54 protein-coding genes and 1 pseudogene (2 of these 55 cut by a window edge) are annotated in these 57,218 nt (G+C 71.9%); 38 read left to right on the forward strand and 17 right to left on the reverse strand.

From position 1 onward, the window contains the following. On the reverse strand, positions 1-849 hold the 5' portion of the coding sequence (locus KBX26_RS15890; RefSeq protein WP_030335265.1) for an SMP-30/gluconolactonase/LRE family protein. Its footprint begins 102 nt before the window's first position; 849 of the gene's 951 nt are visible here — the first part of the coding sequence; its start codon is at positions 847-849; its stop codon lies beyond the left edge, outside the window. A 76-nt stretch (positions 850-925) separates the two neighbouring features. Between KBX26_RS15890 and KBX26_RS15895 the strand changes: the two genes are divergently transcribed. Next, on the forward strand, positions 926-1,900 hold the full coding sequence (locus KBX26_RS15895; RefSeq protein ID WP_210858525.1) for a helix-turn-helix transcriptional regulator: 975 nt from the start codon (positions 926-928) through the stop codon (positions 1,898-1,900). Positions 1,901-1,911: 11 nt separating this feature from the next. On the opposite strand, the gene KBX26_RS15900 is transcribed toward KBX26_RS15895, so the two are convergent. The 5 genes from KBX26_RS15900 to KBX26_RS15920 all read right to left on the reverse strand — a co-directional run bounded on the left by KBX26_RS15900 (position 1,912) and on the right by KBX26_RS15920 (position 6,924). Next, the gene (locus KBX26_RS15900; protein WP_210865768.1) at positions 1,912-2,433 is read right to left on the reverse strand and encodes a DinB family protein; all 522 of its coding nucleotides are present in this window, start codon (positions 2,431-2,433) and stop codon (positions 1,912-1,914) included. A gap of 43 nt (positions 2,434-2,476) precedes the next feature. Then, a complete protein-coding gene (locus KBX26_RS15905) occupies positions 2,477-2,971 on the reverse strand; it encodes a universal stress protein (protein WP_030335260.1) in 495 nt (164 codons plus the stop codon). Positions 2,972-2,980: 9 nt separating this feature from the next. Continuing rightward, positions 2,981-4,600 (reverse strand): MDR family MFS transporter, encoded by a 1,620-nt coding sequence (locus KBX26_RS15910; RefSeq protein ID WP_030335258.1) that lies wholly within the window; start codon positions 4,598-4,600, stop codon positions 2,981-2,983. Positions 4,601-4,745: 145 nt separating this feature from the next. Continuing rightward, entirely contained in the window at positions 4,746-5,186 is a 441-nt protein-coding gene (locus KBX26_RS15915; protein ID WP_245233712.1) for a MarR family winged helix-turn-helix transcriptional regulator, read from the reverse strand. A gap of 10 nt (positions 5,187-5,196) precedes the next feature. Further along, positions 5,197-6,924 (reverse strand): alkaline phosphatase D family protein, encoded by a 1,728-nt coding sequence (locus tag KBX26_RS15920; RefSeq protein ID WP_210865769.1) that lies wholly within the window; start codon positions 6,922-6,924, stop codon positions 5,197-5,199. Positions 6,925-7,172: 248 nt separating this feature from the next. On the opposite strand from KBX26_RS15920, the gene ftsY reads away from it, so the two are divergent. The 10 genes from ftsY (at position 7,173) to KBX26_RS15970 (ending at position 19,019) form a co-directional block, all read left to right on the forward strand. Then, positions 7,173-8,354, forward strand: a complete 1,182-nt coding sequence (gene ftsY / locus KBX26_RS15925) for a signal recognition particle-docking protein FtsY (RefSeq protein ID WP_030335252.1) — start codon at positions 7,173-7,175, stop codon at positions 8,352-8,354. 6 nt (positions 8,355-8,360) lie between these two features. Then, the gene (locus tag KBX26_RS15930; RefSeq protein WP_181539524.1) at positions 8,361-9,224 is read left to right on the forward strand and encodes an aminoglycoside phosphotransferase family protein; all 864 of its coding nucleotides are present in this window, start codon (positions 8,361-8,363) and stop codon (positions 9,222-9,224) included. A gap of 275 nt (positions 9,225-9,499) precedes the next feature. Then, a complete protein-coding gene (locus KBX26_RS15935) occupies positions 9,500-10,912 on the forward strand; it encodes an ammonium transporter (RefSeq protein WP_030335249.1) in 1,413 nt (470 codons plus the stop codon). 25 nt (positions 10,913-10,937) lie between these two features. Beyond that, entirely contained in the window at positions 10,938-11,276 is a 339-nt protein-coding gene (locus KBX26_RS15940; protein WP_172862163.1) for a P-II family nitrogen regulator, read from the forward strand. Between the two features lie 17 nt (positions 11,277-11,293). Next, complete coding sequence (locus tag KBX26_RS15945; protein ID WP_030335245.1) at positions 11,294-13,570, forward strand: [protein-PII] uridylyltransferase; 2,277 nt, start codon at positions 11,294-11,296, stop codon at positions 13,568-13,570. A gap of 224 nt (positions 13,571-13,794) precedes the next feature. Next, positions 13,795-14,958 (forward strand): sensor histidine kinase, encoded by a 1,164-nt coding sequence (locus tag KBX26_RS15950; protein WP_247680680.1) that lies wholly within the window; start codon positions 13,795-13,797, stop codon positions 14,956-14,958. Continuing rightward, positions 14,955-15,611 (forward strand): response regulator transcription factor, encoded by a 657-nt coding sequence (locus KBX26_RS15955; RefSeq protein ID WP_030335241.1) that lies wholly within the window; start codon positions 14,955-14,957, stop codon positions 15,609-15,611. Before KBX26_RS15950 ends, KBX26_RS15955 begins: the two co-directional genes overlap by 4 nt. Before the next feature lie 109 nt (positions 15,612-15,720). Continuing rightward, a complete protein-coding gene (ffh, locus tag KBX26_RS15960) occupies positions 15,721-17,274 on the forward strand; it encodes a signal recognition particle protein (protein WP_030335239.1) in 1,554 nt (517 codons plus the stop codon). A 68-nt stretch (positions 17,275-17,342) separates the two neighbouring features. Next, on the forward strand, positions 17,343-17,921 hold the full coding sequence (locus KBX26_RS15965) for a Uma2 family endonuclease (RefSeq protein WP_210865771.1): 579 nt from the start codon (positions 17,343-17,345) through the stop codon (positions 17,919-17,921). Positions 17,922-17,939: 18 nt separating this feature from the next. Then, positions 17,940-19,019 carry an amidohydrolase family protein gene (locus KBX26_RS15970; protein ID WP_210865772.1) on the forward strand — a complete coding sequence of 360 codons (1,080 nt, stop codon included), beginning with the start codon at positions 17,940-17,942 and terminating at the stop codon, positions 19,017-19,019. Between the two features lie 85 nt (positions 19,020-19,104). Here KBX26_RS15970 and KBX26_RS15975 read toward each other — a convergent pair whose 3' ends face one another. Next, positions 19,105-19,707 carry a TetR/AcrR family transcriptional regulator gene (locus KBX26_RS15975; RefSeq protein WP_210865773.1) on the reverse strand — a complete coding sequence of 201 codons (603 nt, stop codon included), beginning with the start codon at positions 19,705-19,707 and terminating at the stop codon, positions 19,105-19,107. 131 nt (positions 19,708-19,838) lie between these two features. Here KBX26_RS15975 and proS point away from each other — a divergent pair, with 131 nt between their 5' ends. The 12 genes from proS (at position 19,839) to KBX26_RS16035 (ending at position 28,109) form a co-directional block, all read left to right on the forward strand. Continuing rightward, on the forward strand, positions 19,839-21,245 hold the full coding sequence (gene proS, locus KBX26_RS15980) for a proline--tRNA ligase (RefSeq protein ID WP_030335232.1): 1,407 nt from the start codon (positions 19,839-19,841) through the stop codon (positions 21,243-21,245). Between the two features lie 37 nt (positions 21,246-21,282). Beyond that, positions 21,283-21,903: a DUF402 domain-containing protein gene (locus KBX26_RS15985; protein ID WP_030335231.1), complete on the forward strand. Its 621-nt coding sequence runs from the start codon at positions 21,283-21,285 to the stop codon at positions 21,901-21,903. A gap of 230 nt (positions 21,904-22,133) precedes the next feature. Next, positions 22,134-22,622, forward strand: coding sequence for a 30S ribosomal protein S16 (gene rpsP, locus KBX26_RS15990; protein WP_210859599.1), 489 nt, complete (start codon positions 22,134-22,136; stop codon positions 22,620-22,622). Continuing rightward, positions 22,597-22,857, forward strand: coding sequence for an RNA-binding protein (locus KBX26_RS15995; protein ID WP_172862164.1), 261 nt, complete (start codon positions 22,597-22,599; stop codon positions 22,855-22,857). Before rpsP ends, KBX26_RS15995 begins: the two co-directional genes overlap by 26 nt. Continuing rightward, positions 22,857-23,411, forward strand: a complete 555-nt coding sequence (rimM, locus tag KBX26_RS16000) for a ribosome maturation factor RimM (RefSeq protein WP_030335226.1) — start codon at positions 22,857-22,859, stop codon at positions 23,409-23,411. The genes KBX26_RS15995 and rimM overlap by 1 nt, the downstream gene beginning before the upstream one ends. Positions 23,412-23,422: 11 nt before the next feature. After that, positions 23,423-24,196, forward strand: a complete 774-nt coding sequence (trmD, locus tag KBX26_RS16005; RefSeq protein WP_030335224.1) for a tRNA (guanosine(37)-N1)-methyltransferase TrmD — start codon at positions 23,423-23,425, stop codon at positions 24,194-24,196. A 143-nt stretch (positions 24,197-24,339) separates the two neighbouring features. Continuing rightward, positions 24,340-24,696, forward strand: a complete 357-nt coding sequence (gene rplS, locus KBX26_RS16010) for a 50S ribosomal protein L19 (RefSeq protein ID WP_030335223.1) — start codon at positions 24,340-24,342, stop codon at positions 24,694-24,696. A 181-nt stretch (positions 24,697-24,877) separates the two neighbouring features. Next, the gene (lepB, locus tag KBX26_RS16015) at positions 24,878-25,747 is read left to right on the forward strand and encodes a signal peptidase I (protein ID WP_030335222.1); all 870 of its coding nucleotides are present in this window, start codon (positions 24,878-24,880) and stop codon (positions 25,745-25,747) included. Positions 25,748-25,757: 10 nt separating this feature from the next. Then, the gene (gene lepB, locus KBX26_RS16020) at positions 25,758-26,393 is read left to right on the forward strand and encodes a signal peptidase I (protein WP_030335221.1); all 636 of its coding nucleotides are present in this window, start codon (positions 25,758-25,760) and stop codon (positions 26,391-26,393) included. Positions 26,394-26,446: 53 nt separating this feature from the next. Continuing rightward, positions 26,447-26,983 (forward strand): NUDIX hydrolase, encoded by a 537-nt coding sequence (locus KBX26_RS16025; RefSeq protein WP_167337328.1) that lies wholly within the window; start codon positions 26,447-26,449, stop codon positions 26,981-26,983. Further along, a complete protein-coding gene (locus KBX26_RS16030; protein WP_030335217.1) occupies positions 26,977-27,789 on the forward strand; it encodes a ribonuclease HII in 813 nt (270 codons plus the stop codon). Before KBX26_RS16025 ends, KBX26_RS16030 begins: the two co-directional genes overlap by 7 nt. Continuing rightward, on the forward strand, positions 27,786-28,109 hold the full coding sequence (locus KBX26_RS16035; RefSeq protein ID WP_007075222.1) for a DUF2469 domain-containing protein: 324 nt from the start codon (positions 27,786-27,788) through the stop codon (positions 28,107-28,109). The genes KBX26_RS16030 and KBX26_RS16035 overlap by 4 nt, the downstream gene beginning before the upstream one ends. 60 nt (positions 28,110-28,169) lie before the next feature. Here the strand turns inward: KBX26_RS16035 and KBX26_RS16040 are convergent, their stop codons facing one another. After that, complete coding sequence (locus KBX26_RS16040) at positions 28,170-29,312, reverse strand: sulfite oxidase (protein WP_051708728.1); 1,143 nt, start codon at positions 29,310-29,312, stop codon at positions 28,170-28,172. 232 nt (positions 29,313-29,544) lie between these two features. Here KBX26_RS16040 and KBX26_RS16045 point away from each other — a divergent pair, with 232 nt between their 5' ends. Next, positions 29,545-30,219: a murein hydrolase activator EnvC gene (locus KBX26_RS16045; RefSeq protein ID WP_210865774.1), complete on the forward strand. Its 675-nt coding sequence runs from the start codon at positions 29,545-29,547 to the stop codon at positions 30,217-30,219. On the opposite strand, the gene KBX26_RS16050 is transcribed toward KBX26_RS16045, so the two are convergent. The 5 genes from KBX26_RS16050 to KBX26_RS16070 form a co-directional block, all read right to left on the reverse strand. Next, positions 30,140-31,321: an aminotransferase class V-fold PLP-dependent enzyme gene (locus KBX26_RS16050; RefSeq protein ID WP_210865775.1), complete on the reverse strand. Its 1,182-nt coding sequence runs from the start codon at positions 31,319-31,321 to the stop codon at positions 30,140-30,142. The genes KBX26_RS16045 and KBX26_RS16050 overlap by 80 nt on opposite strands. 43 nt (positions 31,322-31,364) lie before the next feature. Then, positions 31,365-32,477, reverse strand: coding sequence for a tyrosine recombinase XerC (locus KBX26_RS16055; RefSeq protein ID WP_210865776.1), 1,113 nt, complete (start codon positions 32,475-32,477; stop codon positions 31,365-31,367). Between the two features lie 342 nt (positions 32,478-32,819). Beyond that, entirely contained in the window at positions 32,820-34,121 is a 1,302-nt protein-coding gene (gene dprA, locus KBX26_RS16060; protein WP_374224299.1) for a DNA-processing protein DprA, read from the reverse strand. Further along, positions 34,031-35,551, reverse strand: a complete 1,521-nt coding sequence (locus KBX26_RS16065) for a YifB family Mg chelatase-like AAA ATPase (RefSeq protein WP_030335204.1) — start codon at positions 35,549-35,551, stop codon at positions 34,031-34,033. Before KBX26_RS16065 ends, dprA begins: the two co-directional genes overlap by 91 nt. Positions 35,552-35,581: 30 nt before the next feature. After that, entirely contained in the window at positions 35,582-35,941 is a 360-nt protein-coding gene (locus KBX26_RS16070; protein WP_030335202.1) for a YraN family protein, read from the reverse strand. 194 nt (positions 35,942-36,135) lie between these two features. Here KBX26_RS16070 and KBX26_RS16075 point away from each other — a divergent pair. From KBX26_RS16075 to frr, 5 genes and pseudogenes are all read left to right on the forward strand, one after another. Then, positions 36,136-37,234 (forward strand): annotated as a pseudogene (locus tag KBX26_RS16075) (hypothetical protein). Between the two features lie 407 nt (positions 37,235-37,641). Then, complete coding sequence (gene rpsB, locus KBX26_RS16080; RefSeq protein WP_030335200.1) at positions 37,642-38,544, forward strand: 30S ribosomal protein S2; 903 nt, start codon at positions 37,642-37,644, stop codon at positions 38,542-38,544. Between the two features lie 134 nt (positions 38,545-38,678). Continuing rightward, complete coding sequence (tsf, locus tag KBX26_RS16085) at positions 38,679-39,506, forward strand: translation elongation factor Ts (RefSeq protein WP_030335198.1); 828 nt, start codon at positions 38,679-38,681, stop codon at positions 39,504-39,506. A 161-nt stretch (positions 39,507-39,667) separates the two neighbouring features. Continuing rightward, positions 39,668-40,435, forward strand: a complete 768-nt coding sequence (gene pyrH, locus KBX26_RS16090) for a UMP kinase (protein WP_030335195.1) — start codon at positions 39,668-39,670, stop codon at positions 40,433-40,435. A 79-nt stretch (positions 40,436-40,514) separates the two neighbouring features. Further along, a complete protein-coding gene (gene frr / locus KBX26_RS16095) occupies positions 40,515-41,072 on the forward strand; it encodes a ribosome recycling factor (RefSeq protein WP_030335193.1) in 558 nt (185 codons plus the stop codon). 52 nt (positions 41,073-41,124) lie between these two features. Here frr and KBX26_RS16100 read toward each other — a convergent pair whose 3' ends face one another. Then, positions 41,125-41,568, reverse strand: coding sequence for a hypothetical protein (locus KBX26_RS16100; protein WP_030335190.1), 444 nt, complete (start codon positions 41,566-41,568; stop codon positions 41,125-41,127). Positions 41,569-41,949: 381 nt separating this feature from the next. Here KBX26_RS16100 and KBX26_RS16105 point away from each other — a divergent pair, with 381 nt between their 5' ends. The 3 genes from KBX26_RS16105 (at position 41,950) to KBX26_RS16115 (ending at position 45,774) form a co-directional block, all read left to right on the forward strand. Beyond that, complete coding sequence (locus tag KBX26_RS16105; RefSeq protein WP_030335189.1) at positions 41,950-43,320, forward strand: phosphatidate cytidylyltransferase; 1,371 nt, start codon at positions 41,950-41,952, stop codon at positions 43,318-43,320. Between the two features lie 104 nt (positions 43,321-43,424). After that, on the forward strand, positions 43,425-44,582 hold the full coding sequence (gene rlmN / locus KBX26_RS16110) for a 23S rRNA (adenine(2503)-C(2))-methyltransferase RlmN (RefSeq protein WP_030335187.1): 1,158 nt from the start codon (positions 43,425-43,427) through the stop codon (positions 44,580-44,582). Between the two features lie 31 nt (positions 44,583-44,613). Continuing rightward, positions 44,614-45,774: a DivIVA domain-containing protein gene (locus KBX26_RS16115; RefSeq protein ID WP_030335185.1), complete on the forward strand. Its 1,161-nt coding sequence runs from the start codon at positions 44,614-44,616 to the stop codon at positions 45,772-45,774. Between the two features lie 84 nt (positions 45,775-45,858). On the opposite strand, the gene KBX26_RS16120 is transcribed toward KBX26_RS16115, so the two are convergent. Continuing rightward, complete coding sequence (locus KBX26_RS16120) at positions 45,859-46,080, reverse strand: DUF2631 domain-containing protein (protein ID WP_036412111.1); 222 nt, start codon at positions 46,078-46,080, stop codon at positions 45,859-45,861. A gap of 269 nt (positions 46,081-46,349) precedes the next feature. On the opposite strand from KBX26_RS16120, the gene KBX26_RS16125 reads away from it, so the two are divergent. Further along, a complete protein-coding gene (locus tag KBX26_RS16125; protein WP_030335183.1) occupies positions 46,350-47,930 on the forward strand; it encodes a Rieske 2Fe-2S domain-containing protein in 1,581 nt (526 codons plus the stop codon). A gap of 106 nt (positions 47,931-48,036) precedes the next feature. On the opposite strand, the gene KBX26_RS16130 is transcribed toward KBX26_RS16125, so the two are convergent. Then, on the reverse strand, positions 48,037-49,632 hold the full coding sequence (locus KBX26_RS16130) for an NAD(P)/FAD-dependent oxidoreductase (RefSeq protein ID WP_210865778.1): 1,596 nt from the start codon (positions 49,630-49,632) through the stop codon (positions 48,037-48,039). Positions 49,633-49,715: 83 nt separating this feature from the next. Further along, entirely contained in the window at positions 49,716-50,546 is an 831-nt protein-coding gene (locus KBX26_RS16135; RefSeq protein ID WP_030335179.1) for a YhjD/YihY/BrkB family envelope integrity protein, read from the reverse strand. Between the two features lie 51 nt (positions 50,547-50,597). Here KBX26_RS16135 and KBX26_RS16140 point away from each other — a divergent pair, with 51 nt between their 5' ends. From KBX26_RS16140 to dxr, 5 genes are all read left to right on the forward strand, one after another. Further along, positions 50,598-51,149: a GNAT family N-acetyltransferase gene (locus KBX26_RS16140; RefSeq protein WP_030335177.1), complete on the forward strand. Its 552-nt coding sequence runs from the start codon at positions 50,598-50,600 to the stop codon at positions 51,147-51,149. A 448-nt stretch (positions 51,150-51,597) separates the two neighbouring features. Then, positions 51,598-55,281, forward strand: coding sequence for a CARDB domain-containing protein (locus tag KBX26_RS16145; protein ID WP_210865779.1), 3,684 nt, complete (start codon positions 51,598-51,600; stop codon positions 55,279-55,281). Between the two features lie 151 nt (positions 55,282-55,432). Beyond that, entirely contained in the window at positions 55,433-55,891 is a 459-nt protein-coding gene (locus KBX26_RS16150; protein WP_051708723.1) for a hypothetical protein, read from the forward strand. A 154-nt stretch (positions 55,892-56,045) separates the two neighbouring features. After that, positions 56,046-56,693: a Uma2 family endonuclease gene (locus tag KBX26_RS16155; RefSeq protein ID WP_051708722.1), complete on the forward strand. Its 648-nt coding sequence runs from the start codon at positions 56,046-56,048 to the stop codon at positions 56,691-56,693. A gap of 43 nt (positions 56,694-56,736) precedes the next feature. Further along, on the forward strand, positions 56,737-57,218 hold the beginning of the coding sequence (dxr, locus tag KBX26_RS16160; RefSeq protein WP_030335169.1) for a 1-deoxy-D-xylulose-5-phosphate reductoisomerase. 730 nt of this gene lie beyond the right edge of the window; the window shows 482 of its 1,212 coding nt (coding positions 1-482); the start codon lies at positions 56,737-56,739; its stop codon lies off the right edge, out of view.

Consider the following 57,218-nt stretch of genomic DNA (forward strand, 5'->3'; position numbering starts at 1 on the left):
CGTGGTCGGCGACTGCGCCAGGCCGGCCGGACGGGACTGCCGTACCACCCGAGCGGTTCTCCGGTCGGCGTCCACGATCGCCAGGTTCACCGCGAAATCCCAGCCGCCGGCGCCGTCGGGAAAGTTCACCACCCCGTAGAGCCGGTCGCCCTCCACCAGCAGCCCGTCGGCGCCCAGCTGGCCGTCGATCACCTCGACGGCCCTGGCCGTCCGCCCGACCAGGTCGACCCGCCACAGCCGCTCGGTGCCGGGCTGACCGTTGCCCTGGTCGCCGACGAGCGCGATCCGCCCGCCGTCGGTGACGACGATGCCGTTGAGGAATCCCGGCGCGACCGGGAAGTCAGCGGGGGCGAGCCACCGTACGAGGTTCCCGACCGTCGGGCCGTCCAGCGCCGCCCGCCACAGCGTGCCGGTGGCCGAGTCGGTGACGTAGACCGCGTCGGCGGTCAGCGCCAGGTCGTTGAGGGCGGCGCCCGGCCCCGTCCGTCGGGCCAGCAGCTCACCGTCCGGGGCGTACACGAAGAGCGCGCCGGTGTCCCAGCCGGCGACGAAGATCCGACCCCGCCGGTCGACGTGCAACCCGGCCGCCCGGGTACGCCCGTCCGCCCCCGGCGGCAGGAACTGTCGCAGCTCCCGGTCGCGGACGTGACCACGGTAGACGGCACCGGTGCCGAGACTGGTGACGTAGAGGGTGCCGTCCCGGGTCACCGCGATCCCCTCGGGCAGCACCCCGGACGCCCGGGAGACCACGTACGTGTCGGGGCGCGGGCGTTCGGCGAGCGCCGGGGCGGGTACGGCGACGGTCAGCACGGCCAGGCCGGCGGTGGCCGATGCGAGCAGCTTCTTCATGGCCCGAGGGTCACCGCACCGCCGGATCGTCTCCAGCCCCTTTCGCACCCGCCCGAAAGGTGGCAGCGTCGATGCCGTGGTGACTCTGCACCTGAGCGCGGCGGACCTCAGCCGTACCGTGTTGCGTGCCGAGCCGTCGGTGTTGTTGGAGCTGGGGGCTGCCGGGCAACGGGTGTTCCAGACCACCGTGCCGGAACACCTGGTCGCGTGGCGGGCCCGTACCCGTGCCGCACTGCGCCCGGTCATGTGGCCCTACCTGGACCTGTGCCGTCGCGAGAGGTGGTTCCCGGACTTCCTCACCCCGCCCCGCTTCGGTGGGGAGCTTGGCCCCGCGTTGGCGGAGGTCGCGGCCACCCCGGCGGCGACCCTCGCCGCGGAGCTACGACCGCGGATCGAGGCCGGCGAGCTGCCGCCCCGGGTCGGTCCGCTCGCCGACGGGAAACCAGCCGCGGTACGCCGCCTACTCGATGCGATGGAGGCTTTCCACGCCGTCGCGGTGGGCGCGTACTGGGAGACGATCGTCGCGGCGGTGCACGCCGACCGGACGGTACGCGGTCGAGCCATCGTGGACGCAGGGCTCGACCGCGTGCTCCGTGGCCTCAGCCCTTACCTGCACTTCACGCCGACGGGGGACACGTACGAGCTGTCGTACCGGTGCGCCTTCGGCGGGGACGTCGGTCTGTCGCCGGGCGGCAGGGGCGTCACCCTGGTGCCCTCGTACTTCGTGCCGCAGCCCGCTGTGCTCGACGACCCGGCCGGCCCGCTGGTGCTGACCTACCCGATCCGGCCGGCCCGGCGGGAACTGGCCACCGGCCAGCCCCTCGCCCACCTGCTCGGCCGGAGCCGGGCCGCCGTGCTGCAAGTGGTCGCCGACGGCCTCAGCACCTCACAGGTGGCCCGAGCGGTGGGCATCTCGATCGCCTCCGCCAGCGAGCACACCAGCACCCTGCGCCGGGCCGGACTGATCGCCACCCACCGGGCCGGTTCGTCAGTGGTGCACACGCTGACCCCGCTGGGCGAGCACATGCTGCGGGCCGGGCGGCCGGACTGACGGCTACCCGGTCACTCGCCGGTGACGCCGTCGATGCGTTCGCGGATCAGATCGGCGTGCCCGTTGTGCCGGGCGTACTCCTCGATCATGTGCACGTACACCCAGCGCAGGTTGAACGTGCGCTTCTTCGGGCCGACCTCGGTGAACGTCTCGTCGAGCGAGTGGCCGGCGGCGGCCTCGCGGGCCAGCGCCACCTCGCGGTGGAAGATGGCGAAGTCGGCCTCGGCGTTGGCGGCGCTGACGTCGTGGTCGGCGTCCGGTGTCTCCGGGGTGAAGTACGGGTAGTCGACCTGCGCGCCGGCGAAGTTCTCCCGGAACCACCAGGCCTCGACCTCGGCCAGGTGCCGGACCAGGCCGAGCAGTGTCAGCCCGGACGGCTCCACGCTCGGTGTGCGCAACTGCTCCTCGGTGAGGCCGGCGCACTTGAGCAGCAGGGTCTGCCGCTGGTAGTCGAGCCAGCCGTCGAGCATGGTGCGCTCGTCGCCGACGTACGGTTCGGGGGTCCGGGTGATCTCCGGTGCGATCCAGGTCATGCCGCGCATCCTGCCCGGCCCCTCCGACAGCCGCGACCCGTTATCAGGGCACCACGACGACGGGCCAGCGGCCGGCCCGGACCAGCCGGGTGGCGACCGAGCCGACCAGCCGGTGCCCGGCCTGCTCGGAGGCCCCGACCACCACCATGTCGGCCTGGAACTCGTCGGCCGCGGCGCGCAGCTCGCCGTACGCGTCGCCGCGCCGCACCACCAGGGTCACCGGAATGCTCCACTGCTCGGCCCCGCGCCGGCACTCCCGACGCAGCTCGTCGGCCAGCTCGTCGTGGGTGCGCTGGACCGCGCCCGCATCCATCCCGGGCACCAGCGCGGTCAACCCGCTCGGCGAGCTGACGAAGACCACCACCAGCGCGGCGCCCTGCCGACGGGCGAGCCCCGCGGCGTAGAAGCCGGCCCGCTCGGAGGTGCGGGTGCCGTCGACGCCCACCATGATCACCCGTGGCCCGTCCGTGCCGCGCTCGAAAGGCAGCGGCCGGGCCCGGGGACCGTACTCCTCGCGGTCCGGTGCTCCCACGCCCATGGTTCTACCTCACCTCTGCTCGCCGGTACGGATCACGGGTGCGCCAGCGCCGGCGGCGAGTGTCGATTCCCGCTCGACCTCGCCGGAAACCGGGTTGCCGTTGTGCTGGCGCAGCGGCACCTCCTTGATGAAGGCCACCGCGATCAGCGCGATCAGCGCGAACGGGGCGGCGGTCAGGAAGATGTCGCCGGCGCCGTGGCCGTACGCGCTCTCCACCACCGCCCGCAGCGGGCCGGGCAGGGTGTGCACGTCGGGCAGGGTGCCGCCGCCGCCCGAGCTGGATGCCGGGATGCCGAGCTGGGCCAGCCCGTCGGCGGTGTAGTCCTTGACCTTGTGGGCGAGCACCGCGCCGAGGGCGGACACACCGATCGCGCCGCCGAGGCTGCGGAAGAACGCCACCACCGAGCTGGCCGCGCCGAGTTCGTGCGGGCCGACGGTGTTCTGCACGGCGAGGACCAGGTTCTGCATGGTCATGCCGAGGCCGACGCCGATCACCAGCATGTAGACGCTGAGCAGTGTGAAGTTGGTGTCGGCGCGGAGGGTGCCCATCAGCGCGAAGCCGATGGTGAGCAGCGCCGAGCCGATCACCAGGTACCGCTTCCAACGGCCGGTCCTGGTGATGACCCGCCCGATGACAGTGGAGGAGACCAGCAGGCCGAGAATCATCGGCAGGGTCATCAGACCGGACATGGTCGGGCTCTGACCGCGGCTGATCTGGAAGTACTGGCCCAGGAAGATCGACGCGCCGAACATGCCCACACCGACCGCGATGCTGGCGACGACGGCGAGGGTGATGGTGCGGTTGCGGAACAGCCGCGGCGGGATCATGGGCTCGGCGGCCCGGGTCTCGACCCGGATCGCCAGGGCGCCGAGGATCAGCGCGCCGACGACCATGGCGGCGGTCTGCCAGGAAGCCCAGGCGAACTGGTCGCCGGCGAGCGAGACCCAGATCAGCAGCAGCGACACGGCTGCGGTGATCAGGGTGGCGCCCCACCAGTCGATTTCGGCCTTCCGCTTGACGACCGGCAGGTGCAGGGTCTTCTGGAGCACGATCAGCGCGACGATGGCGAACGGCACGCCGACGTAGAAGCACCAGCGCCAGCCGAGCCAGGAGGTGTCCACGATCACGCCGCCGATCAGCGGTCCGCCGATGGTGCCGACGGCCATCACCGCGCCGAGGTAGCCGCTGTAGCGGCCCCGCTCGCGGGGCGCGATCATCGTGGCCATGATCACCTGGGCCAGCGCGGTGAGGCCACCGGCGCCGATGCCCTGGAGCACCCGGCACGCGATCAGCTCTCCGGTGCCCTGGGCGAGGCCGGCCAGCACCGAGCCCAGCACGTAGATCCCCAGGGCCAGTTGGACGAGGGTCTTCTTGCTGGTCAGGTCGGCCAGCTTGCCCCAGATGGGGGTCGTCGCGGTGGTCGCGAGCAGGGCCGAGGTCACCACCCAGGTGTACGCGGACTGGCCGCCGTGCAGTTCGGTGATGATCCGTGGCAGCGCGTTCGAGATGACCGTGGATGAGAGGATCGCGACGAACAGGCCCAGAAGGAGGCCGGAGAGTGCTTCCAGGATCTGCCGGTGGGTCATGGTCACGGCGGTTGCCTGGGGAGGCACTGTCGCCTGGCTCATCGTTTGTTGCCTCCGAGCGGAGTCGGGGTGGAACGGCGGAGGGCGGGGCGCGCGGCCGCCTGAGAGTTGCCTGAAGCAACCGTATGCCTTAGTTGCCTGAAGCAACAACTTGTCCGACCGGCACCCTATTCCCGGTCACCGGGCGCTACTGCCAGGAGTCGTTGAACCGACCGAGCAGCCGGGCGAAATCCTCGATGTCGCGCTCCGACCAGCCGTCCAGGGCACGCACGAACTCGCCCAGCCGGGCCGCGCGGGCCACGTCGAACCGGCGCTGCCCCTGCTCGGTCAGGCTGATCTGCGCGGCCCGCCGGTCACTCGGATCGGGGTCGCGGTGGACCAGACCGAGCACCTCCAACGCGTTGATCTGCCGGCTCAGCGTCCCCTTGCCCACGCCCAGCCGCGCCGCCAACTCGGTCAACCGGATCGACCCGCTCCGCCGCAACCAGAGCAGCAACCCGTAGGTGTTCGGCTCCAGATTCGGGTGCACCTCCCGGGCGATCTCCCAGGAGACCGCCCGGCCACGGCGCAGCAGAGCGGTCAACTCGTGCTCAACCGCCCGGATCGGCTCCGGCAGGTGCTCATCCACGGCGTAGAGACTACGGCGCGCCCGCGCCGCTGCTCCCGGAGAGTCGACGCCGCATCACCGGGCGTAGGTGCCCGTCACTCGTGGTGCCCTCGATCACCACGTCGGCGTCGCGCCCCCGATGGGTCAGGGTGGCGACCGCGTTACCGAAGTACGGGCCGGCCAGCTTGCGCCAGCGCACCCCCGGCCGGCGTACGCCCGCCGAACGCGCCAACGCCCGGGTCGCCCCGGCCGGACCGGGTGACCAGCCCAGCCGCATCAGCGGACGGATGCCCGCCGGCACCTGGTTGTGGATCGGCGAACAGGTGAGCTGGTGCACCGGAGTCACCACCGCCGGATCGGCGAACCGGGCCCGCGCCACGTACGAGTGGTGCACGTCACCGGAGAGCACGCTGATCGACGCCGGTGGGGCGTACGCCGGACCGGCCCCGACCCGCGCCCCGGACTGTCGAGGCGTGCCGGTGCCGATGCGCGCGAACGTCTCCGCCAGCGCCTCGAAGGAACGCCGGAACGCCGCCCAGTGCTCCAGGTCCAGAGCGCGGCGCAGCTTCTCCGCCCCGCGCGCCACCCACGGTCGGCGCGAGTCCGCCAGTTTCTCGTTCCACGCCTCGATGTGGTGAATGCCCTGCGGCAGCAGCCAGGGCAGCGAGGCACCCACCACCAGGTGGTCGTAGACCCCGTGCGCCTGGTCGAGGAACCAGGCCCACTCGCCGGGCGGCAGCATCGCCCGGTTGTTGGACTCGAGCACCCGGCTGCACCTGTTGTCCAGCATCACCAGCCGCGTCCGGCCCAGATCCAGCGCGTAGCTCCACTGGTACTGCACCGCGCGCCACCGCTCGGTGTCGTGCGCCAGGTCGGACTCCTGGTCGACCCGGTGGCCGAACTCGCGCAGCACGCTGGTGGCGTCCTCGGCGGCGACGACCTTCGCGAAGACCGGATCGGCGACGATCTCGTCGGGGGAGAGGTTGCCAAGGTGCTGGTAGACCCAGTACGAGGCGAGCCCGCTGCCGATCCGCTCCTGCCACCACGGCTGCTCGCGCACCTCGGCACGCCACGCCGCCGAGGTGTTCCAGTCGTCGATGATCTCGTGATCGTCAAAGATCATCACGCTCGGCACGGTGGAGAGCAGCCAGCGGATCTCCGGGTCACGCCAGGACTCCAGGTAGAGCTTGGTGTACTCGTCGAAGCTCACCACCTGGTCGGCCGGAGCGCCCTTCGGCCGCCGCCGCCGTCGACGCAGCAGCCGACGCACGGTCGGCGAGGTGACGTCGGCGTAGACCTGGTCACCGAGCAGCACCAGCAGGTCGGGCAGCGGGTTCGACTCCGGGTCGGCCATCAACCGCCGGGCGTACGCGTCCAGCGCGTCCGGCGGCAGCTTGCGGGTGGTGGCGTGCTGGGTGGTCTCCCGGCACGAGCCGAAGATCATGTTGACCGGCTGGTCCCGGTCGTCGGCGGCCCGGGTGCGGATCACGCTCGGCGGGAACCCGCTGCTCGGCACCGGCCAGACCATTTCGTCGTCGACCAGGACCTGGTAGGTGGTCTCGCTGTCCGGAGTGAGCCCCTCCACCACCACGAGGGCGTAGTGGTGGTCGTACGCCGAGAAGGTGGGCGCGGTGCCGGTGGCGCCGCCTGCGGTGCGGACCGTGACCACGGCGGGCGCCGCCGTCTCGACCCAGATCGTCGCCCGGGTGTCCACCACGCGCCGCAGCAGTGGGCCGATGAGGAGGTGTGCGGCGGGCATGCGGCCGAGCCTACCGCCGGTCAGCGGCCCCGGCCGGGTGCGGTGGCTGAGACGCCGGGCACCGCTCGGGGTGCGGTGGCTGGGGGCCCGGGCACCGCTCAGGGTGCGGTGGCTGGGGGACCGGGCACCGCTCGGGGTGCGGTGGCTGGGGGCCCGGGCACCGCTCAGGGTGCGGTGGCTGGGGGGCCGGGCACCGCTCAGGGTGCGGTGGCTGGGACGCCGCCGCCGGCATCTGACAGGATTCCGGCATGGCCGAATATCTCGTCCTCGCTCTGGTCCTGCTCGGTGTGCTGATCGCCGGCACAGTCGGGCTGGTCGTGCCGCGATTGCGGCGGCGGCCCGAGCCCCCGCTGCCGCGCACCGAGGTCGACACCAGGGCTGAGGAGGATCTCGCCGGCCCGCCGGTCGAGGCACCGGAGTCCGATCTGTCCACCGGCGTCCTGGTCGAGCCGCCTCCGGTGCTCGAACCGCAGGTGGAGGTCCCCGAGCCGACCGCCGGGCGGCTGGTCCGGCTCCGCTCGCGGTTGTCCCGCTCACAGAACGTGTTCGGCAAGGGCCTGCTCGGCCTGCTCGCCCGGGACCACCTCGACGAGGACGTCTGGGAGGAGATCGAGGACAGCCTGATCACCGCCGACGTCGGCGTCGACGCCACCCGCGACATCGTCGACCGGCTCCGGGAGCGCACCAGGGTGCTCGGCACCCGCTCGGCCTCCGAGCTGCGGGCCCTGCTCGCCGCCGAGCTGGTCAACGCGCTCGACCCGAGCCTGGACCGCTCGCTGCGGACCGCCCCCAAGGACGGCGTGCCGGCGGTGGTCCTGGTCGTCGGCGTCAACGGCGCCGGCAAGACCACCACCTGCGGCAAGATCGCCCGGGTGCTGGTGGCCGACGGTCGCAGCGTGCTGCTCGGCGCGGCCGACACCTTCCGGGCCGCCGCGGCCGACCAGCTGGAGACCTGGGGCTCACGGGTCGGCGCGGAGACCGTCCGGGGGCCCGAGGCCGCCGACCCGGCGAGCGTCGCCTTCGACGCCGTCAAGCGCGGCATCGACACCGGCGTGGACACCGTGCTCATCGACACCGCCGGCCGCCTGCAGAACAAGGTCGGCCTGATGGACGAGCTGGGCAAGGTCAAGCGGGTGGTGGAGAAGCAGGGCCCGATCGACGAGACACTGCTCATCCTCGACGCCACCACCGGGCAGAACGGGCTGGAGCAGGCCCGGGTCTTCACCGAGGTGGTCAACGTGACAGGTGTGGTGCTGACCAAGCTCGACGGCACCGCCAAGGGTGGCATCGTGATCGCCGTGCAGCGCAAGCTCGGCATCCCCGTGAAGCTGGTCGGCCTCGGCGAAGGCAAGGACGACCTGGCCCCGTTCGACCCGGCGCAGTTCGTCGACGCGTTGCTGGGGACCGAGGCCACCGGCCGGGACGCGTAGTCTCGAGTGACCACTGACGATCGCGCGTACGCGGGTTGGCGTGACCCCGGCCATCCTTCGCAGCGCCTCGGGAGACCGTACGTGACTTCGCAGGAGATCCCGCTGCACGGCGGCAACGTGAGCACCGTTGTCCGCGTGGGTGACACGGTGCGGCGTAACGCCGGGCCGTGGACCCCGTCCGTGCACGCGCTGCTGCGCCACCTGGAGTACGTGGGGTTCACCGGCGCCCCCCGGGCGCTCGGGATGGACGAGCGCAACCGTGAGGTGCTGTCGTACCTGGAGGGGGAGTGCGGAGAATATCCGCTCGCCCCGCACTGGGTGACCGACGAGGCCCTGGTCACCGTCGCCACCATGCTGCGGATGTTCCACGACGCGCAGTACGGGTTCACCCCTCCGCAGGCGGCGGTCTGGCGCTCGTTCGGGCCCCCGCCGCCGGACACCGAGGTGATCTGCCACCACGACGCCGCGCCGCACAACGTGATCTGGCGTCCGGACGGCACCCTCGGGCTGATCGACTTCGACCTCGCCTCACCCGGAGCACGGATCTACGACGTGGCGTACGCGGCCTGGACCTGGGTGCCGATCTTCGCGGACCGTGACTCGATCACGCTCGGTTGGAAGCATCCGGACCGGCCGCGCCGACTCCGGCTCTTCGCCGACGCGTACGGGCTGATCCCGAGGGACCGGCACCGGCTGATCCGGACCATCCGCAAACGGATCGTGGACCACGTCGAGGGGATCCGCCGGATGGCCGCCGCCGGTGAGCCGGCGTTCGTGCGGATCGTGCACAAGGGCCACCTGCGCCGACCGATGCGCGATCTGCGGCTGCTCGACTACGAGCGGCACGCCCTGGAGAACGCCCTGCGCTGAGGCTGCCCCGTCGATGCTCGGCCGGTCCCGTCAAGCGGACCGGTCGATGCGTCTGGCCGGTCAGTCATCGACGGTCGCCGTCCGGTCGATCCACAATCGTCCATGCTGATGAGTGTGCGGAGTTCGTGACACGTCCGAAACAACCCGTCACGAAACGGAAACCCGCACGGGACCCAAAGTGAAACAGCCGGCCGCGAAGCTTCCGCGCAACCGGCCTACGGGCGACGCTGCCCCGGAAAGCCGCGAAGGAGGACTTCACCTTTTAGGAGGCCAGCGTGCCTGAAGCACCGACGATCGACGGCGCCAATACCACGTGGCTGCTGGTTTCGACCGCGCTCGTGCTGCTCATGACCCCCGGACTGGCGCTGTTCTACGGCGGCCTCAACCGGGCCAAGGGCGTACTCAACATGATGATGATGAGCTTCTCCGCTATCGGGCTCATCTCTATTCTGTGGTGGTTCTACGGTTTCAGCGTCGCCTTCGGGACCGACGTGAACGGCTTCTGGGGCGACCCGGGCGCGTACCTCGGCACCAAGACCTTCCTCGCCGAGACCGACCTGTGGGGTGCCACGGCGGAGAACCCCAGCGGCATCGGGGTCCCGCTCTACGTGTTCATGGCCTTCCAGATGGTCTTCGCGGTGATCACCGTCGCGCTGATCAGCGGTGCCATCGCCGACCGGGCCAAGTTCGCCGGCTGGCTGCTGTTCGCGTTCGGTTGGGCCACCCTGGTCTACTTCCCGGTCGCGCACTGGGTGTGGGGCGGCGGCATCATCGGCGCCGACATCCACGCGCTGGACTTCGCCGGTGGCACCGCTGTGCACATCAACGCCGGTGCGGCGGCCCTGGCCGTGGCCCTGGTCCTCGGTAAGCGGCTCGGTTGGCCGCGGGAGGGCATGAAGCCGCACAACATCCCGTTGGTCGCGCTCGGTGCGGGTCTGCTGTGGTTCGGCTGGTTCGGGTTCAACGCCGGATCGGAGCTGACCGTCGACTCTGTCGCCGGCCTCGCCTTCATCAACACCCAGCTCGCCACGGCGGCGGCGGTGCTCGGCTGGATCGCCGTCGAGTGGGTCAAGACCCGTAAGCCGACGATGGTCGGCGCCTCGTCCGGCGCCGTCGCCGGCCTGGTCGCCATCACCCCGGCCTGTGGCTTCATCGCACCGTGGGCCGCCGTCCTGCTCGGCATCGTCGCCGGCGCGGTCTGCGCGCTCGCCGTCAGCCTCAAGTACAAGCTCGGTTACGACGACTCGCTCGACGTGGTCGGTGTGCACTTCGTCGGTGGTTGGATCGGCTCGCTCTGGCTCGGCCTGTTCGCCACCAACTCGGTCAACGCCGCGATCAGCGACGTGGTCGGCGCCTCCGACGGCCTCTTCTACGGCGGCGGCGCGACCCAGCTCGGGCGGCAGGCCCTCGCCGGCCTGATCGTCACCGCCTGGTCGTTCGGCATCGCCTGGGTGCTCGCCTTCGTCATCGAGAAGACGATCGGCTTCCGGGTCAAGGGCGAGGCGGAGGTCGAGGGCATCGACATCGCCGAGCACGCTGAGAGCAGCTACGACCTGTCCCCGGCCGGCGGCGGCACGGGAAGCGCGTTCGCGATGGCCGGCATCGGCACCCCCGGTGGCGGTACGACGAGTGGGGCCAAGCCGGAGGCGGAGCCCGCCGAGCCGGTCAGCGAAAAGGTCGCCGGTTAACGTTCCTGGGATGGAGGGGTTGGACATGAAACTGGTGACCGCAGTCATCAAGCCGTACCAGCTGGACGCGGTGAAGGAGGCCCTGCACGCCCTCGGGGTGGCCGGGCTGACCGTCAGCGAGGTTCAGGGGTACGGGCGGCAGAAGGGGCACACCGAGGTCTACCGGGGTGCCGAGTACACGGTCGAGTTCCTGCCCAAGATCCGGGTCGAGGTGCTCACCGACGAGATCGACGTGGACAAGGTCGTGGACGCCATCGTCGGGGCGGCCCGCACCGGCAAGATCGGTGACGGCAAGGTCTGGGTCACCGGTGTCGAAGAGGTCGTCCGGGTACGTACCGGCGAACGCGGCCTCGACGCACTCTGACCTCGGCCACGACTGAGATGACCTCGTTGATCAGGAAGAACGCGTCGGGGCACGCCGCCGATGGCGACGCGAACCTCTTGATCAACGAGGTCGTCGGCGTACCCGGAGGGATCGGGGAGTCGGCTCGGCAGCGGCGGGCTGCCGCGTACGACACCTTCCTGCGCGGGCTGCTGCCGGCGCGCGACGGGGTGGCGCTGCTGGCCGTCGGGGGGTTGGGGCGGCGGCAGTGCGCCCCGTACAGCGACCTCGACCTGGTGCTGGTGCACGCCGGGGTGCCCGGCACGGACGAGTTGGCCGCCTCGGTCTGGTACCCGATCTGGGACGCGGGTCTGCGGCTCGATCATTCCGTCCGCACCGTCGCCGAGGCGCTGTCGGTGGCCCAGGACGACGTCAAGGTCGCGCTCGGGCTGCTCGACGCCCGGCTGGTCGTGGGGGACCAGGCGCTGGCCGACGCGCTGATCAGCACCGCCGCCGATCACTGGCGGCGCACCGCCGTCCGGCACCTGCCCGGCCTGCGCGAGGTCACCACCAGCCGCTGGCAGACCCACGGTGAGCTGGCATTCCTGCTGGAGGGCGACCTCAAGGAGGCCGCCGGTGGTCTGCGCGACGTGGGGCTGCTGCGGGCGATCTCCGCCGCCGGGATCACCGACGCGCTGCGTCCCGCCGTGCGCGCCGCCCACCTGCGCCTGCTGGACACCCGCGACGCCCTGCACCAGCAGGTGGGTCGGCGGGTCGACCGGCTGGTCGCCCAGGAGGGCGACGGGGTGGCCGCCCTGCTCGGGCTGGAAGACCGCGACGCGTTGCTGCGACGGGTCGCCGGTGACGCCCGCACGGTCAGCCACGCCCTCGACGACGCCTTCCGGGCCGCCGACCGGTTGCGCTCCGGCCGCTCCCGGGGCGGGAACGGCCGCCCGGCCCGCCGCCCGGTCGCCCGCGACGTGGTGGAACACGACGGCGAGTTGGTGCTCGCCCGCACGGCGATCGGGGCACGCCCGGACCCGAGCCTCTCGCTGCGGGTGGCCGCCGCGTCGGCCACCACCCGAATCCCCATCGCGCGGGCCACCTGCGAATGGCTGGCGGCGTACTGCCCGCCGCTGCCCGCCCCGTGGCCCGCCGAGGCGCGGGCCGCGCTGATCACCCTGCTCGGCGCCGGTGCCGGGCTGGTGCCGGCCTGGGAGACCTGCGACCGGTACGGGCTTGTCGACGGCTGGCTGCCCGAGTGGACCCGGCTGCGCAGCCTGCCCCAGCACAACCCCGTGCACCGCTTCACCCTCGACCGGCACCTCGTGCAGACCGCGCACGAGGCCAGTCGGCACGCCCGCGAGGTGGAACGCCCCGACCTGCTGCTCCTCGGCGCCCTCCTGCACGACATCGGCAAGGGCCTCCCCGGTGATCACAGCACGGTCGGCGTGCCGGTCGCCCAGGCGGTGGCCACCCGGGTCGGCCTGCCCGCCCCGGAGATCGAACTGATCGGCCGGCTGGTCCGGCTGCACCTGCTGCTGCCCGACGTGGCGACCCGCCGGGACCTGGCCGACCCGGTCACCATCGCCTCGGTGGCCGAGGCGGTTGGTGACACCGGCACCCTCGACCTGTTGCACGCGTTGGTCCGCGCCGACGCGGCGGCGACCGGGCCGGCGGCCTGGTCCGACTGGAAGGGCCGGCTCGTCGCCGAGCTGGTCGCCAGGGTTCGCACCGCGCTGGACACCGGCGTACTCCCCGAACCACCCGCACCGGACCCGGAGCTGCTGGCCGGGCCGCTGCCGGTCATCCACCTGACCGGCGACCGGGTGTCGGTGGCGGCGGCCGACCGGCGTGGTCTGCTCGCCACGGTGGCCGGCTGCCTGGCGCTGCACCGGCTGGAGGTGATCTCCGCAGACGCCTCCGCCGTCGATGGCCGGGCTCTGGTCGAGTGCCGGGTGCAGCCCCGCTACGGCCTTCCGCCGGACCCGGTCCCGCTCCGCGCCGACCTGCGCCGGGCGGTCGCCGGCGACGTGTCGGTCACCCAACGGCTGCGCGGCCGGGCGCTCGCCAGCCGGGGCGGCGGCGCGGCTCCACGAGTGGTCTGGCACCGCGAGGCCGCCACCGGGGCCGTACTCCTGGAACTGCGCGCCGCCGACGCCGCCGGCCTGCTCTACCGGGTCGCTGGTGCCCTCGACGAGGCCGGCGCCCTGGTTCGGGCGGCCCGCATCTCCACCCTCGGCGCCGACGTGGTCGACGCGTTCTACCTGGTCGGCGGTTGGCCGGACGACGCCACCCGGGCCCGCCTGGAGGCCGCGGTCCTCGCCGCCGTGTGACCCACGACGGCACCGTCGGTCGTTGTGCCAGCCCGGTCACTCCCACGAGCGTGATGCCTCACAGTCATCGTGATGCCTGTGAGGCATCACGCTCGTGAGGGTGTCTGCCGGCAGCGCGCTGCGATCGGGAGTTCTGTCCCTGTGGCGGGTACGTCCGGGGGCGTAGCGGCGGTGCCGCTCGTGGACGCACGTCGAGGGGCGTCGGCGCGGGCAGAATGACGGCCATGCGACCAGGCGGGCAGTGGCAGTGGCGGTGGCGCGAGCAGGCGGCAGACGCCGTGCTCGCCCTGGTCCTGCTCGGCTTCGGGCTGCTCGCCACCGGTCTGGCCGGGAACAACCAGCCGGGGTCGAGGCCGGTGGACGCCGCCTGTCGGGCGCTGATCGCCGTCGCCGCGCTCGCCCTGCTGGTCCGGCGGCGCGCTCCGGTCGTCACCCTCGCCGTGGTCACCGTGGCCACCTCGACGTACCTGCTGATCGGCTACCCGTACGGGCCGATTCTGCTGACGTTCCTGATCGCGGTGTACAGCGTGGCGGTGCGGCTGCCGGTGCGCCCGGCGGCGCTCGCCACCGGCGGCGCGTTCGTCCTGTTGTTGGCGCACGTCTTCTTCGGGCGGGGGCCCGCGCCGGGTTGGACGGGAGTGCTGCCCGCGGCGGCCTGGGTGGTCGTACCGTTCGCGGTGGGGGTGGTGGTGCGGGTGAGCCGTGAGGCGACCGCGCGTACCCGTGCCGAAGAGGCCCGCGGCCGTGCCGAACAGGCCCGACGGCAGGCCGACGAGGAGCGGCTGCGCATCGCGCAGGAGGTGCACGACGTGGTGGGGCACGGGCTGGCCGCGATCAACATGCAGGCGGAGATCGCCCTGCACCTGCTGCCGAAGCGGCCGGAGCAGGCGGAGGTGGCCCTCACCGCGATCAGCCGGACCAGCCGCGAGGCGCTGGACGAGCTGCGGGTCACCCTGGGCGCGGTGCGGCGGGGTGCCGAGCGCGAGCCGGTACCCGGCCTGGCCCGTCTGCCCGCGCTGCGCGACCGGCTCGCCGGGGCGGGGCTCGCCGTCGAGGTGCGCGTGGTGGGTGACCCCCGGGAGTTGCCGGCAGCTGTGGACCTGGCCGCGTACCGGGTGGTGCAGGAGGCGTTGACCAACGTGCTGCGGCACGCGGGGGTGTCGAGCGCGCAGGTGACGGTGGACTACCGCGCGGATGAGGTGACCGTCGAGGTCACCGACCGGGGGGTGGGGCCGGGCCGGGCCGGGACCGTGCCGGCCGACGACGGTCACGGTCTGGCCGGGATGCGGGAGCGGGTCGCGGCATTGGGTGGGCGGTTGAGCACCGGGCCGCGCCCCGGTGGCGGGTTCCGGGTGTACGCCGGGCTGCCCGTGGGGCCGGCGACGTGATCCGGGTGCTGATCGCCGACGACCAGGACCTGGTCCGGCTCGGACTGCGTGCGCTGGTGGAGAGCGAGGACGACCTGGCGTTGGCCGGCGAGGCGTCCGACGGGCTGCGGGCGGTCGAGTTGGCCCGCCGGGAACGGCCGGACGTGGTGCTGATGGACATCCGGATGCCCGGCATCGACGGCATCGAGGCGACCCGCCGGATCGTCGCCGACAGCGACCTGACCGGTACGCGGGTGGTGGTGCTCACCACGTTCGAGCTGGACGAGTACGTCTTCGACGCGCTGCGCCACGGTGCCAGCGGGTTCCTCACCAAGGACACCAGGCCGGCCGAGCTGCTGCGGGCGATCCGGCTGGTCGCCGAGGGGGAGGCGCTGCTGTCGCCGTCGGTGACCCGTCGGGTGGTACGGGAGTTCGCCACCCGGCCGTCCCGGGTGCTTCGTCCGCACCCTCGGCTGGACACGCTGACCGATCGGGAGCGTCAGGTCGTCGGCCTGGTCGGTGAGGGCCTGAACAACGAGGAGATCGCGGCACGGTTGGTGGTCAGCCCGGCGACCGCGCGGACCCACGTCAGCCGGGCGATGGGCAAGCTGGGAGCCCGGGACCGGGCCCAGCTCGTCGTCTTCGCGTACCAATCGGGCTTGGTCTCGGGGTGAGGCCGGGCCGCCAGCGGCCTTGCGGCCGGGCGGCTACCCTAGCGGTGGTCGGACTCCGCAGTGCCGGCCGTGTTGTGCCCGCCGGAACACTGACAAACGGGATGTTCGCGTGTTTGACACCTTGAGTGACCGCCTGTCCGGGATCTTCACCAAGCTCCGCGGCAAGGGGCGGCTCACCGACGCCGACATCGACGCCACCGCGCGCGAGATCCGCCTCGCGCTGCTGGAGGCGGACGTCGCGCTGCCGGTGGTCAAGGGCTTCATCGCGGCCGTCAAGGAGCGCGCCCGCAGCGCGGAGGTCTCGCAGGCGCTGAACCCGGCCCAGCAGATCATCAAGATCGTCAACGAAGAGCTGATCAACGTGCTCGGCGGTGAGGGGCGACGGCTCCAGTTCGCCAAGCAGCCGCCCACGGTGATCATGCTGGCCGGCCTCCAGGGTTCCGGTAAGACCACCCTCGCCGGCAAGCTCGCCCGCTGGCTCAAGGGCCAGGGGCACCAGCCGCTGCTCGTCGCCGCCGACCTCCAGCGCCCCAACGCCGTCGGGCAGCTCCAGGTGCTCGGTGGCCGCGCCGGCGTCGAGGTGTACGCCCCGGAGCCCGGCAACGGCACCGGTGACCCGGTGCAGGTGGCCCGCGCGTCGATCGAGCACGCCAAGCGCGCCGCCCGCGACATCGTCATCGTCGACACCGCCGGCCGACTCGGCATCGACGCCGAGATGATGCAGCAGGCCGCCGACATCCGCGACGCCGTCTCGCCGGACGAGGTCATCTTCGTCATCGACGCCATGGTCGGTCAGGACGCCGTCCGCACCGCCGAGGCGTTCCGCGACGGCGTCGGCATCACCGGTGTGGTGCTCTCCAAGCTCGACGGCGACGCCCGTGGTGGTGCCGCGCTGTCGGTCCGCGAGGTCACCGGGCAGCCGATCCTGTTCGCCTCCACCGGTGAGAAGCTGGAGGACTTCGACGTCTTCCACCCCGACCGGATGGCCAGCCGGATCCTCGGCATGGGCGACGTCCTCACTCTGATCGAGCAGGCCGAGCAGGCCTTCGACTCCGATCAGAAGGAGAAGATGACCGCCAAGCTGATGGGCGGTGAGCAGTTCACCCTGGACGACTTCCTCGACCAGCTCATCGCGGTGCGGCGGATGGGCCCGATCGCCAACGTGCTGGCCATGATGCCCGGCATGGGGCAGATGAAGGACCAGCTCTCCGAGCTGGACGACAGCCACTTCGACCGGGTCACCGCGATCATCCGGTCGATGACCCCGGGCGAGCGGACCAACCCGAAGATTATCAACGGCTCCCGGCGGGCGCGCATCGCCAACGGTTCCGGGGTCACCGTGATGGACGTCAACCAGCTGCTCAACCGCTTCGCCGACGCGCAGAAGATGATGAAGCAGATGGGCGGCATGATGGGCCTGCCCGGCGGTGGCCGCCGCAAGGCGACCAAGTCGCCGAAGAACAAGCGCAAGGGCACCAAGGGCGGCGGTCGCCCGCGTACCGGCGCCGGCATGCCAGCCGGCTTCCCGGGTGGCATGCCGCAGCTCCCGCCGGGCATGGACCCGAACGATCTCGCCGCCGGCCAGGGCCTGCCGCCCGGTTTCAAGCTCCCGAAGATCGACTTCAACAAGCTCGGCAAGGGTGGCGACAAGGGCCCGCGCTGACGCGTGTCGGTGACGGCGGGCGACTGATCCGGCGCTTAGGGTGACGCCGCCCCCTGGAAGGAGATGTCATGACCGCGGCCCCGATCCTGCCCGAACGGCACGAGTGGACGGTCGACGACCTCGGTGACCTGCCGAAGGACCTTCCGTACGAACTGATCAACGGAATGTTGATCGTGCCGTCGCCCACTGCCGTGCACCAAGAGTTGTGCGTCGAGTTGCTGCTCACGCTTCGCGTCAACTGCCCGCCGGAATACCTGGTCAGCATCGACCTGTCGATGCGGGTCGACCGGCGCAACGAGCCCCGTCCCGACGTGGTGGTCATCCGCCGCACGCACGCCGGCCGGTCGCCCGTGCCGGTCGAGGACGCCCTGCTCGCGGTGGAGGTCGTATCGCCGACCTCCACCTTCCGCGACATGTACGACAAGGCGAAGGTCTACGCGCACGCCGGCATCCGGTCCTACTGGGTGCTCGACCCGACCCAGGAACGTGTCACGCTCACCGAGTACTCCCTCGGGGCCAACCGGGAGTACGGGCAGGTCACGCACACCGAGGATCTGTTCGTCACGGAGCGGCCGTGGAAGGTCTCCGTGGACCTGCCGGCCCTGACCGCCCGGAAGAACGACCTGCTCGCTCCCGAGGAGGGCTGATCGGGTAGGACTGTGCGCATGGCTCTTCATGTGCGCGGCGTGCTGCTCCCCGACGACGAGGTCCGGGATCTCTGGCTGGTCGGCGACCGGGTGACCTTCACCCCGGTGCCCGGTGCGGAGACCGTCGTCGACGGCGGCTACGTGCTGCCGGGGCTTGTCGACGCGCACTGCCACATCGGCATCGCCCGAGGTGGCGCCCCGATCACCTCACTCGACCAGGCCCGCGCGCTGGCCCACGTCGACCGGGACGCCGGGGTGCTGGCGATCCGGGACGCCGGGTCGCCGTACCCGTACCCCGAACTCGACGACGAGCCGGGCCTGCCGCGACTGGCCCGCGCGGGCCAGCATGTCGCCCCGCCGAAGCGCTACCTGCGCGACATCGGCGTGGAGGTCGACGCGACCGAGGTGCCCGCCACGGTGGCCGCGCAGGCGCGGGCCGGCAACGGCTGGGTGAAGCTGGTCGGCGACTGGATCGACCGGGGCGTCGGTGACCTGGCGCCGGCCTGGGACGCGGACACCCTCACCGCCGCCGTGCGGGCCGCGCACGACGCCGGGGTACGCGCCGCGGTGCACACCTTCTCCGAGTCGGCCGTCGAGATCATGGTGCGGGCCGGCGTCGACTCGGTGGAGCACGGCACCGGGCTCAGCCTCGACCTGATCGACGAGATGGCCCGCCAGGGCACCGCACTGGTCCCCACAATGATCAACATTGCCACCTTCGGTGGCATCGCCGAGCAGGCGCGGGGCAAGTTCCCCGGGTACGCCGAGCACATGCTCGCGCTGCGCGACGGCTTCCCCGACGTGGTGCGCGCCGCGCACGAGGCGGGCGTGCCGATCTACGTGGGCACCGACGCCGGTGGCGGCATCGACCACGGGCTGGCCGCCGAGGAGATGATGCTGCTGCACGAGCGGGCCGGAATGGCCCCGCTCGAGGTGCTCGCCGCCGCCTCCTGGGGCGCCCGCGAATGGCTCGGCTTCCCCGGCCTGGTCGAGGGCGGGCTCGCCGACCTGACCGTCTACCCCGAAGACCCCCGTGCCGACCTGCGCGTCGTCCGCGCCCCGTCCCGCACGATCCTCCGCGGCCATGTCATCCGCTGACCCGCCCCGCGCCGCGCTATGCGGCGCGTGGCGCGTGTCGCGAGGCGCGTGTCGCGAGGCGCGTGTCGCGAGGCGGGTGTGGGGGTTAGAGGGTGGGGCGGGCGGCGGCGCTGAAGAGGCGTACGGCGAGGTCGGCGAGGGCCGTCGCGGTCTCCTCGATCGGTTCGCGGGGGAGCACGATGTGGCTGACCACCAGACGGACGACCGTGTCGGCGGCGAAGGCCAGCGCGGCCTGGTCCGCCCCGCGCAGGTGGTCGCCGGCCCAGTCGATCAGCGCGCCGGACGCCTCGGTGAGCACCACCTCGGCCCGGGTGGTGAGGTACGGCAGCAGCTCGTCCGACCCGCCCCGGGCGCTGGTCAGGATCGCCTTGACCAGCGGGTTGTCCGCCGCCGTGGAGAGGGTGCGCGCGATGGCGGCGTACGCGCCGGCCCGCACGTCGGAGCCGTGGGCGAGCAGCGCGTCGCGCACATCGCCAACGAACCGGTCCACCTCGGCGCGGGCGAGCGCCTCGGCGAGGCCCGCCTTGCTGCCGAACTCGTTGTAGACCGTCTGCCGGCTCACCCCGGCCGTGGTGGCCACTCCGCCCATCCGGACCGCGTCCCACCCGGCGGCGATGGTCCGGGCGCGGGCGGCGTCCACGATCGTGTCCCGCAGCCGCTGGCGGGGGGAGTCCGTCGAGGTAGTCATGGTGGTCGAATTCTACTGGCGCTCCCGCGGCCCGGCCCAGCGCCGTCACGGCCCGTCAGCACAGCGGGACGGCGCGGCGTGGCGACTCCCGGACGCGGTGTCCGCCCGCGCGGCGCATAGGATGTGCGGTCATGGCACGCGTGCTCACTCCCCGTGCGGAGGATTTCCCCCGCTGGTACCAGGACCTGATCGCCAAGGCGAAGCTGGCCGACAACGGCCCGGTTCGCGGCACCATGGTCATCCGACCGGCCGGCTACGCCATCTGGGAGCGTATGCAGGCTGAGATGGACGCTCGGATCAAGGCGGCGGGTGCGGAGAACGCGTACTTCCCGTTGTTCATCCCCGAGAGCTACCTCAAGCGTGAGGCGCAGCACGTCGAGGGCTTCTCGCCGGAGCTGGCGGTCGTCACGCACGGTGGCGGCAAGCCGCTGGCCGAGCCGGTGGTGGTGCGTCCGACCAGTGAGACGGTCATCGGCGAGTTCATGGCCAAGTGGATCGACTCGTACCGGGACCTGCCGCTGCTGCTCAACCAGTGGGCGAACGTGGTCCGGTGGGAGCTGCGTCCGCGGATCTTCCTGCGGACCAGCGAGTTCCTCTGGCAGGAGGGGCACACCGCGCACGCCACCCGCGAGGACGCCCGGGCGTACGCGCGGCGGATCCTGCACGAGGCGTACGAGGACCTGATGGTCAACGTGATCGGCATCCCGGTGGTGGTCGGCCTGAAGACGGCGCGCGAGCGCTTCGCCGGCGCGACGGCCACGTACACCTGCGAAGGCATGATGGGTGACGGCAAGGCGTTGCAGCTGGGCACCAGCCACGAGCTGGGCCAGAACTTCGCCAAGGCGTTCGACATCAGCTATTCCTCCAAGGAGGGCGGCCGGGAGCACGCCTGGACGACCTCCTGGGGCACGTCCACCCGGATGCTCGGTGGCCTGATCATGGCGCACGGCGACGACAACGGCCTGCGTGTGCCGCCGAAGCTGGCGCCGATCCAGGCGTACGTCATGATCGTCAAGGACGGTGACGGCGTCGGCGAGGCGGCGGCCAAGCTGCGCGACGGCCTGCGCGACGCCGGTGTCCGGGTCGCGCTCGACGACCGGACCGACACCCCGTTCGGCCGCCGGGCCGTCGACGCCGAGCTGCGTGGCTATCCGGTACGCGTCGAGGTCGGCCCCCGTGACCTGGCCGTGGGCAACGCGACAGTGGTGCGTCGGACCGACGGCTCGAAGACCCCGACGCCGGTGGCGGACGTGGTCGCCGCGGTGCTGGCGGCGCTGGAGACCGATCAGCAGGTGCTGCACGATCAGGCGTTGGCCAACCGCGAGGCGCGCACGGTGGACGTGGCGACCCTGGCCGAGGCGATCGAGGCCGCCGCGACCGGCTGGGCGCGGGTGCCGTGGTCGGCGGTCGGCGTGGCCGGCGAGGCGGAGGCGAACGGCCAGGGCGTCACGGTGCGCTGCCTGCTGCGCGCCGACGGTTCGGTTCCCGACTCGGAGGACGAGCCGGATCTGGTCGCCATCCTCGCCCGCGCCTACTGAGGTGCTCGTCGACCGGTTCGAGCCGGGTCGGCTGATCATGCACCGGAACGTGCGGCACGGCCGGATCGGATGGGTCCGGCCGGCCCGCGTGGTCAGCGACGACGATCGCGGGCTGCTGGTGTGGATCGCCCAGGATTCGCCGGTGGCCCACGAGGTGAACCAGGCGGGCGTGACCATGCGCGCGGTGCCGTTCGCCGACTGGGTCACCCCGACGTACCGGTTGGCGCAGGGCCGCTGGAATGGCCCGCCGCTGCTGAAGTTCCTGCCCGCCGGCGCGGCGCACTCCGTCTGGTGGTTCCGGGATGCGCACGGCCGGTTCTCGCACTGGTACGTCAACCTCGAGGAGCCCGGTGTCCGCTGGGACGACGGCCCGGTGGCCGGCGTCGACGTGGTGGACCAGGATCTCGACGTGGTGGTACGCCCGGACCTGAGCTGGGAGTGGAAGGACGAGGACGAGTTCGTCGAGCGTCTCGCCTTTCCGGAGCACTACTGGGTGACCGACGAGAAGGCGGTCCGCGCCGAGGGGGAGCGGGTGATCGCGCTCGCCGAGGCGGGCGAGTTCCCGTTCGACGGCACCTGGACCGACTTCGCACCTCCGCCAGAATGGGGCGTACCGGACAAACTTCCGGCAGGCTGGGACCGTCCGCCAGTGCGCTGAGCGGTGTTCCAGGTCACCGGCGACGTGGTGTCCGGGTCCGATGCGGAAGATCGGCCGGGGATCTGGCAGAATAGGTCGCTGGTATCCGGTGCGCGTCCGGCGCCCTCTAACCCGGGCACGTCGCCAGTCCACCGAGTTGTCTCCGGCCCAACCCCACTGTGCCGGTCGGCGCTCACCCATGCACACCGCCCGTCTTGGGCCGGTGAGATCGCAACAGGAGCGAAACAACTGTGGCCGTAAAGATCCGGCTCCTGCGGATGGGCAAGATCCGCAACCCGCAGTACCGCATCGTCGTCGCCGACTCGCGCACCAAGCGCGACGGCCGGGCGATCGAGTTCGTCGGGGTTTACCAGCCCAAGGAAGACCCCTCGATCATCGAGGTCAAGTCGGAGCGGGTCCAGTACTGGCTGTCCGTCGGCGCTCAGCCGAGCGAGGCGGTGCAGCGGCTGCTGGAGCTGACCGGTGACTGGCAGAAGTACAAGGGCCTGCCGGCCCCGCCGCCGCTCCTGGTCGCCCCCGAGAAGGCCGACCGCAAGGCGGCGTACGAGGCTGAGTCGAAGGCCGCCGCCGGGCTCGCCCCGGAGACCCCGGCCAAGCCGGCCAAGAAGGCAGCCAAGGCTGCCGAGGCTCCGAAGACCGAGGCGCCGGCCGCCGAGGCTCCGAAGACCGAGGCTCCGGCCGAGGCCCCGGCCGCTGCCGACGCCGGTGAGCAGGCCTGACATGCCACTGCGTCCGGCGTTGGAGCACCTGGTCAAGGGCATCGTCGACCACCCGGATGACGTCCGGGTGCGGATGGTCGATTCCCGTCGGGGCAAGCGGCTCGAAGTCCGCGTGCACCCCGAGGACCTCGGCACTGTGATCGGGCGGTCCGGCCGGACCGCCAAGGCGCTGCGCCAGGTGATCGGCTCCATCGGCGGGCGCGGGGTTCGCGTCGACATCGTCGACTCGTACTGATGCAGCTCGTCGTCGGCAGGATCGGCAAGCCGCACGGTGTCCGCGGTGAGGTCACCGTGGAAGTGCGGACCGACGAGCCCGAGGCACGGTTCGCCCCCGGCACAGTGCTGCGCACTGAGCCGGGGGCGACACCCCCGCCGTCCTCCGACGGCCCCGGCGTGCCGTTCCGGATTCCGGCGGAGCTGACCATCGAGGAAGCCCGCTTCCACCAGGGTCGGGTGCTGATCGCGTTCGACGGCATCCTGGACCGCAACACCGCCGAGGCGCTGCGCGGCACACTGCTCGTGGTGGACAGCGCCGACGTGGCCCCACCGGACGACCCGGAGGAGTTCCACGACCATCAGTTGGTCGGGTTGGCCGTGGTGACCCCGGCCGGCGAACGCCTCGGCGAGGTCGCCCGCATCGACCACGCACCCTCGTCCGACCTGCTGGTGCTGCGGCGCCCCGAGGGGCGTACCGCGTTGATCCCGTTCGTCCGGGCGATCGTCCCGGAGGTCGACCTGGCCGGCGGACGTGTGATCGTCGACCCGCCAGCCGGACTGCTCGACCTTTAGGACCAGCCCGTATGCGCGTCGACGTCGTGTCGATCTTTCCGGAGTACTTCGCCCCGCTGGACCTGTCGCTGATCGGACGGGCGCGGGCCAACGGCGTACTCCAGCTCGCCGTGCACGACCTGCGGACCTGGACCCACGACGTGCACCGCACGGTCGACGACACCCCGTACGGCGGCGGGCCGGGGATGGTGATGCGCCCGGAGCCGTGGGGTGAGGCGCTGGACGCCCTCGCGCCGGTGGACGCCCCGCCGCCCCGGCTGCTGGTGCCGTCGCCGGCCGGCGCCCCGTTCACCCAGGCCATGGCGTACGAGTTGGCCGCCGAGCCGCATCTGCTCTTCGCCTGCGGTCGCTACGAGGGGATCGACCAACGGGTTCTCGCGCACGCCGCCACCCGGATGCCGGTCACCGAGGTGTCGCTCGGTGACTACGTGCTCTTCGGTGGCGAGGTCGCGGTCCTGGTGATGATGGAGGCGGTCACCCGGCTGCTGCCGGGGGTGCTGGGCAACGCGGGTTCGCTCGACGAGGAGTCGCACGCGCACGGGCTGCTGGAGGCGCCGATCTACACCAAGCCGCCGAGTTGGCGTGGGCACGACGTGCCGGAGGTGCTCCGCTCCGGCGACCACGGCAAGATCGCCCGCTGGCGGCGCGAGGAGGGCCTGCTGCGGACGGCTGCCCGCCGTCCCGACCTGCTGGCCGCGCTGCCCGCCGACCGGCTCGACAAACGGGACATCGCGGCCCTGGACCAGGCCGGATTTCAACCTCCGCCGGGGGATGTGGCAAAGTAGGGGGGTTGCCGCATCCGTCCGCGCCCGCGGTCGGCTGCGAGGATCCCCGACCGGGGTCGGTCCGCCGATCACCACCCGGGAATCAGAATCACCCACCCGCGCACCGAGTGACGGTGCGCCGTGAGCCTTACGAGGACGCAGCGATGAACATCCTGGACGCCCTTGACGCCCAGTCGAAGCGGACCGACCTCCCCGACTTCCGGGCCGGTGACACCGTCAAGGTGCACGCCCGCGTCGTCGAGGGCAACCGGTCCCGTGTCCAGATCTTCCAGGGCGTCGTGATCCGCCGCCAGGGTGACGGTCTGCGCGAGACCTTCTCGGTCCGCAAGGTCAGCTTCGGCGTCGGCGTCGAGCGGACCTACCCGCTCAACGGCCCGGGCATCGACCGGATCGAGGTCGTGACCCGCGGTGACGTGCGTCGCGCCAAGCTCTACTACCTGCGCGAGCTGCGCGGCAAGAAGGCCAAGATCAAGGAGAAGCGGGAGAAGCAGCCCAGCTGACTTCCCGCTCGCCACGCCGCCCGAGCTGCGCGTATGCCGTACCGACCAGAGCGCACTACCCTGGTCGTACGGGCGCAGCGAGGCGGCGACCCCGCCCTCGCGGCGGGCAGTTGTCCACTACCGCCCGTGGAGCCTCGACGAGGCTCCCGGGCGGTGGTGTTTCTGCGGACCGGGGAGTGGCGTGGTGCAGACGCTTGACGATGACGGCACCGTCGATCCGTGGCGTCGACGGGCCCGCCGCACCCGCCGACAGATGCCCCTCTGGCAGGAGCTGCCGCTGCTGCTGGTGGTCGCGTTCTGCCTCGCGGTGCTGATCCGTACCTTCCTGCTCCAGGCGTTCTTCATCCCGTCCGGCTCGATGGAGGACACCCTCCTCGTCGGTGACCGGGTGCTGGTCAACAAGGTCGTCTACGACGTTCGGGACCCGCTGCGCGGCGAGGTGGTGGTCTTCCGGGGCACCGACCGCTGGGCGCCGCAGGTCGACGATCAGCCGAAGCCGGGCGTCGCCGGCCGGCTCGCCCGCACCGTCGGCGACCTGGTCGGGGTGAGCCGGCCCGGTGAGAAGGACTTCATCAAGCGGGTGATCGGCCTGCCCGGCGACCGGGTGCAGTGCTGCGACAGTCAGGGGCGGGTGACCGTCAACGGCACCCCGCTCAACGAGACGTACGTCCTGCGGGACTCACCGCTGGACCTGCCGCCCAACCCGGCGGAGTGTCGCTCCCGGCGATTCGACGAGGTCGTCGTGCCACCCGGTCAGCTCTTCGTGATGGGCGATCACCGCGAGGTCTCCCAGGACGCGCGTTGCCAGGGGCCGGTGCCGATCGACAACGTGGTCGGCCGGGCCTTCATGGTGGTCTGGCCCTCGTCGCGGTGGAGTGCGCTGTCGGTGCCGTCGACGTTCGAGGACGTCACCGGGCCCGCCACGGCATCCCCCGGCACGCCCCCGGTGCGACCGACCCCGCAGGGCGGTGTGCTGCTGATGCTGCCGTTGGCAGCCGCGCTGCGTGGTTCCCGCGCGTTCCGGGCGGTGTCGTCCAGCCGGGCAACGTAGGCTCCTTGGCGTGATTGACGAGCAGACCGACAAGCCGCGCAGTTCCTTCTGGAAGGAGCTGCCGATCCTGCTGGGTGTGGCGATCCTGGTCGCGGTGCTGGTCCGCGCCTTTGTGCTGCAGACCTTCTTCATCCCCTCCCCGTCCATGGAGAACACCCTCAAGATCGATGACCGGGTGCTGGTCAACAAGCTGGTCTACGACTTCCGATCACCGCACCGCGGCGAGGTGATCGTGTTCAAGGCTCCGACCTCGTGGAGCGGTAACCCCGACGGTGAGGACTTCATCAAGCGGGTGATCGGCGTCCCCGGCGACCACGTGGTCTGCTGTGACCCGCAGGAACGGTTGATGATCAACGGCAAGTCGCTGGACGAGCCGTACATCTTCTCCATGGACGGGGTTCGCGACAAGCCCGCCGACCAGGAGTTCGACATCACCGTGCCGGAGGGTCGGCTGTGGGTGATGGGCGACCACCGGTCGGCCTCCGGCGACTCACTGGAGCACTGGCAGCAGTCCGGGCAGAACATCACCGAGGCCACGATCCCGGAGAACGACGTCGTCGGGCGGGCGTTCACCGTCTTCTGGCCGGTCAGCCGGGCCACCTGGCTGACAGTGCCCGACGGGTTCGACGGCATTCCCAAGCCGTAGGCCGACGGGGCGTGGGCGATCCGTCGTCGGTCTGGCAGGCTGGTGCGGTGACCGTGAGCGCGAGGAGTGAACGTCCGAGCCCCGCAGTCGCGAACAGCGACGACCGTGTCCACACCCCTCGACGCGCGGCCCGCGTGCTGCTCGTCGACGCGGCCGGCCGGGTCCTGCTGTTCGAGGGCTTCGACCCGGCCCGACCCGGGCACCGCTACTGGTTCACGCCCGGCGGCGGGCTCGACCCGCTGGAGTCCCCGGCGGCGGGCGCGGCCCGGGAGTTGGCCGAGGAGACCGGCCTGCTGCTCGACCCGGCCGCGCTGGGCGAGCCGGTCTGGTCCGACGCGACCGAGTTCTCCTTCGACGGCGTCTGGTACCGCCAGGAGCAGGATTTCTTCCTCTTCCGGGTGGACTCCTGGCGGGTGGACACCACCGGCTTCAACGACATCGAGCGGCGCAGCATCGCCGGCCACCGCTGGTGGCTTCCCGACGAGTTGGCGGCCAGCGGCGACCGGTTCTACCCACCGGAACTGCCCGCCCTGCTGACCCGGCTGGGGCAGCCCGCCACCACAGGCCAGGAAGAGGAGACGTCATGCTGACCCCGCCGCGTACCGTGGTGCGCCGTGAGGCCGGCCTGTACGCCCTGGAGCGGGCGTTGCAGCGGCGTGGCTTCCGGCACGTCGCCGGTGCGGACGAGGCTGGTCGGGGGGCGTGCGCCGGTCCACTGGTCGCCGCCGCGGCGGTGCTGCCCGAGGGACGGCGCGGCGAGATCGAGGGGCTGGCCGACTCGAAGCTGCTCACCCCGGCCAGCCGGGAACGGGTGTACGCGGAGGTCGTGGACCGCGCCCTCGCGTACGCCGTGGTGGTCATCCCGGCCGAGGAGGTCGACGCCCGGGGCCTGCACGTGTGCAACCTGGCCGCGATGCGCCGGGCGCTCGCCTCGCTCACCACCCGCCCGGAGTACGTGCTGACCGACGGCTTCGGCGTGGACGGCCTGGGCGTGCCCGGGCTGGCGGTGTGGAAGGGCGACCGGGTGGCCGCGTGCGTGGCGGCGGCCAGTGTGCTCGCCAAGGTCACCCGGGACCGGCTCATGGTGGAGTTGGACGGGGTGTTCCCGGCGTACGGCTTCGCCGAGCACAAGGGCTACATCACCCCGGAGCACTCGGCGGCGCTGCGGGAGCACGGACCGTGCCGGGAGCACCGGTTCTCGTACGTCAATGTGGCAGCGGTCTCCGGCCGCGACGGCCGGCCACCGCGCGCCCGGCGGCCCGGCGGCCAGGGTCCGGATGAGCCGATGGAGCGCTCACGGGCGTCAGGGGGTACCGTCGGCGTGGCGTTGGGCGAGCAGCCTCGGCCTCCGGCGCCGGTGGGGGAAGATGTGGCCATGGAAGGCGGAGTGCGATGAGCGCGGAAGATCTCGAGAAGTACGAGACCGAGATGGAGCTGCAGCTCTACCGGGAGTACCGCGACATTGTCCGCCAATTCTCCTATGTGGTGGAGACGGAGCGGCGGTTCTACCTGGCGAACCAGGTCGACCTGCACGTGCGCAACTCCGACGGCGAGGTCTACTTCGAGGTCGAGATGCACGACGCCTGGGTGTGGGACATGTACCGTCCCGCCCGCTTCGTGAAGAATGTCCGGGTGATGACCTTCAAGGACGTCAACGTCGAGGAGCTGGAGAAGCCCGACATCTCGCTGCCCGCCGACTCCGGCTTCGGCGGCTGAGCGCACCCCAGCCGCGGTGCCGCGCCACGGGCCCCCCACCCGTGGCCTGACACCAGCCGGTCACTCGGCGGGCACCACGACCTCGACCCGCTGCGCCATGTTGTTGGCGAAGCCGCCACGGTTCCACTGTTGCTCGACCGGCTGGGTCCGCCCGGACGCGTCGGTCGCCCGCGCGCCGAGCACGTACCGGCCGGGCGTGGCGACCCACTCGTGCCGCCAGCGCCGCCACGCGAAATCTCCGGCGTCCGTCGGGTCCAGTTCGGCCGGCGCCCAGCTCTCCCCGCCGTCGGTGGTCACCTCCACTGCCACCACCGGCGCGTGCCCCGACCAGGCCCGACCATCCAGGGTGCACGGGCCGGGGCGCAGCACCCGACGGCGGGACATGAAATCGGGGAAGCCGGGCGGGCGGACCAGCGCACGCGGCTCGATCCGGGTGACCGGCACCCCCGGGTCGTCGGCGTCGCGGCGTACCCGGTAGGCCACCGCGTTCTGGTACCCCGCGAACGGCTCGGTCCGCAGCTCGATCGAGTGGACCCACTTCACGTGCGCCATGCCGTACCAGCCCGGCACGATCAGCCGCAGCGGCGCGCCGTGCTGCGGCAGCAGGGGAGCGCCGTTCATCTCGTACGCCAGCAGCACCTCCTCACGCAGCGCGTCGGCGACCGGAAGCGCACGCTGGTAGTCCTGCTCGACCCCGCGCTCCACGCCGTGATCGGCGCCGGTGAAGACCACGTCCACCGCCTCCGGGTCGATGCCCGCCTCCCGCAGCAGCGGAGCGAGGGGGGTGCCGGTCCACTCGGCGTTGCCGACCGCCTCGACCAGCCACGGCTGGCTGACCGGCCGGGGGTGCAGCAGGGCCCGGCCGTTGCCGGCGCACTCCAACGTCACCTGCTGGGTGACCCGCTGGCGCTCGCGCAGGTCGGCGAGGGTCACCGTCAACGGCCGGTCCACCGCCCCGCCGATGCTCAGCGTGTGCGTCGCCGGGTCGAGCGCCGGAATGTCGTAGTGGATCAGCAGGTAGTGCAGCCCGGCCGGGGTGACGTCGTAGCGCAGCGCCTCCAACGGGATGCCGTGGTTGCGGGCCGCGAGCTGCAACTCCTCCGCGCTGATCGTCTCGTCCGGCTCGGCGAGCCTCGACGGGCCGCTCACGTCGGCCACCGTCGGCCCGGTGAGCGGCGACGTCCGGTCAGCGTGAGTGGTCATGTGGGCCTCCCCGGTGCAGACGGCGGCACCCGCCGTACGCGGCACAGCCTAGGCCCTTCCTGGCGCTCCGAAAACGGGCACCGGAGGTACGGCGGCGCACCCGCGTCGGGCCGGGGGACAGCGCATAACAGATCATCGAAGCCGTCGGGTGCTCGTCCACAGCGCCGCCGGTTGTCCACAGGCCCGCCGGCCGGGCTGGTGGACGACCCCGCCAGGGTCGGAGACTGCCGTCATGCGACCGCCAGCCCTCCGTTCGATCCGACGCACCGTGCTGCTCAGCGCCGTGCTCCCGCTCGCGCTGACCGTCCAGCTCTGCGGGCTGGCGGTGCTGGGCGCGGCGGTCCCCGGCCAACCACCGACGCCGACAGTGCCGGTCGCGGCCCTGACGGTGCCGGTCGCCGACCCGGCGCCCACCGGGCGGTTCCGCTGGCCGGTCGACGGGCCGCCACGGCTGGTGCGCCGCTTCGACCCGCCGCCCCGCCCGTGGCTGCCCGGCCATCGTGGCGTCGACCTGGCCGCCCCGGCCGCAGCGGTGATCCGCAGCGCCGGGGCGGGCACGGTGCTCTTCGCCGGCCCGGTAGCCGGCCGACCGGTGGTCACCGTGGGCCACCCGGACGGGCTGCGGACCACCTACGAGCCGGTCCAACCCGCCGTACGCCCCGGCCAGCCGGTTGGTGCCGGCGCGCCGCTCGGCGAGCTGCTGCCCGGGCATCCGGGTTGCCCGGTCGAGGCGTGCCTGCACTGGGGTCTGCGCCGGGGCGATGACTATCTCGACCCGCTGGCCCTGCTCGGCCTCGGACCGGTGCGGCTGCTCCCGGTCGGTCCGGTCAGCGCTGGGCGAGCAGTGCCGGCAGCCGTGCGGCCAGCCGGTCGTATTCGTCGGCGGCGTTGTAGACCTGCCCGGTGAGCCGCAGCCACCCCCGGCCGTTCCAGCTCATCACCGCCACCTCGGCGGCGAGCCGCTCACCGATCCGGGTCTGCAACGCCCGCGCGGCGCCGATCGTGGTGCCCGTGCCGGGCGGCAGCGGGATGAGACGCAGAGCCACCTCCGGCCCGCCAGGGCTGGGCAGATCGGCCGGAGCCACCCCCAGGGCGTCTCCCACCACCCGCTGGCCGTACCCGGCGAGCGCGGCGTTGTGCGCGCGCACCAGGTCGACACCCAGACTGCGCATCGTGAACAGGCCCGCCGGGGCGGCCAACCAGGACGTGTAGTCGAGAGTCGCCTGCCACTCGAGCGGGGCCGGGAAGTCCGACTCCTGCTCCCAGGACACCACCAGCGGCTCGATCCGGTCCCGCCACTGCGGTGCCACCGTCAGCAGGGCGGTCCCGCGCGGGGCGTACGCCCACTTGTGCAGGTTGCCCACCCAGAAGTCCGCGCCGATGCTCGCCACCGGGGTGGACAGCATGCCCGGGGCGTGCGCGGCGTCCACCAGGACTGGCACGCCGTGTTCCCGGGCCACCCGGGCGATGGCGGTGACCGGGAAGAGTTTGGCGGTGGCCGAGGTGAGCTGGTCGACGACGAGCAGCCGGGTCCGCCCGGGGCGCAGGCCGGCCCGGATGGTCTGCACGATCTGCTCGTCGGTGGCCGACAGCGGGATCGGCAGGACCCGGCTGACCGCGCCGGTGCGCCGGCACTCGCGCTGGATGGCCAGGCTCACCGCCCCGTACCCGTGGTCGGTGCTCAGCACCTCGTCGCCGGGTTGCAGGCCCACCGACTGGAGCACCACGGCGACGCCGGTGGTGGTGTTGCCGACCAGGGCGCTGCCGTCCGGGTCGGCGCCCAGGAAGCTGGCGAGGTGCCGACGGGTGTGCGCGATCCGGTCGACCAGCCCCTGGGTGAAGAAGCGCAGCGGGTTCGCCTCCATCTCGTCACGCAGCCGCTGCTGGGCGCGCTGCACGCCGATCGGCACCGCGCCGAACGAACCGTGGTTGAGGTGGCTGACCGCCGGGTCCAGGGAGAAGAGCAGGCGGGCGCCCGGGATCGGCTCAGGGGGCTGCGGGACGCTCACTCGATGATCGTAACCGCGGGGCTCGGCGCCCTCCGGCGCTTGCTCAGGCCCGCGGGTGCGCCTGCCGGTACGCGGCACGCAGCCGCTCGACCGAGACATGGGTGTAGATCTGGGTGCTCGCCAGCGACGAGTGACCGAGCAGCTCCTGCACGGCGCGCAGGTCGGCGCCGCCCTCCAGGAGGTGGGTGGCGGCGGAGTGGCGGAGGCCGTGCGGGCTGGTCCGGGGCAGCCCGGCGGTCTCGGCGTACGCACCGACGATCTGACGCGCGGTCGTCGGGTTGAGCCGACCGCCCCGGGCACCCAACAGCAGCGCGTCGCCGGAGTGGGCGGCCACCATCGCCGGGCGGCCCCGGCGCAGCCAGTCGTCCAACGCCCGCTGGGCGGGTACCCCGTACGGCACCGCGCGTTCCTTTCCGCCCTTGCCGAACACCCGGAGCACCCGCCGGCCGTGATCGACGTCGCCGACGTCCAACCCGCACGCCTCGCTGACCCGTACGCCGGTGGCGTAGAGCAGCTCCAGCAGCACCCGGTCGCGCAGCGACACCGCCTCGGCCTCCTCCGCTGCGCCCTGCGCCGATCCGGCCGCTGCGTCCGCGCGGGCCACGCTCGTGTGCTCCTGGTCTGTGCCCGCTTGGTTCGGGCCGGCTTGGTTCGGGCCGGCTTGGTTCGGGCCGGCCGGGTTCGTGCGCGCTCGGTTTGTCGGCGGCGGGTTGGTGGGCGGGGTCTGCCGGGACGGTGCCTCGACCAGGGCGGCGGCCTGGTCGGCGCGCAGCACGCTGGGCAGCTCCCGGTGCGCGCGTGGGCTGGCCAGCGCGGCGCCCACGTCGGCGGGGAGCAGCCCGGCCCGGTGTGCCCAGCCGCTGAACGCCCGCGCCGACGCGGCCCGCCGGGCCAACGAGGTGCGGGCCGCGCCGGTGGTGCGCTGCCGCGCCAGCCAACTGCGCAGCACCGACAGGTCCAGCTCGGCCAGGTCCACGCAGCCCATCCGGACGGCGTGGTCGAGCAGCGACACCAGATCGGTGACGTACGCGCGGACGGTGTGCGCCGACCGGTTACGGACCCGGGACAGGTGCTCGGCGAAGTCGTCGACAGCGTCGCGCAGCGCCGGCGGCAGCGCCTGGTGCATGGCCCGGGTGCCCCGGTCGGGGCGGCTCATCGGGGCCGCGCCAGGGTGCCGGCCGGTCCACCGGGACAGGCACCCTCACCGACAGCTGACACCGCCACAGCCTACGGCCGGTCCGCCCACGTCACGGGACCCGACGGTGCCGCCTTTCGCCTACCGGTGGCGGTTGTTCTTCTTGATCAGGAAGACGACCACGCCGACAACCAGCACGGCGGTCGTGGCGAGGCAGCAGAGCACGCTGATGTGCCACGGCTTGATTGCACCCATGACCGGGCACCGTACCGGCAATGGCAGCTGGCCGGGGTCCCGAGCAGGAGGGTGTGCGGGCATCCGGCGACCACCGCACCGGACGAGCCGCGTCGCACCCGCTCAGCCTCACGGCGGGCCTGACGTCTCCGATGTCGCCGCCCGCTTGGACTTCGCGGGCGGGGCGAGGGCGTAGCCGTCCTCGCGACGGACCACCATGGACAGCTCCTCCAGCAGTGACAGCTTGCGCAGCGCGGTCCGTACGTCGACACCGGCGCGGGCGGAGAGCCGGTCCACGCCCATCGCGCTCCGGCGGGGCAGCGCCTCCAGTAGCGAACGCGCGTCGTCGTCGAGCGTGTCGGCGGCCCGCTGCGGCCCGCGTGCCAACGGGGCCAGGTCCGCGCCGATCCGGCCCACCTCCTCCAGCACGTGCGCCACCCCGGCGACCAGCCGGGCCTTGCCGGGGAACTCGCGCAGGAACTCGTGTGCGCCGACGGACATCGCCGAGGTCACCGGCCCCGGCACCACCATGGTCACCCGATTGGCGTGGAGGGCTCGCCGCGCGGTCTGCGTCGCGCCGCTGCGCGCCGAGGCCTCCACCACGACGGTGCCCCGGGTGCCGACGGCGATCACCCGGTTGCGGATCAGGAACCGGGGTCGCAGCGGCTCGGCACCCGGGGGCCACTCGCTGACCAGCAGACCCGTCTCGGCGATCCGGTCGAAGAGCGCGGCGTTGCCCATCGGGTACGGGCGGTCGAGCCCGCAGGCGAGCACCGCGACGGTCAGACCGCCAGCGGTGAGGGCGCCCCGGTGGGCGGCGGCGTCGATGCCGAACGCGCCACCGGACACGACAGTCCAGTCCCGCTCCGCCAACCCGTACCCCAGCTCGGTCGCGACGTGCTGCCCGTAGCCGGTGGCGGCCCGGGCCCCCACCACCGCCACCGAGCGGTCCAGGGCTTCGGAGAGTGGCCAGCTTCCGCGTACCCAGAAGCACAGCGGCGGGGCGGTCTCGGCGTCCACCCGGCGGCTGACGTCCGGCAGCCGCAACGTGGTCAGGCCGGCGACCGGGGTCGGCCACTCCTCGTCGTCCGGGGTGACCAGCCGGGCGCCCAGTCGGTCCGCCCGTTCCAGAGCCTCGGCCGCCACCGCCCGCGCGTCGCCGGCCGCCGAGCGTGCGGCGACGGTGGTGTGCAGCCAGCCGTCCGGGCTGCCGCCGTCGAGCAGCAGATCCAGGGTCGCCACCGGGCCGTGGCGTTCGACCAGCCGGTGCACGGCGCGCGTGCCCGGCTCCGCCAACCAGGTCAGGGCGACCCGGGCCAACCTGCGTTCATCCTCGGCGTTCACGCCGCCTCCCCCGTCCGTAGTTGCAGGGCTTCCCGGACGTCGTCCTGGTCCGGTCGGTCGCGGCCGTCCAGATCGGCGATGGTCCAGGCCATCCGGATCACCCGGTCGAAGCCGCGCGCCGACAGCGAGCCGGAGTCGAGCCGGCCACGCAGCTCGACGGTGACCCGGGCCGGCAGTCGCCACGGCGGTCTGCGCAGGTACGGGCCGTCCACCTCGGCGTTGAGCCGCCGGCCGAGGTCGGCCCAGCGATCGGCCGCCGCCTGCCGGGCCGCCGCCACCCGGGTGGCGACCGTCGCCGACGGCTCGACGCCACCGTCGGTCGCCATCAGCTCGGCCGCCCGTACCGGCATCAGTCGCACCTGGACATCGATCCGGTCGAGCAGCGGACCGGACAGTTTACCCAGGTAGCGGCGGCGGACCAGCGGCGAGCACTCGCAGTGCGCGTCACCGGCCGGCTTCGCGCACGGACACGGGTTGGCCGCCAGCACCAACTGGGTGCGCGCCGGATACACGGTGCCGCCCCCGCTGCGGCTCAACTGGATCCGGCCGTGCTCCAGCGGCTGGCGCAGCGCCTCCAGCGCGCCCTTGCTGAATTCGGGAGCCTCATCCAGGAACAGCACCCCGCGATGCGCCAGCGACACCGCGCCGGGCCGGGCCAGCCCCGAGCCGCCACCGACCAGCGACGGTACGGTCGCGGTGTGGTGCGGCGCCTGGAACGGCGGGCGCCGCAGCAGGCGACCGCCGGGCGGCAGCAGCCCGGCGACCGAGTGCAACGCGGTGACCTCCAGCGCCGCGTCGTCGTCCAGCTCCGGCAGGATGGACGGCAACCGTTCGGCGAGCATCGTCTTGCCGGCGCCTGGCGGGCCGAGCAGCGCCACGTGGTGTCCGCCGGCAGCGGCGACCTCCAGGGCCCGCCGACCCAGCTGCTGCCCGGCGACCTCGGCGAGATCCGGTCCGTCGGCCGCGGGTGCGGGGATGTCCGCCGGTGGCTCGATCAGTGGGGTCCCGTCGCGAACGAAGGCGACGAGCCGGTGCAGGGTGTCCACCGCGCGCACCCGTACGCCGGGGATGACGGCGGCCTCGGCCGCGTTGCCGACCGGGACGATCACCCGCGTGACGCCGGCCCGGGCCGCGGCGGCGACCATCGGGAGGACGCCGCGTACGGGCCGGACCGTCCCGTCGAGCCCCAGCTCACCGAGGACCACCACCCCCTCCAGGGGAAGCAGCGGCAGCTCACCCGAGCCGCCCAGCAGCGCGGCGGCGATGGCCAGATCGAAGGCCGAGCCGAACTTGGGCAGCGTGGCGGGGAGCAGGTTGAGGGTGATCCGCCGGTTGGGCCAGCGCTGGCCGGAGTTGACCACGGCGGCGCGGACCCGGTCACGGGCCTCGTGCAGGGCGGTGTCCGGCAGACCCGAGATCACCACCGCCGGCAGGCCGGCGGCCAGGTCGGCCTCCACCTCGACGAGGTGGCCGGTCACCCCGACCAGCCCCACGCAGAGCACCTTCGCGTAGCTCACGGCGCGTCACCGATCCTCCGGGCGCGCATGTCAGAACGCGCCCTTGAGGTGGTCGACCTGCGCCGGCCCGGCGTCGGGCAGCAGCACGGACAGCACGTCGAAACGCACCTCCTCGGCGGTCGTACCGGTTTCGGTCAGCCACCGCGCGGCGAGCCCACGCAGCCGGCGGGCCTTGGCCGGCACGACCGCCTCGGCCGGGCTGCCGAAGCCGTCACCCCGGCGGGTCTTCACCTCGCAGAAGGCGAGCACCGGCCCGTCCCACGCGATGATGTCGATCTCCCCGGCCGGGCAGCGCCAGTTGTGGGCGATCGGGCGCAACCCCGCCTCGGTCAGGTGCCGAGCCGCGCACCGCTCGCCGTACGCGCCAACCGCCTGGTTCCGCTTCGTCATGGCCGGCACGGTGCCCGCCGGAGGACGATCGCCGCGACCCGGCGGCGGCCCCGCTGTGGACAACGGGTGTGCTGTGGACAGTCAAACGATCATGCCCACGCTGTGCTAGCGGCGTCGCCGACCTGTTTTCACCAGCCGGTCACCATTCGTACCCCGGGGCACGGCTGATCGGCGGCGCGGACGGCTGGGCTGAAATGGCGCGGGCGTGGCCGGTCGCATACGGTGCCTGACGTGGACGGACGACGGAGTTTTCCGGAAGATCAGGAGTCGCGCTGGTACCCCGACGAGCGGGGTCGCGGTTACGGCGAGTCGGAGTGGCGCGGCGCGGGCGAACCGCGGTACCGGGACGGCGAGATTCCCGAGCAGCGTGGCGCGGAGGACACCCGATCCGTCGAGGACACCGGTGTCGGCCGCCGCCGAGAGTCGGACTCGGGGCGTTTCGGCGCGGTGGACGCGAGCCGTTTCGGCGGTACGCCGGAGCCGGACCCGGGTCGCCTGGGCGCCGTGGACCAGGGCCGTTTCGGCACCCCGGAGCGGGACTCCGGCCGCTTCCCGGCGGTCGACGCCCAGTCCGGGCGGTTCGGGGCGGTGGAGAACGACTCCGGACGCTTCGGTGCGGTGGACCCCCTCGGTGACGCCCGGCCCGAGGCCGACGGATACCGGGCGACCCGTTCGCGCAGGGCGGACCGGGACCCCTCGGAGGTCTCGGGTGAGCTGCCCGGTCGTCGGGCCGCCCGGGAACCGGCCGCCGTCGAGACCCCGCTGGCGAACGTCACGTCGGAGACCGCCCGCGACACCACGTCGCCGGCCAGCGTGCTCGCTGACCAGGCTCGTCCCGCCCCGCTCACTGCGTACCCGATCATCGAGCCGACCCGGGGTGGCGGCGAGCCGCCGCACCCGCTGGAGATGCCGACCGGCCCGATGCCGGGGATCGGCCCCCGACCCGACCTGCCCGCTGCCGAGCCGCCGCTGTACCCGCCGGCCGCCGACGGCGTCTACCGGACCCGCCGACCGGTGCTGGCCGTACTCTTCGCCCTGCTGGTGTTGATCTTCGAGGTCCCCGCGCTGCGGGTGCTGCTCGCGGGCGTGACCGGCGACCCGGTGGACGCCGGGAACGTCGTGGTGGGCATCGCCCTGGTCGCCGGCCTGCCGATCTTCGCGACCGGGCTGTACGGGCTCCGAACCGGAGGTCTGGCGCTCTCCGACAACGGTCGCGGCTGGCTCCGCCCGCCGACGGCCTACCTGACCGTCGGTCTGGTGCTCTTCGTGGCCGCCGCGCTCGCCGCCGGCTGACCCGGCCCTGCCTCGCCGCCGGCTGACCGGCCGCGCTCGCCGCCGGCTGGCGGCTCGCGTGCGGCCAGAGACGCACAACAACCTGGAAATAGTGGCCTCTGGCGACGCGGAGGCCACTATTTCCAGGAACCAGCGCGATCTTCCCGCAACTCGGGCGATGGGGCGGGAGCCCGGGGCGGCGCCCCGCGCGCACCCCGGGGCGGCTGAACGGGTGAAGGGCGTACACTGGCCAACTGGCGACCGCCTCGTGCGGTCGACCTCGCGCGCCCTCTTCACGAATCGTCGTGGAGCGACGGCCTCCCTGGTCCCGATCTTGATCGGGCCCACCATGGGTCGGCGACCAGGCGCCAGGACGCCCGGCCACCGGTCGGGCGTGACAACCAGGGACCTTGAGGAGTACCCCAACCATGGCCGTCGTGACCATGCGTCAGCTGCTGGAGAGCGGTGTCCACTTCGGGCACCAGACCCGGCGCTGGAACCCGAAGATGAAGCGCTTCATCATGACCGAGCGCAACGGCATCTACATCATCGACCTGCGCCAGACCCTCGAGTACATCGAGAAGGCGTACGAGTTCGTGCGTGGGACCGTCGCCGAGGGTGGCAGCATCCTGTTCGTCGGCACCAAGAAGCAGGCCCAGGAGGCGATCGCCGAGCAGGCGACCCGGGTCGGCCAGCCGTACGTCAACCACCGCTGGCTCGGTGGCATGCTGACCAACTTCCAGACCGTGTACAAGCGGCTGCAGCGGATGAAGGAGCTGGAGGGTCTGGGTGACCTGAGCGGCACCGCCGCCGGTTACACCAAGAAGGAGACCCTGCAGCTCTCCCGCGAGAAGATCAAGCTGACCCGCACCCTCGGTGGCCTGCGGGACATGCAGAAGCTTCCCGCCGCGGTGTGGATCGTCGACACCAAGAAGGAGCACATCGCCGTCGACGAGGCCCGCAAGCTGGGCATCCCGGTCATCGCGGTGCTGGACACCAACTGCGACCCGGACGAGGTCGACTTCCCGATCCCGGGTAACGACGACGCGATCCGCTCGGCCGAGCTGCTGACCAAGGTCGTCGCCGCCGCCGTCGCGGATGGTCTGATCGCGCGTTCCGGCCGTCGCCGGGGCAACGACGAGAAGCCCGAGGGCGTCGCGAGCGACGAGCCGCTGACCGAGTGGGAGCGCGAGCTGCTCGAGCCGAAGAAGGCCGACGAGTCGGCCGCTCCGGCCGAGCAGCCCGCCGCTGCCGCCGCCGAGCAGCCCGCCACCCCGGAGCAGCCGGCGCAGGCCGCCACCGAGCAGCCGGCGACCGCCACCGCGGAGTGATCGCACCGTCGCTGCCCGGCCGTCCGTTTTCGCGGACGGCGGGCAGCGACGGTACGCCGGGCACGATCCGCCCGGATCCGGGTAACCGGCACCTCTGACCATCCACACGCCGTCTCAACACCGAAGAGAGAGCCATGTCCCAAATCACCGCCGCGGACGTCAAGAAGCTCCGCGACCTCACCGGCGCCGGCATGATGGACAGCAAGAAGGCGCTGACCGAGGCCGAGGGCGACTTCGACAAGGCCGTCGAGATCCTGCGCGTCAAGGGCGCCAAGGACGTCGGCAAGCGGGCCGGCCGTACGGCCGCGAACGGCCTGGTCGCCCACTCCGGCAAGTCGCTGCTCGAGCTCAACTGCGAGACCGACTTCGTCGCCAAGACCGACTCGTTCATCGCGCTGGCCCAGCAGCTGGTCGAGCACGGTGACCGCTCCGGCGTGAACTCCGCCGAGGAGCTGCTCGCCACCGAGCTCGACGGCAAGGTCGTCGCGGACCTGATCCAGGAGCAGTCCGCCAAGATCGGCGAGAAGCTGGTGCTCAACCGGTTCGCCCGGGTCGAGGGCACCATCGCCATCTACCTGCACCGCAAGGCCCAGGACCTGCCGCCGGCCGTCGGCGTGCTGGTGTCGTACACCGGCAAGAGCGACGAAGCCGGCGACGCCGACGCCCGTGGTGTGGCCATGCAGATCGCCGCGATGCGGCCGAAGTACCTCACCCGGGACGAGGTTCCGGCGGAGGTCGTCGAGTCCGAGCGGCGCATCGCCGAGCAGACCGCCCGCGAGGAGAACAAGCCCGAGGCGGCCCTGCCGAAGATCGTCGAGGGTCGGGTGAACTCCTTCTTCAAGGACTTCGTCCTGGTCGAGCAGGCGTCGGTGGCCGACAACAAGAAGTCGGTGAAGCAGCTGCTGGCCGAGGCCGGCATCGAGGTCACCCGCTTCGTGCGGTTCGAGGTCGGCCAGGCCTGAGCCGCCACCGGGCGCCGCGCGCGCCCGTGGGCAGAAGACGTCAACGAGGAGGCCGCCGGTGTACGTGACAGGCACCGCGGCCTCCTCGTCACATAGGGTCGGCAGCGGCAGGTTCGCGGTACGCGCCGCACGGGGCGTGCGCGTGGGGAAGGGCGGGGCGGATGACGCAGGTTGTGAGTGACCGGACGCTGGAGCTGGACGATCCGACGGCACCGCCGCCGGGGCGTGCCCGCCGGGTGGTGCTGAAGCTCTCCGGTGAGGTCTTCGGTGGCGGCGCGATCGGCGTCGACCCGGACGTCGTCCAGGCCATCGCCCGGCAGATCGCCACAGTGGTCCGCCGCGGCGTGCAGGTCTCCGTGGTGGTCGGCGGGGGCAACTTCTTCCGCGGCGCGGAGCTGCAGAAGCGTGGGATGGACCGGGCCCGCGCCGACTACATGGGCATGCTCGGCACCGTGATGAACTGCCTGGCCCTCCAGGACTTCCTGGAGAAGGAGGGCATCGAGACCCGGGTGCAGAGCGCCATCACGATGGCCCAGGTCGCCGAGCCGTACATCCCGCTGCGGGCCATCCGGCACCTGGAGAAGGGCCGCGTGGTCATCTTCGGCGCCGGCGCCGGGATGCCGTACTTCTCCACCGACACGGTGGCCGCCCAGCGGGCGCTGGAGATCCGGGCCGACGTGGTGCTGATGAGCAAGAACGGCGTGGACGGCGTCTACACCGCCGACCCACGGATCGACCCCACCGCCAGCAAGCTCGACTCGATCACCTTCTCCGAGGTGCTGCGCCGCAACCTGCGGGTGGCCGACGCGGCGGCGTTCAGCCTCTGCATGGAGAACGGCCTGCCGATGCTGGTCTTCGGCGCGCAGGGTGACGACACCATCATCCGCGCGGTGGGTGGCGACAAGATCGGCACCCTGATCACCGCCTGAGTCCCGCAGACGGCGACGGCAGCGGTCTGACGACTTTCAGCAGAGCCCACGACGAGCACAGAAGGAGGCGAGGAGACCGGTGATCGACGACACCCTCCTCGAGGCCGAGGAAAAGATGGACCGTGCGGTTGAGCACGCCAAGGAGGAGTTCGGCGCCATCCGTACCGGTCGCGCCAACGCCGCCATGTTCTCCAAGGTCATCATCGACTACTACGGCACGCCCACGCCGCTGACGCAGATGGCGTCCATCGCGGTCCCCGAGCCGCGGATGGCCGTCATCAAGCCGTACGACAACTCGCAGATCAACGCGATGGAGAAGGCGATCCGCGACTCGGACCTCGGGGTGAACCCGAACAACGAGGGCACCCAGCTGCGCATCCTGCTCCCGCAGATGACCGAGGAACGCCGCCGCGACATGATCAAGGTGGCTCGGCACAAGGGCGAGGAGGCCAAGGTGGCGATCCGCAACGTCCGCCGCCGTGGCAAGGAGGAGCTGGACCGGATCGTCAAGGACGGCGAGGCCGGCGAGGACGACGGCCGCCGCGCCGAGAAGGAACTCGACGACCTGACCCAGCGCTACGTGGCCACCATCGACGACCTGGTGAAGCACAAGGAAACCGAGCTGCTCGAGGTGTGACGCATGCTTCGAGGCCCGTTCCCGACCTCGGGAACGGGCCTCGTGTTGTCGGTCAGCAGGGAATCCAGACGGTCCTGGTGCGCTCGGCGAACTGCTCGCCGGTGTCGGCGTCCCGCAGCGAGAAGCGGGCGGTTGCCCGGCCGGGGTGCAGCGCCGGAGTGACGCGGGCGAACGCCATCGAGAGTTCGACGGTGCCGCCGTCACAGACGACCTCGCCAGCGCCGCGTCCCCCGGTGGCCCAGAGGGTCGGCAGGCCGTCCTGCACCAGCGACGCCGACATGAGGACGAAGCCGGCCGGGCAGTTGCGGGCGGTGGCGGTGACCGACGTTGCCGGGTACGTCACGCCCGGCTCGGCGGCGGGCGGCTCGAACGGGAACAGCTCGCTGGCGTGGCGGTCGATGGTGATCCGGGTCTGTGTCGTGCTGGCGGCTGCCGGTGACGCCGCTGCCAGGACCATGGCGGCCACGGTCAGCACCGCGAGACCGAACTTGTACATGTGAGTGCCCTTCCCCCGTGCGGACGCGCCGACGGGTGTCGGCGCCCCACCAGCGGACCACGCCCGCGGTGACGGCTCAGTAGTCGATCGAGCACCGAACGAGTCGGATCGACGGCTGCGGATCGCCTGTGGCCTGTCGTACCGGACGGGTGTGCGTCGCCGGGCACGGCCCGGCGGCGAGGGATGGGGTCGGTCGGCGTGCCTCGTCCGCCGTGCCGGTCCGGTGTGTGCAGTAGGCTCGGCAGGATTCCCGGCCACCGGGTGGTGAACACCGGGGATCGACCGACCGTCGGGGCGGTCAATCGGAGGAACATCGCACGTGTAGGGGATGCTTGTGGTCTTGCGTCATGTGGTGGTTCTCGTGCCGCGTCGCGGTGCGTGATGTCCCACCCCGACCCCTACGGCAGTGAGCCTCGCGGCTGGGACCGGCCGGAGCGCCCCGTGGCGCTGCCGTGGCCGGACCAGGAGCTGGAGGCCGGCCAGTGGAGCCGCCGTCCGGCCGCCGGCCCCGAGCTGTACGCCGAGCCGCACGCCCGGCCGTACGCCGACCCGCGCCCCGCTGACCCGTACGACGAGCGTGGCCGCCCGGTCCGTCCGGACGACGGCTTCGACGACCGCGACCGGCATGTTCGGTTCGACGACCGGAACCAGCCCGACCGGTACGACGACCGGGGTCGTGGCGACCGGTACCTCGATCGTCTCCCCGCCGCTGGCGACGGGCCGCCCCGGTACGACGGCCCGGACCGTGGGCGCTTCGACGAGCCGGGCCCTGTCGACGGCCCTCCCGCCGGTGTCGACGACCCGGGGTACCCGACCGAGCTGATCGAGCCCGTCCGGGCCGAGGTGGTGCCGGACGAGGCGCCGACGACCGGTCGACGGCCGAAGGGGCGACGTCGGGCCAGCCTCGACCGACCGGCCACCCAGCAGGTGGGCACCGGGCGCGCCGGACGCAACCTTCCCGCGGCGATCGGGGTGGGGCTCGGCCTCGGCGCGCTGATCGTGGTGCCGCTGGTCGTCTACCCGTTGGCGTTCCTGCCGGTGATCGCCGCCGCGGTCGCGGTCGGCATCTGGGAGATGGCCCGGGCGGTCCGGCGCAGCGGCGCGCACCCGCCGCTGGTGCCGCTGATCGCCGGTGGCGTGTTGACGGTGGGGCTGGCCTGGTTCGCCGGCCCGGACGCGCTCAGCCTGGGGCTGCTGGTCACGGTGCTGGGCACCATGATCTGGCGGTTGGGTGACGGGCCGGCCGGCTTCCAGCGGGATCTCACCGCGGCCACCCTGATCGCCGTCTACGTGCCGTTCCTGGCCGGCTTCGCGGCGTTGCTGGCGGCGGCCCCCGACGATGGCCCGCTGCGCATCCTGGCCACCCTGATCGGGGTGGTCCTCTCGGACACCGGTGGGTACGCGGCCGGGGTCTCCTTCGGCAAGCATCCGATGGCCCCGTCGATCAGCCCGAAGAAGTCCTGGGAGGGCTTCGCCGGCTCGGTCACCGCGGCGGCGGTGGGCAGCGCGTTGCTGCTGTGGCTGATGTTCGAGGTGGCCCCCTGGTGGGGTGCGCTGTTCGGGGTGGCCGTGTCCTGCGCGGCGGTCCTCGGCGACCTGGCCGAGTCGATGATCAAGCGGGATCTGGGCGTGAAGGACATGAGTAACCTGCTGCCCGGCCACGGCGGTCTGATGGACCGACTGGACTCGATCCTGTTCGCGGTGCCGACGGCCTACCTGCTGTTGGCGGTCCTCGTGCCGGTGGTGGGCTGAGGTATGAATCACGGCTACCCGGTCCTCCGGCTCCGGTGGTCGCGCCCCGTTCGACACCTCCGGACCGGCGCCCGCCGCCGACGGCGTGACACACTGGACCAGCCATGACGAGCCTGCCCTTGATCCCCGCCACCTCGGTCGCCCCCGCCGCGCGCCGGGCCTCCATGCCCCCTCAGCACCTCGCTGACCTGGACCTGGCCGGCCGCCAGGCGCTGGTTACCGGGTTGGGGGAGCCGGCCTTCCGCGCCAAGCAGGTCTCCAACCACTACTTCGGGCGGCTGGTCCGCGACCCGCAGGCGATGACCGATCTGCCCGCGGCGACCCGGGAACGGCTGGCCGACCAGTTGCTGCCGCCGTTGCTCACCCCGGTGCGCGAGTTGGCCTGCGACGACGGCGCCACCCGCAAGGCGCTCTGGCGGCTGCACGACGGTGCGCTGGTGGAGAGCGTGCTGATGGGCTACCCGGACCGGGTGACCGTCTGCATCTCCAGCCAGGCGGGGTGTGGCATGGCCTGTCCGTTCTGCGCGACCGGCCAGGCGGGGCTGACCCGCAACCTGTCGACGGCGGAGATCGTCGACCAGGCGGTGTACATGGCCGGGGTGGCCGCCTCCGGCGTGGTGGCCGGCTCCCCGCCGAGGCTGTCGCGCGTCGTCTTCATGGGCATGGGCGAGCCGCTGGCCAACTACAACCGGGTGATCGCGGCGATCCGTCGGCTGGTCAGCCCGGCTCCGGAGGGGCTCGGTCTGTCCCAGCGGCACATCACCGTTTCCACGGTCGGCCTGGTTCCTGCCATCCGCCGACTGGCCAGCGAAGACCTCTCAGTGACCCTTGCGCTGTCGTTGCACGCGCCCGATGATGATCTGCGCGACGAACTCGTGCCGGTAAACCAGCGCTGGAAGGTAGCCGAGGTGCTGGACGCAGCGTGGGACTACGCCGCCCGGACGGGCCGCCGCGTGTCGATCGAGTACGCGATGATCAAGGACGTGAACGACCAGCCGTGGCGAGCCGACCTGCTCGGTCGGCTGCTGGCCGGCAAGTTGGCCCATGTGAACCTCATTCCGCTCAATCCGACGCCGGGCAGCCGCTGGGACGCGAGCCCGAAGCCGGTCGAGCGGGAGTTCGTCCGGCGGTTGCGCGAGGCCGGGGTGTCCACCACAGTTCGGGACACCCGGGGCCGCGAGATCGACGGCGCGTGTGGCCAGCTCGCCGCCGCCGAGGACAACGACACCTTCACCGACCGCGCCGGAGAGGCACCGGCGTGACCGGGCGTGGCGAACGAGACCAGGAGACATAGTGGCGAGTCAGGGTCAGCGTTTCCGGCGCAAGGCGCTCCGCCGGGGATACAAGGTCGACGAGGTGGATGCCTTCCTCGACCGGGTCGAGGCGACGCTCGACGGCCGACAGGTCGGCGCCCCGGTGGCCTCCCAGGAGGTTCACGACGTCGTCTTCCGGGTCCGCTTCAACGGCTATGACGAGTGGCAGGTCGACCTGCACCTGGATCGGGTCGAGCGGCAGCTGGCCGAGCTGGAGGAGCGCAACAGCGCCGGGCGCGGTGCCGACCCCCGGATGGGTGACCGGATGGGCCCACCGGACCGGATGGGGCCGCCGATGCGGGATGACCGGGGCATGGTTCCGCAGCCGATGCCGCCCCGGCCGATGCCCGCGCAGGCCGGCCCGCCCTACGGTCGCTACGACGAGCCGACCGGTGCCTTCGCCGGTGGGTACGATGCCCCTCGCGGCGGTGGTTACGACGCGCCACGTGGCCCGGCCGGCCCTCCGATGGGCCCCGGTGGCCCGATGGGCCCCGGTCCGATGGGCGGCCACGGCATGCCGCAGCGCGGCCTGCCCGCCGGCCCCAGTGGGTACGGCCCGGACGACCAGCGTGGGCCCGGTGGGTACGGCCCGGACGACCAGCGTGGCGGGTACGGCCCCGACGACCAGCGCGCGCCCGGCGGTTATCCGCCGCCGCCGGAGGAGCCGCGCTTCGACGGCTTCGAGGCCGGGCGGCACGGTCGCGCCGACATGACCGCCGAGATCCGGATGCCGGAGCGGGACCTGCGCGACATGCGCCGTGGTCCGGCCGGTCCGCCTCCGCTGCCGCAGCAGGGCATGGGTGGCCCGCCGATGGCCGGCCCGCCAGCGGTCGCCGGCCCGCCGATGGGTGGCCCGCCCATGGGTGGCCCCCCGATGGCTGGTCCGCCCGGCAGCGACCTGTACCGGGTCGACCAGATCCGCCGTAGTTTCCAGGTGCGCCGGTTCGGCAGCGGGTACGACCCCGACCAGGTGGACCGGTTCTTCGAGACGCTGCTCGGTGGCATGCAGCGGCGCAACCCGATGCCGGTCGACCCGAAGGACCTGGACACCCTCCGATTCGGCCTGGTGCCGGGTGGCTACTTCGAGGCCGAGGTCGACGCCGCGCTCAAGGACGTGCAGGACATCCTCTTCGGGCGCTGACCCCGACGCGTACGGACGAGGGCCCGTCCCCCGGGTGGGGGCGGGCCCTCGGCGTTCTCGGCCGACGTCCGGCGGTGGGTCGGGTCAGGAGCGCAGACCGCTGCGCCGCAGCACGATGTCGCCGATCACGATGATCAGCAGCAGCGCGGCCAGGCCGATCAGCCAGATGTCCTCGACCCTGCCCTCGTGGTTGCCGCAGATCATCGCCAGCAGCGCCAGTGCGGACAGCACGGCGCCGATCTGCCCGGCCTTGCGGTGCCCGGGCTTGTGCTGGTCTGGCGACGTTACCGGCTCGCTTCCTGCCACTGTCGGTCCTTCCCTCGCGATCGGATCTTTCGTTAGTCTGGCACGCCTTGCGTCAGGCCCGGCGCAGGGTCCGGCCAGTTGAGGGAACGGCATGACTCGCGGGGAGAGCCGGGAGCTGTCGAAGGCCGCCCACGGGGCGTGGGCGGCGAGGGGCGGGCGGCCTGTTGCGGGCGGGCCGAACGGCACTACCGGCGTCGCGGGGCGGTGGTCAGACTCGCTCCGGTAGCGTTTGGCGTACACCTGATTGTCTGTTTGAGGGGGACTGTGCGGTGCGAGTGACCGGAACCGGGCACGCCAGCATGCGGATCGACACGGCTGCGGGCAGCATCCTGTGCGACCCGTGGGTCAACCCGGCCTACTTCGCCTCGTGGTTCCCTTTCCCGGACAACTCACTGCTGGACTGGGAGAGCCTGGGTCAGGTCGACTACCTGTACGTCTCCCACCTGCACCGGGACCACTTCGACGCGAAGCACCTGCGGGACTTCGTCTCCAAGGACGCCACCGTCCTGCTCCCCGAGTTCCCCACCTCGGAGATGGAGGACGAGTTCCGGGCGCTGGGCTTCACCAAGTTCCTGAAGGCGCCCAACGAGCAGGTGGTGGAGCTGCCCGGCGGCCTGAAGATCATGATTCAGGCGTTGACCAGCCCGACCGACGGGCCGATCGGCGACTCGTCGCTCTGGGTGGAGTACGACGGGGTGCGGCTGCTCAACCAGAACGACGCCCGCCCCACCGACCTGAGCGTCTTTGCCGAGTTGGGGCACGTGCACGCGCACCTGCTCCAGTTCTCCGGCGCGATCTGGTACCCGATGGTCTACGAGCTGCCGCAGGCGGCGAAGACCGCGTTCGGCAAGCAGAAGCGGGACCGGCAGTTCGACCGGACCTGGCGCTACATCGACGACCTGAAGGCGTCGCACGTCTTCCCGATCGCCGGCCCGCCGTGCTTCCTCGACGACGCCCTGTGGCAGTTCAACGACATCCACGGCGACGAGGGCAACATCTTCCCCGACCAGTCCGTCTTCCTGTCGGAGTACGCCAAGGTCGGCGGCACCAACGGGATCGTGCTGCTGCCGGGCAGCGTCGCCGAGGTCACCACCGAGGGCGCGAGCACCACCCACCCGGTGCCGGTGCAGGAGTTCTTCGCGAACAAGGTCGCCCACCTGGAGGAGATGCGGGAGCGCAAGCGCCCGATCATCGAGGCGGAGAAGGCGTCCTGGCGGCACCCCGAGGTGGACGTGCTCGGGGAGATGAAGCGTCGGATCGAGCCGCTGCTGGACGAGTCGATCTACCTGGCCAAGGGGGTCGGCGGTCCGGTCCGCTTCGACCTGGTCGGCTACGACGGCGAGAGCGTCGAGTCGATCGTGGTGGACTTCCCGGGCAAGGAGGTCCGACCGTACGCCGAGGAGAAGGTCCGCTACCGGTTCCGTACCGACCGGTCGCTGATCGAGCACCTGCTCTTCATCGACGAGGTGGACTGGGTCAACTCGCTCTTCCTGTCCTGCCGGTTCTCGGCGGCCCGGATCGGCCAGTACAACGAGTTCGTCTACGCGTTCTTCAAGTGCCTCTCCGAGGAGCGGCTGCAGTACGCCGAGGGCTGGTACGACGAGCACGAGCGCACCACCGACGCCGAGGACATCACGTTGGGCGACTGGGTGGTGCAGCGCCGCTGCCCGCACCTGAAGGCGGACCTGACCCGCTTCGGCATCGTCGAGGGTGACCAGCTCACCTGCCAGCTGCACGGCTGGCGCTTCGACCTGCCCAGCGGCCGTTGCCTGACGAGCGTCGGCCACAAGGTGCGCGCCCACCGCGTGGACGCCGAAACCCCCGCCCCCGCCGGCGAAGCAGTGATCTGACCCCCGGCCCTCACCCCACGGCCTGGTTGATCGTGAAGTTGTTGCCTGCCACGGCGGGGTGTGGTGGCGGTAACTTCATGATCAACGGCGCGACGGGCTGGGGGAGCTAGGTCGATAGGTCTTTGAGGATGCGGCGGGCGGCGTTGTGGCCGGCTGCGCCGATGACGCTGCCGGCCGGGTGGCAGCCGGCGCTGCCGGCGTACACGCCGTCGATGCCGGTGGCGTAGGGCATCCGGTCGGTGAACGAGACCGTGTTGTCGACGTGGTGGATGTGCCCGCCGGTGATGCCGAAGTGCTCCTCGATGCCGGGCGGCGGCAACGGCACCGCGTCGGCGATCAGGTCGGCGGTGCCGGGGGCGTACCGCTCGACGATCCCGATCAGCCGGTCGACGTAACCGGGCAGCGCCGCGTCCCAGGTGGTGCCGGCCAGCTCGTACGGGACCGACTGGACGAAGAGCGCCGACGAGTGGTGCCCGGCCGCGTCGGAGAGCGACGGGTCGACTGTGGTGTGCAGGTACCACTCGATGGTGGGCTCCGCCGGCAGCCGCCCGGCCTGCACGTCCGCCCACATCGCGCGCAGCGCGGTCATCGGCGACGCGTCCGCCCCGCCGACCAGTGACGCCGAACCGGGCAGCAGGTGGATGGTCGAACCGAACGGGCTCGGCGTACCGTCCGGCAGGCAGGAGAACCGGGGCAGCCCGGTGAGCGCCAGGTTGAGCTTGAGCGTGGTGCCGGGCCGGCGGACCGCCGCCATCCGTTCGCCGAGCCGCGCCGGGAGCGCGCCGTCGGGCAACAGCTCCATCAGCCGGTACGGGTCACACGCGCCGAGCACCACCCGGGCGGCGACCTCCCGACCGTCGGCCAGCACCACTCCGCTCGCCGCGCCGCCGTCCAGGGTGACCGCGCGTACCGGCGTACCGGTCAGGATCGTCGCGCCGGCGGCGCGCGCGGCCTCGGCGAACGTCCGCGAGACGGTGCCCATCCCACCTTCGGCGATCATCCAGGTACCGCCGGATCCGGGCAGCCGGCACATGTTGTGCACGAGGAAGTTGTGGCCGGTGCCGGGGTCGTCCGGGCCGGCGTTGAGCCCGGACAGGCCGTCGGTGACCGCGTACATGCTGACCAGCAGTTCGGAGCGGAACTCGAACCGGGCCAGGTAGTCGGCGACCGAGCCCCGCACAAGATCGACGAAGACCGCGCGCAGCGCCGGGCGGACGTACCTCTCGGCGGTTTCCTCGACGGTCAGCGGCTCGGCCAGCCAGGCCGGCGCGAGGTCCTCCCGCAGCGCGGCCAGCTCGGCCTGCATGGCGTCGTCGGCGGCCACGTCGGCGGGGGAGAAGAACTCGGCGAGCTGTGCCCGGGTGGCGGCGGTGTCAGTGCCGAAGAGCAGGTACGGCGAGCCGAGGCCGCCCGGGGTGGGGAGGAAGTAGTGCGGGTCGCGGCGCAGCACCGGAATCCGCACGTCGAGCGTGGCGAGCAGCTCCGGGGGCATCAGCCCGAGCAGGTACGAGCCGGTGGAGTGGCGCAGCCCCGGCACCTTCGGGAACGGGTTCTCGGTGCGGGTCGCGCCGCCGATCACGTCGGCGGCCTCCAACACGAGGACGTCCAGGCCGGCACGGGCCAGCAGGACCGCGGAGACCAGACCGTTGTGCCCGGAACCGACGATCACGACGTCGGCCCGAGCCGGAATCTCACTGCTCATGCCACCGCACCCTAGTCCGCACCCCCCACCCCCGTCCTCGCAGCCGGGGCGGCGCGGGGAGCAGCGCGGGTGATCAAGAGGGGTCAGCGGGTGGGTTTGGTGCGCCAGTGGGAGAGGGCCAGGGTGGCGGAGTAGCCGGCCAGGACGATCACGTGGAACAGGTAGAGCCAGAGGAGTACGGCCACCCCCGCGCCGATCTCGTCGAAGCCGCCGAACGGCACCCCCAGATCCAGCGGGAGCGAGGCGAAGAGGACGAAGCCGTGCATGAAGCCGGAGAGGTTCGCCGCCGTGAACGACCCGATCCCGAGGGTGGAGAGCCAGTCCGGTGAGGCCGGCCCGACGACCCGGAACACCCACACCAGCACCGGCGTGAGCACCAGCCAGACCCCCAGGAACGACAGCACCACGCCCAGCACACCGAGCCAACCGCCCTGGCGTACGAGGCGGGTGGTGAGCGGGAGCGCCAGCAGGATCGACAGCAGCAGTGCGGGGGCCGGCGCGAGCAGTGGCAGCAGCAGGAGCCGGCCCCGCCAACCGACCAGGTGCTCGTCGGAGCGGGGCGCGGCCACCGAGACGAACGCCCGGCGCAGACCCTCGCCGTACAGCGAGGCGGGCAGCAGGGAGGCCAGCGCGAGCAGCGGGGTCAGCTCCACCCCGGCGTTGACGAGCGCGTCCACCGCCCGGGGCGCGCCGATCGCGGTGGGCAGGGCCTCCACGGCGTACGAGGTGAGCCGGCGTACCCGGTCGGCCCCGGCCACCAGCGAGGTGAGCCAGATCGCCAGCAGGGCGACCGGCACCACGGCGATCGCCCCGTAGAAGGTGATCGCGGCGGCGTGCAGCGACAGGTCCCGTCCGCGCACCGGACGGAACGCGGCACTGGTGATCCGTTTCGTGCGCTGCCATCCGTTGCCCATCGGGTCCTCCTTCCCCATCGTCGGGGCCGTCACTCCTTAAGATCGCCGGTCATGACTGTTCTCACCACCGAACGCCTGATCCTGCGTGACTGGACCGACGATCCGGCCGATCTGGCCCGGATCTACGACATCTACTCCCGTCCGGAGATCACCCGCTGGTTGGCGGTGTCGCCGGGCCTGCCGATGACCGACCCGGCCCAGGCCGTCGAGCGGCTGCGCATCTGGCAGCACCGGCACGCGGCGGACGGGGGCCGGTACGGCACCTGGGCGATCGAGGTGCGCGAGACCGGCACGGTGGTGGGCACGGTGCTGCTCAAGCCGATGCCGGGACGGGACGAGGCGGTGCTGACCGAGGACATCGAGACGGGCTGGCACCTGCACCCGGACTCGTGGGGTCACGGGTACGCCACCGAGGCCGCTCGTGCGCTCGTCGCGCGGGAGTTCGCCGCCGGCACCCGGGAGATCTACGCGGTGGTGTCGCCGGGCAACGAGCCGTCGATGGCGGTCGCTCGGCGGCTGGGCATGGCGCACGTCGGTCAGCGCACCGACTGGTACGGCGGAGAGCTGTTGGAGACGTTCGTCCTGACGGCACCAGATGACTGATCGTTCCCGTACGACCTGACGCAAGATCCGCGCAACTTCGGGGAAGGTGTGGCCTCCAGTCGTCGGGAGGTCGCACCTTCCCCGAAATTGTGGGCTGGTCAGCAGGGACGACGGCCATCAGGGCAGACAACTCCGTCAATAATCACGGGTGTCGAAGTGTTGACGCTCCCGTAGCACGTCAGTAACCTTTGGGCCAAAGTAGCGCAAGATTTCGACAAAGACATGCACGGTTCTGCGCACAGCCTCGGAAGATTCAACGGGCCTCCTCGGGGGGCCCGTTGATGGTCGTACCCATCTGGTGTTCCCAGGACGAGCGGCGCCCCCGCGCCGCCCGTGCCATCCCGTCTCTCTCGGCACCGGCCCACCCGCGTCGGCCGGCGCTGCACCGCCGCACCCCCACCCCCGTGGTCACGCCACCGCGGCAACCGCCCCCGACGACAGGACAGCCATGAGACGAACGAATCTGTTCAGGATGGTGGCGGCCACGGCCGTCGCCGCGCTGATCGCCACGGCCGGGGCGACCGCCGTCGCGACCCCGGCCGCCGCCCGTCCCGCCGACACCGCAGCAGCAGCGACCAGTGGCTTCGCCCCGGCGGCCACCAACCTCGCGCAGGGCCGTCCCACCCAGGAGAGCGGCCACGCCGACGTCTACGACTCGTCGAAGGTCGTCGACGGCAACGCGGGCAGCTACTGGGAGAGCGTCAACAACGCGTTCCCGCAGTGGGTGCAGGTCGATCTCGGCTCGTCGCAGAGCGTCAACCAGGTGGTGCTGAAACTGCCGACCGCCGGTTGGGGGACCCGGACGCAGACGCTGAGCGTGCGAGGCAGCGCCAACGGCTCGTCCTTCACCGACCTGGTGGGGTCGCAGACGTACACCTTCAACCCGGCGAGCGGCAGCACCGTCACCATCGACTTCAGCTCGACGTCCACCCGCTACGTCCGGATCACCGTCACCGCCAACAGCGGCTGGCCCGCCGGGCAGCTCTCCGAGCTGGAGGTGTACGGCAGCGGCGGCACCAGCCCGGACACCACCGCGCCGAGCGTCCCGGGCACGCTGTCGCAGAGCACGTCGGGCAGCACGATCACGCTGAACTGGGGTGCCTCCACCGACTCCGGTGGTAGCGGGCTCGCCGGCTACAACGTCTACCGGGGCGGCAGCCTGATCGCGACGCTGGGCACCGTCCTGACCTATCAGGACACCCAGCCGGCCACGGCGACAGTGTCGTACCACGTCCGGGCCCGCGACGGCGCGGGGAACCTCTCCGGCAACAGCAACACCGTCACCCGGACCGGCAGCAACCCGCCCGCCTGCACCAACGTGGCGCAGGGCAAGAGCATGACGGCGAGCGGCTCCACCTTCAGCTTCACCCCGGACAAGGCGAACGACGGGCAGCTCGGCACCTACTGGGAGGGTGCGGCGAGTTACCCGCAGAACCTGACAGTGGCGTTGGGCGCGAACCACGCCATCTCCGGTGTCACTGTGAAGCTCAACCCCGACCCGGCCTGGGGCACCCGTACCCAGACCATCCAGGTCCTCGGTCGCGACCAGGCGTCGTCGGCGTACACCAGCCTCGTGTCGGCGGCGGCCTACCAGTTCGTCCAGGGCACCAACGTGGTGACCATCCCGGTCACCGCCACCACCGCTGACGTGCAGTTGCGGTTCACCGGCAACACCGGTGCCCCGTCCGGCCAGGTCGCCGAGCTTGAGGTGTGCGGCACCCCGGCGCCCAACCCGGACCTGGTGGTCAGCTCGGTGACCTGGTCGCCGGCGTCGCCCAGCGAGGTCTCGCCGGTCACCCTCTCGGCCGTGGTGCAGAACACCGGGTCGGCGTCCGCCGGCGCGACAACTGTGAACTTCAGCCTGGCCGGCGCTGTCGTCGGCAGCGCCTCGGTGGGCACCCTCGCCGCGGGCGCCTCGACCACGGTGTCGTTCAACGCCGGCACCCGGCCGATGGGCAGCTACGCCGTCGCGGCGGTGGTCGACCCGGCGAACACGATCGTCGAGCAGAACAACGGCAACAACAGCTTCACCGCCGCGTCGCCGCTGGTCGTGACGCAGGCCCCGGGCCCCGACCTCCAGGTGCTCAGCATCGCCTCGAACCCGCCGAACCCGGCCGTCGGAGCGTCCGTCAGCTTCACCGTGGCGGTGCGCAACCGGGGCACCGCGGCGACCGGCACCACCACCGTCACCCGGCTGGTGGTGGGCGGCACCACGCTCAACACCACCACCGCCTCGATCGCGGCCGGCGCGACGGTCACCGTGGCCGTCACCGGCAGCTGGACCGCCACCAGCGGCGGCGCCACCATCACCGCCACCGCCGACGCCACGAACGTGGTCACCGAGACCAACGAGACGAACAACTCGTTCAGCCAGTCGATAGTGGTCGGGCGCGGGGCCGCCGTCCCGTACGTCTCGTACGAGGCGGAGGCCGGTCGTTACCAGGGCACGCTGCTGGAGGCCGACCCGCTGCGCACCTTCGGGCACACCAACTTCGCCAGCGAGTCCTCGGGTCGCAAGTCGGTCCGGCTCACCGGCACCGGCCAGTTCGTCGAGTTCACCTCGGCCAACCAGGCCAACTCCATAGTGGTGCGCAACTCCATCCCGGACGCCCCCGGTGGCGGTGGTATCGAGGCGACCATCAGCCTCTACGTCAACGACGTCTTCTCCCGGAAGTTGACCCTGTCGTCGAAGCACAGCTGGCTCTACGGCAACACCGACGGGCCGGAGGCGCTCACCAACACCCCGCAGGCCGACGCCCGACGGCTCTTCGACGAGTCGAACGCGCTGCTGGCGCAGTCGTACCCGGCCGGCACCCGGTTCAAGTTGCAGCGCGACTCGGGTGACACCGCCGCCTTCTACGTCATCGACATGATCGACCTGGAGCAGGTGGCGCCGGCGGCGAGCCAACCGGCCGGCTGCACCTCGATCACCCAGTACGGTGCGGTCCCGAACGACGGGCTCGACGACACCGCCGCCATCCAGCGGGCGGTGACCGACGACCAGAACGGCGTCATCAGCTGCGTCTGGATCCCCGCCGGGCAGTGGCGGCAGGAGCAGAAGATCCTGACCGACGACCCACTGAACCGGGGTACGCACAACCAGGTCGGCATCAGCAACGTCACCATCCGGGGCGCCGGCATGTGGCACTCGCAGCTCTACACGCTCACCGAGCCGCAGAACGCTGGTGGCATCAACCACCCGCACGAGGGCAACTTCGGCTTCGACATCGACAAGAACACCCAGATCTCCGACATCGCCATCTTCGGCTCCGGCCGGATCCGCGGCGGCGACGGCAACGCCGAGGGCGGTGTCGGTCTGAACGGTCGCTTCGGCACCGGCACCCGGATCAGCAACGTCTGGATCGAGCACGCCAACGTGGGTGTCTGGGTCGGCCGCGACTACGACAACATCCCCGACCTGTGGGGGCCGGCCGACGGGCTGGAGTTCACCGGCATGCGGATCCGCAACACGTACGCCGACGGCATCAACTTCAGCAACGGCACGCGCAACTCACGGGTGTTCAACTCGTCGTTCCGTACCACCGGCGACGATGCCCTCGCCGTCTGGGCCAACCCGTACGTCAAGGACCGCAACGTCGACATCGCCCACGACAACCACTTCGTCAACAACACCATCCAGTTGCCCTGGCGGGCCAACGGCATCGCCATCTACGGCGGCTACGACAACTCGATCGAGAACAACCTGATCTACGACACCGCCAACTACCCGGGCATCATGCTGGCGACCGACCACGACCCGCTGCCGTTCTCCGGGACGACGTTGATCGCCAACAACGGGCTCTACCGCACCGGCGGCGCCTTCTGGAACGAGGACCAGGAGTTCGGTGCGATCACCCTGTTCCCCGCCACCCGGGACATCGTCGGGGTCACCATCCGCGACACCGACATCATCGACTCGACGTACGACGGCATCCAGTTCAAGAATGGCGGCGGCAACATGCCGAACGTCGCCATCACCAACGTGCGGATCGACAAGTCGAACAACGGTGCCGGCATCCTCGCGATGGGCGGCGCGCGGGGCAACGCCAACCTCACCAACGTGACAATCACCAACTCGGCCGACGGCAACATCGTCATCCAGCCGGGCTCCCAGTTCGTCATCACCCCCTGATCGGCACGCGCTAGGTGACGTCGGGGTGTCCGCAGCGCGCGGGCACCCCGACTTCCGTGCTGTGGGGGTGACGATGCGGACGCCTCACGGCGGCGAGCCAGCCCGTGCAATGATCAAGACCAGCTCGCTGGGGGGAAGGCGGACAGACGGGATGGGTGTCGTCACGACCGGGCTCTGCCTCGCCGTACCCGCTCTGTTCCTGCTCTGGTTCTGGGGCCGACCCCTGCTCACCGGCCGGTGGAAGACTCCAGGCTGGTTCGTCGCGACGGCCGGCCTCTCGATCGTCGCCACCGCTGTCACCTGGTTCGTCGGGGCGTTCGCGGGTTCCTCCATGAGTTCGGCGGAGTCCTGCCGACAGGCCGGCGTCAACTACGACAGTGCCTACCGCGCCGCCCACTGGCGTGAGTCGTCGCGATGGTTCCCGCTGCACGATCGGTGCAACGCCACCCACGACCTGGTGCCCGCCTGGATCAATCCGGCCCTGGTGCTGCTGTCCCTGCTGGCCGTCCTCTGCGTCGGCGCAGCGGTGTGGCTGGCCGTCGCACGACGCCGGACCGAGGCCGATCGGGTGCCGGCCCGCAGATCTTGGACACTTTCCGTTCGGCGATGACGGAAAGTGTCCAAGATCTGCACGCGCCACGTGAGGCCGCGTGCCTCGATGTCGTCATCTCGGATCAACGGACCGGGTGTGCGATGCCGCGCTTCTGGGGCTGCGGTGACTAGGCTGACCTGAGCAGGATGGTCCGCTGAGGGGGTGAGCCCGGATGGCCCAGGCAGCGTTCGCGCCGGAGCCGGCGCCGCAGCACACCGAGCCGTCGTTCGACGTGCTGCGGTGGCACGACGAGCCGTGGACCGCGCAGCTCGCCCTCGACCTGTTGCCGGAGACCAACGGCCCCAAGGTTGAGGTCCTGAGCGGAAGCGTGATCGTGACACCACATGCCGGGTATGACCATCAGGACGCGGAGCTGGGTCTCGCCTATCTCCTCAAGCAGGCGGCCCGTCGGGCGAAGCTGTGGCTCTATCTCGAGACGAACATCGTCTCTGGCGAAGATCTCTTCATCCCGGACATCGTCATTCTCGACGCTCCTGGCGGCGGCCGAACGACGATGGACATCAGGCACGCCGTGCTTCTCGGGGAGATCGTCTCGCCCGGAAACCGGCGCAAGGACATCATCGACCGTCCGCGCGAGTACGCCGCCGCCGGTGTGCCGTTCTTCCTCCGGGTCGACCTGCGCAATCGGGTGCCCACCATCGCGCTGTACGAGCTGACCGAGGGGGAGTACCGGCCGGTGGCCGCCGCCGCGGCCGGGACACCCTTCGTGATGCGCGAGCCGTTCGAGTTCACCATCGACCCGGACGACCTGCTCGGCGAGGAAGCGCCCCCGGAAGAGTCGGCGGACGGCGAGGCCTGAGGCTCCCAGCGGGCGTGCAGCCCGGGTGGGGAAGAATGGCTTCGTGACTTCCCCCCGCGACCTCGTTCTGCTCGGGTCCACCGGCTCGATCGGCACTCAGGCCATCGACATCGTCCGGCGCAACCCGGACCGGTTCCGGGTCGTCGCCGTCGGTGCCGGCGGCGGCAATGTCGAACTGCTCGCCACGCAGGCCCTCGAACTGGGCGTCGAGGCGGTCGGGGTGGCCAAGGCGTCCGCCGCGCAGGACCTGCAACTCGCGTTCTACGCCGAGGCGAGCCGGCGCGGCTGGGCCACCGGCGACTTCAAGCTTCCCAAGATCGTGGCCGGCCCGGACGCGATGACCGAGCTGGCCCAGTGGCCGTGCGACATCGTGCTCAACGGGGTGGTCGGCTCGCTGGGCCTCGCTCCTACGCTGGCCGCGCTGCGCGGTGGTCGTACCCTCGCGCTTGCCAACAAGGAGTCGCTGGTGGCCGGCGGCCCGCTGGTCAAGGCCGCGGTGACGCGGCCGGGGCAGATCGTGCCGGT

The sequence above is a fragment of the Micromonospora sp. C97 genome, from assembly GCF_018070385.1.
Taxonomy (GTDB): Bacteria; Actinomycetota; Actinomycetes; order Mycobacteriales; family Micromonosporaceae; genus Micromonospora; species Micromonospora parva.

Coding starts and splice junctions, on each gene's coding strand:
- KBX26_RS15900 (WP_210865768.1), bottom strand. CDS start 2,433: ATGACCTGGATCGCACCGGAGATCACCCGGACCCCCGAACCGTACGTC.
- KBX26_RS15905 (WP_030335260.1), bottom strand. CDS start 2,971: ATGGGCGTGGGAGCACCGGACCGCGAGGAGTACGGTCCCCGGGCCCGG.
- KBX26_RS15910 (WP_030335258.1), bottom strand. CDS start 4,600: ATGAGCCAGGCGACAGTGCCTCCCCAGGCAACCGCCGTGACCATGACC.
- KBX26_RS15920 (WP_210865769.1), bottom strand. CDS start 6,924: ATGCCCGCCGCACACCTCCTCATCGGCCCACTGCTGCGGCGCGTGGTG.
- ftsY (WP_030335252.1), top strand. CDS start 7,173: ATGGCCGAATATCTCGTCCTCGCTCTGGTCCTGCTCGGTGTGCTGATC.
- KBX26_RS15940 (WP_172862163.1), top strand. CDS start 10,938: ATGAAACTGGTGACCGCAGTCATCAAGCCGTACCAGCTGGACGCGGTG.
- KBX26_RS15945 (WP_030335245.1), top strand. CDS start 11,294: ATGACCTCGTTGATCAGGAAGAACGCGTCGGGGCACGCCGCCGATGGC.
- KBX26_RS15950 (WP_247680680.1), top strand. CDS start 13,795: ATGCGACCAGGCGGGCAGTGGCAGTGGCGGTGGCGCGAGCAGGCGGCA.
- KBX26_RS15965 (WP_210865771.1), top strand. CDS start 17,343: ATGACCGCGGCCCCGATCCTGCCCGAACGGCACGAGTGGACGGTCGAC.
- KBX26_RS15970 (WP_210865772.1), top strand. CDS start 17,940: ATGGCTCTTCATGTGCGCGGCGTGCTGCTCCCCGACGACGAGGTCCGG.
- KBX26_RS15975 (WP_210865773.1), bottom strand. CDS start 19,707: ATGACTACCTCGACGGACTCCCCCCGCCAGCGGCTGCGGGACACGATC.
- proS (WP_030335232.1), top strand. CDS start 19,839: ATGGCACGCGTGCTCACTCCCCGTGCGGAGGATTTCCCCCGCTGGTAC.
- KBX26_RS15985 (WP_030335231.1), top strand. CDS start 21,283: ATGCACCGGAACGTGCGGCACGGCCGGATCGGATGGGTCCGGCCGGCC.
- rimM (WP_030335226.1), top strand. CDS start 22,857: ATGCAGCTCGTCGTCGGCAGGATCGGCAAGCCGCACGGTGTCCGCGGT.
- trmD (WP_030335224.1), top strand. CDS start 23,423: ATGCGCGTCGACGTCGTGTCGATCTTTCCGGAGTACTTCGCCCCGCTG.
- rplS (WP_030335223.1), top strand. CDS start 24,340: ATGAACATCCTGGACGCCCTTGACGCCCAGTCGAAGCGGACCGACCTC.
- KBX26_RS16030 (WP_030335217.1), top strand. CDS start 26,977: ATGCTGACCCCGCCGCGTACCGTGGTGCGCCGTGAGGCCGGCCTGTAC.
- KBX26_RS16035 (WP_007075222.1), top strand. CDS start 27,786: ATGAGCGCGGAAGATCTCGAGAAGTACGAGACCGAGATGGAGCTGCAG.
- KBX26_RS16040 (WP_051708728.1), bottom strand. CDS start 29,312: ATGACCACTCACGCTGACCGGACGTCGCCGCTCACCGGGCCGACGGTG.
- KBX26_RS16045 (WP_210865774.1), top strand. CDS start 29,545: ATGCGACCGCCAGCCCTCCGTTCGATCCGACGCACCGTGCTGCTCAGC.
- KBX26_RS16055 (WP_210865776.1), bottom strand. CDS start 32,477: ATGAGCCGCCCCGACCGGGGCACCCGGGCCATGCACCAGGCGCTGCCG.
- KBX26_RS16070 (WP_030335202.1), bottom strand. CDS start 35,941: ATGACGAAGCGGAACCAGGCGGTTGGCGCGTACGGCGAGCGGTGCGCG.
- rpsB (WP_030335200.1), top strand. CDS start 37,642: ATGGCCGTCGTGACCATGCGTCAGCTGCTGGAGAGCGGTGTCCACTTC.
- tsf (WP_030335198.1), top strand. CDS start 38,679: ATGTCCCAAATCACCGCCGCGGACGTCAAGAAGCTCCGCGACCTCACC.
- pyrH (WP_030335195.1), top strand. CDS start 39,668: ATGACGCAGGTTGTGAGTGACCGGACGCTGGAGCTGGACGATCCGACG.
- KBX26_RS16100 (WP_030335190.1), bottom strand. CDS start 41,568: ATGTACAAGTTCGGTCTCGCGGTGCTGACCGTGGCCGCCATGGTCCTG.
- KBX26_RS16105 (WP_030335189.1), top strand. CDS start 41,950: ATGTCCCACCCCGACCCCTACGGCAGTGAGCCTCGCGGCTGGGACCGG.
- rlmN (WP_030335187.1), top strand. CDS start 43,425: ATGACGAGCCTGCCCTTGATCCCCGCCACCTCGGTCGCCCCCGCCGCG.
- KBX26_RS16130 (WP_210865778.1), bottom strand. CDS start 49,632: ATGAGCAGTGAGATTCCGGCTCGGGCCGACGTCGTGATCGTCGGTTCC.
- KBX26_RS16135 (WP_030335179.1), bottom strand. CDS start 50,546: ATGGGCAACGGATGGCAGCGCACGAAACGGATCACCAGTGCCGCGTTC.
- KBX26_RS16140 (WP_030335177.1), top strand. CDS start 50,598: ATGACTGTTCTCACCACCGAACGCCTGATCCTGCGTGACTGGACCGAC.
- KBX26_RS16145 (WP_210865779.1), top strand. CDS start 51,598: ATGAGACGAACGAATCTGTTCAGGATGGTGGCGGCCACGGCCGTCGCC.
- KBX26_RS16150 (WP_051708723.1), top strand. CDS start 55,433: ATGGGTGTCGTCACGACCGGGCTCTGCCTCGCCGTACCCGCTCTGTTC.
- KBX26_RS16155 (WP_051708722.1), top strand. CDS start 56,046: ATGGCCCAGGCAGCGTTCGCGCCGGAGCCGGCGCCGCAGCACACCGAG.